Source organism: Streptomyces sp. AC558_RSS880 (genome assembly GCF_019049255.1).
In the GTDB taxonomy this organism is placed as follows: domain Bacteria; phylum Actinomycetota; class Actinomycetes; order Streptomycetales; family Streptomycetaceae; genus Streptomyces.
Genome location: NZ_JAGMUJ010000027.1, coordinates 55,280 through 102,003 on the forward strand (window position 1 = coordinate 55,280; position 46,724 = coordinate 102,003).

Annotated in this window: 45 protein-coding genes and 1 tRNA gene (1 of these 46 cut by a window edge); 25 read left to right on the plus strand and 21 right to left on the minus strand. The window is 71.4% G+C overall.

Features of this window, described 5'->3' with window-relative positions; translation table 11 throughout:
• Positions 1-53 carry the end of an aldo/keto reductase gene (locus KUM38_RS10055; protein WP_217129000.1) on the plus strand. It extends 967 nt beyond the left edge of the window, so the window shows 53 of its 1,020 coding nt (coding positions 968-1,020); its start codon lies beyond the left edge, outside the window; the stop codon is at positions 51-53.
• A gap of 191 nt (positions 54-244) precedes the next feature.
• On the opposite strand, the gene KUM38_RS10060 is transcribed toward KUM38_RS10055, so the two are convergent.
• The 3 genes from KUM38_RS10060 to KUM38_RS10070 form a co-directional block, all read right to left on the minus strand.
• The gene (locus tag KUM38_RS10060; protein ID WP_217128959.1) at positions 245-1,093 is read right to left on the minus strand and encodes a DUF4429 domain-containing protein; all 849 of its coding nucleotides are present in this window, start codon (positions 1,091-1,093) and stop codon (positions 245-247) included.
• Positions 1,094-1,159: 66 nt separating this feature from the next.
• Positions 1,160-2,377, minus strand: coding sequence for an alpha/beta hydrolase (locus tag KUM38_RS10065; protein ID WP_217128960.1), 1,218 nt, complete (start codon positions 2,375-2,377; stop codon positions 1,160-1,162).
• An 81-nt stretch (positions 2,378-2,458) separates the two neighbouring features.
• Positions 2,459-3,121 carry a TetR family transcriptional regulator gene (locus KUM38_RS10070; RefSeq protein WP_217128961.1) on the minus strand — a complete coding sequence of 221 codons (663 nt, stop codon included), beginning with the start codon at positions 3,119-3,121 and terminating at the stop codon, positions 2,459-2,461.
• A gap of 111 nt (positions 3,122-3,232) precedes the next feature.
• Between KUM38_RS10070 and KUM38_RS10075 the strand changes: the two genes are divergently transcribed.
• Together KUM38_RS10075 and KUM38_RS10080 are read left to right on the plus strand one after the other, a co-directional pair.
• Complete coding sequence (locus tag KUM38_RS10075) at positions 3,233-4,852, plus strand: MFS transporter (RefSeq protein WP_217128962.1); 1,620 nt, start codon at positions 3,233-3,235, stop codon at positions 4,850-4,852.
• 174 nt (positions 4,853-5,026) lie between these two features.
• A complete protein-coding gene (locus KUM38_RS10080) occupies positions 5,027-5,335 on the plus strand; it encodes a small hydrophobic protein (RefSeq protein WP_217129001.1) in 309 nt (102 codons plus the stop codon).
• Positions 5,336-5,386: 51 nt separating this feature from the next.
• On the opposite strand, the gene KUM38_RS10085 is transcribed toward KUM38_RS10080, so the two are convergent.
• Together KUM38_RS10085 and aceE are read right to left on the minus strand one after the other, a co-directional pair.
• Entirely contained in the window at positions 5,387-6,130 is a 744-nt protein-coding gene (locus KUM38_RS10085) for a potassium channel family protein (protein WP_217128963.1), read from the minus strand.
• A 73-nt stretch (positions 6,131-6,203) separates the two neighbouring features.
• On the minus strand, positions 6,204-8,951 hold the full coding sequence (aceE, locus tag KUM38_RS10090; protein ID WP_217128964.1) for a pyruvate dehydrogenase (acetyl-transferring), homodimeric type: 2,748 nt from the start codon (positions 8,949-8,951) through the stop codon (positions 6,204-6,206).
• A 404-nt stretch (positions 8,952-9,355) separates the two neighbouring features.
• On the opposite strand from aceE, the gene KUM38_RS10095 reads away from it, so the two are divergent.
• The 6 genes from KUM38_RS10095 to KUM38_RS10120 all read left to right on the plus strand — a co-directional run bounded on the left by KUM38_RS10095 (position 9,356) and on the right by KUM38_RS10120 (position 13,809).
• Positions 9,356-9,793: a DUF3052 domain-containing protein gene (locus KUM38_RS10095; protein WP_030218400.1), complete on the plus strand. Its 438-nt coding sequence runs from the start codon at positions 9,356-9,358 to the stop codon at positions 9,791-9,793.
• A 109-nt stretch (positions 9,794-9,902) separates the two neighbouring features.
• The gene (locus KUM38_RS10100) at positions 9,903-10,361 is read left to right on the plus strand and encodes a peroxiredoxin (protein WP_217129002.1); all 459 of its coding nucleotides are present in this window, start codon (positions 9,903-9,905) and stop codon (positions 10,359-10,361) included.
• 113 nt (positions 10,362-10,474) lie between these two features.
• Positions 10,475-11,050 carry a calcium homeostasis/redox stress adaptation protein gene (locus tag KUM38_RS10105; RefSeq protein WP_217128965.1) on the plus strand — a complete coding sequence of 192 codons (576 nt, stop codon included), beginning with the start codon at positions 10,475-10,477 and terminating at the stop codon, positions 11,048-11,050.
• Between the two features lie 130 nt (positions 11,051-11,180).
• Complete coding sequence (locus tag KUM38_RS10110) at positions 11,181-11,756, plus strand: TerD family protein (RefSeq protein ID WP_073935772.1); 576 nt, start codon at positions 11,181-11,183, stop codon at positions 11,754-11,756.
• A 49-nt stretch (positions 11,757-11,805) separates the two neighbouring features.
• On the plus strand, positions 11,806-12,945 hold the full coding sequence (locus KUM38_RS10115) for a DUF475 domain-containing protein (protein ID WP_217128966.1): 1,140 nt from the start codon (positions 11,806-11,808) through the stop codon (positions 12,943-12,945).
• Positions 12,946-13,071: 126 nt separating this feature from the next.
• Entirely contained in the window at positions 13,072-13,809 is a 738-nt protein-coding gene (locus KUM38_RS10120; protein WP_217128967.1) for a Tellurium resistance, read from the plus strand.
• A gap of 30 nt (positions 13,810-13,839) precedes the next feature.
• On the opposite strand, the gene KUM38_RS10125 is transcribed toward KUM38_RS10120, so the two are convergent.
• Complete coding sequence (locus KUM38_RS10125; protein WP_217128968.1) at positions 13,840-14,781, minus strand: TerD family protein; 942 nt, start codon at positions 14,779-14,781, stop codon at positions 13,840-13,842.
• Positions 14,782-14,962: 181 nt separating this feature from the next.
• On the opposite strand from KUM38_RS10125, the gene KUM38_RS10130 reads away from it, so the two are divergent.
• From KUM38_RS10130 to KUM38_RS10140, 3 genes are read left to right on the plus strand one after another with little or no spacing between them, the layout of a single operon-like run.
• Positions 14,963-16,129, plus strand: coding sequence for an HpcH/HpaI aldolase/citrate lyase family protein (locus KUM38_RS10130; protein WP_217128969.1), 1,167 nt, complete (start codon positions 14,963-14,965; stop codon positions 16,127-16,129).
• A gap of 29 nt (positions 16,130-16,158) precedes the next feature.
• On the plus strand, positions 16,159-18,831 hold the full coding sequence (locus tag KUM38_RS10135) for a phosphoribosyltransferase (protein ID WP_217129003.1): 2,673 nt from the start codon (positions 16,159-16,161) through the stop codon (positions 18,829-18,831).
• Entirely contained in the window at positions 18,831-19,643 is an 813-nt protein-coding gene (locus KUM38_RS10140) for an HAD family hydrolase (protein WP_217128970.1), read from the plus strand. Before KUM38_RS10135 ends, KUM38_RS10140 begins: the two co-directional genes overlap by 1 nt.
• A 122-nt stretch (positions 19,644-19,765) precedes the next feature.
• Here the strand turns inward: KUM38_RS10140 and KUM38_RS10145 are convergent, their stop codons facing one another.
• On the minus strand, positions 19,766-20,551 hold the full coding sequence (locus KUM38_RS10145; RefSeq protein ID WP_217128971.1) for a DedA family protein: 786 nt from the start codon (positions 20,549-20,551) through the stop codon (positions 19,766-19,768).
• A 131-nt stretch (positions 20,552-20,682) separates the two neighbouring features.
• Here KUM38_RS10145 and KUM38_RS10150 point away from each other — a divergent pair, with 131 nt between their 5' ends.
• Both KUM38_RS10150 and KUM38_RS10155 read left to right on the plus strand, forming a co-directional pair.
• Entirely contained in the window at positions 20,683-21,825 is a 1,143-nt protein-coding gene (locus KUM38_RS10150) for a sensor histidine kinase (RefSeq protein WP_217128972.1), read from the plus strand.
• A complete protein-coding gene (locus KUM38_RS10155; RefSeq protein ID WP_217128973.1) occupies positions 21,816-22,460 on the plus strand; it encodes a response regulator transcription factor in 645 nt (214 codons plus the stop codon). The genes KUM38_RS10150 and KUM38_RS10155 overlap by 10 nt, the downstream gene beginning before the upstream one ends.
• A 28-nt stretch (positions 22,461-22,488) precedes the next feature.
• Here KUM38_RS10155 and KUM38_RS10160 read toward each other — a convergent pair whose 3' ends face one another.
• From KUM38_RS10160 to KUM38_RS10170, 3 genes are all read right to left on the minus strand, one after another.
• The gene (locus KUM38_RS10160) at positions 22,489-22,701 is read right to left on the minus strand and encodes a zinc ribbon domain-containing protein (RefSeq protein WP_217128974.1); all 213 of its coding nucleotides are present in this window, start codon (positions 22,699-22,701) and stop codon (positions 22,489-22,491) included.
• Between the two features lie 37 nt (positions 22,702-22,738).
• Complete coding sequence (locus KUM38_RS10165) at positions 22,739-24,169, minus strand: hypothetical protein (protein WP_217128975.1); 1,431 nt, start codon at positions 24,167-24,169, stop codon at positions 22,739-22,741.
• A 74-nt stretch (positions 24,170-24,243) separates the two neighbouring features.
• A complete protein-coding gene (locus KUM38_RS10170; RefSeq protein ID WP_217128976.1) occupies positions 24,244-25,068 on the minus strand; it encodes a DUF4097 family beta strand repeat-containing protein in 825 nt (274 codons plus the stop codon).
• A gap of 296 nt (positions 25,069-25,364) precedes the next feature.
• On the opposite strand from KUM38_RS10170, the gene KUM38_RS10175 reads away from it, so the two are divergent.
• A tRNA-Val gene (locus KUM38_RS10175) sits at positions 25,365-25,436 on the plus strand.
• A 91-nt stretch (positions 25,437-25,527) separates the two neighbouring features.
• Here KUM38_RS10175 and KUM38_RS10180 read toward each other — a convergent pair.
• Entirely contained in the window at positions 25,528-25,869 is a 342-nt protein-coding gene (locus KUM38_RS10180) for a hypothetical protein (protein ID WP_217128977.1), read from the minus strand.
• A 66-nt stretch (positions 25,870-25,935) separates the two neighbouring features.
• On the opposite strand from KUM38_RS10180, the gene KUM38_RS10185 reads away from it, so the two are divergent.
• On the plus strand, positions 25,936-26,169 hold the full coding sequence (locus KUM38_RS10185; protein ID WP_217128978.1) for a DUF2277 domain-containing protein: 234 nt from the start codon (positions 25,936-25,938) through the stop codon (positions 26,167-26,169).
• Positions 26,170-26,489: 320 nt separating this feature from the next.
• Here the strand turns inward: KUM38_RS10185 and KUM38_RS10190 are convergent, their stop codons facing one another.
• The gene (locus tag KUM38_RS10190; protein WP_217128979.1) at positions 26,490-26,981 is read right to left on the minus strand and encodes a MarR family winged helix-turn-helix transcriptional regulator; all 492 of its coding nucleotides are present in this window, start codon (positions 26,979-26,981) and stop codon (positions 26,490-26,492) included.
• Positions 26,982-27,093: 112 nt separating this feature from the next.
• Between KUM38_RS10190 and KUM38_RS10195 the strand changes: the two genes are divergently transcribed.
• Positions 27,094-28,320, plus strand: a complete 1,227-nt coding sequence (locus KUM38_RS10195) for an amidohydrolase family protein (RefSeq protein WP_217128980.1) — start codon at positions 27,094-27,096, stop codon at positions 28,318-28,320.
• Between the two features lie 121 nt (positions 28,321-28,441).
• Positions 28,442-29,425: an IS481 family transposase gene (locus tag KUM38_RS10200; RefSeq protein ID WP_217128981.1), complete on the plus strand. Its 984-nt coding sequence runs from the start codon at positions 28,442-28,444 to the stop codon at positions 29,423-29,425.
• Here the strand turns inward: KUM38_RS10200 and KUM38_RS10205 are convergent.
• From KUM38_RS10205 to KUM38_RS10220, 4 genes are all read right to left on the minus strand, one after another.
• Positions 29,422-30,024, minus strand: a complete 603-nt coding sequence (locus KUM38_RS10205) for a DedA family protein (RefSeq protein ID WP_217128982.1) — start codon at positions 30,022-30,024, stop codon at positions 29,422-29,424. The genes KUM38_RS10200 and KUM38_RS10205 overlap by 4 nt on opposite strands.
• Positions 30,025-30,312: 288 nt before the next feature.
• Positions 30,313-30,765, minus strand: a complete 453-nt coding sequence (locus KUM38_RS10210) for a DoxX family protein (protein WP_217128983.1) — start codon at positions 30,763-30,765, stop codon at positions 30,313-30,315.
• Between the two features lie 331 nt (positions 30,766-31,096).
• Positions 31,097-32,743, minus strand: a complete 1,647-nt coding sequence (locus tag KUM38_RS10215) for an alkaline phosphatase D family protein (protein WP_217128984.1) — start codon at positions 32,741-32,743, stop codon at positions 31,097-31,099.
• 88 nt (positions 32,744-32,831) lie between these two features.
• Positions 32,832-33,476, minus strand: coding sequence for an HNH endonuclease family protein (locus KUM38_RS10220; protein WP_217128985.1), 645 nt, complete (start codon positions 33,474-33,476; stop codon positions 32,832-32,834).
• A gap of 405 nt (positions 33,477-33,881) precedes the next feature.
• On the opposite strand from KUM38_RS10220, the gene KUM38_RS10225 reads away from it, so the two are divergent.
• Together KUM38_RS10225 and KUM38_RS10230 are read left to right on the plus strand one after the other, a co-directional pair.
• The gene (locus KUM38_RS10225) at positions 33,882-34,463 is read left to right on the plus strand and encodes a TMEM165/GDT1 family protein (protein WP_217128986.1); all 582 of its coding nucleotides are present in this window, start codon (positions 33,882-33,884) and stop codon (positions 34,461-34,463) included.
• Between the two features lie 209 nt (positions 34,464-34,672).
• The gene (locus KUM38_RS10230; protein WP_217128987.1) at positions 34,673-35,335 is read left to right on the plus strand and encodes an HAD-IA family hydrolase; all 663 of its coding nucleotides are present in this window, start codon (positions 34,673-34,675) and stop codon (positions 35,333-35,335) included.
• A gap of 17 nt (positions 35,336-35,352) precedes the next feature.
• Here KUM38_RS10230 and KUM38_RS10235 read toward each other — a convergent pair whose 3' ends face one another.
• Positions 35,353-36,438, minus strand: coding sequence for a peptidoglycan-binding protein (locus KUM38_RS10235; RefSeq protein ID WP_217128988.1), 1,086 nt, complete (start codon positions 36,436-36,438; stop codon positions 35,353-35,355).
• Between the two features lie 161 nt (positions 36,439-36,599).
• On the opposite strand from KUM38_RS10235, the gene KUM38_RS10240 reads away from it, so the two are divergent.
• A complete protein-coding gene (locus tag KUM38_RS10240; protein WP_217128989.1) occupies positions 36,600-38,690 on the plus strand; it encodes a DHA2 family efflux MFS transporter permease subunit in 2,091 nt (696 codons plus the stop codon).
• 10 nt (positions 38,691-38,700) lie between these two features.
• Here KUM38_RS10240 and KUM38_RS10245 read toward each other — a convergent pair whose 3' ends face one another.
• Positions 38,701-39,192, minus strand: coding sequence for a GNAT family N-acetyltransferase (locus tag KUM38_RS10245; RefSeq protein WP_217128990.1), 492 nt, complete (start codon positions 39,190-39,192; stop codon positions 38,701-38,703).
• Between the two features lie 161 nt (positions 39,193-39,353).
• Here KUM38_RS10245 and KUM38_RS10250 point away from each other — a divergent pair, with 161 nt between their 5' ends.
• Together KUM38_RS10250 and KUM38_RS10255 are read left to right on the plus strand one after the other, a co-directional pair.
• Positions 39,354-40,025 (plus strand): hypothetical protein, encoded by a 672-nt coding sequence (locus KUM38_RS10250; protein ID WP_217128991.1) that lies wholly within the window; start codon positions 39,354-39,356, stop codon positions 40,023-40,025.
• Between the two features lie 3 nt (positions 40,026-40,028).
• Entirely contained in the window at positions 40,029-40,604 is a 576-nt protein-coding gene (locus tag KUM38_RS10255; protein ID WP_217128992.1) for a hypothetical protein, read from the plus strand.
• Here KUM38_RS10255 and KUM38_RS10260 read toward each other — a convergent pair.
• Positions 40,593-41,024, minus strand: a complete 432-nt coding sequence (locus KUM38_RS10260) for a DUF1992 domain-containing protein (protein ID WP_217128993.1) — start codon at positions 41,022-41,024, stop codon at positions 40,593-40,595. The genes KUM38_RS10255 and KUM38_RS10260 overlap by 12 nt on opposite strands.
• Positions 41,025-41,125: 101 nt before the next feature.
• Here KUM38_RS10260 and KUM38_RS10265 point away from each other — a divergent pair, with 101 nt between their 5' ends.
• Entirely contained in the window at positions 41,126-41,518 is a 393-nt protein-coding gene (locus tag KUM38_RS10265; protein ID WP_217128994.1) for an FHA domain-containing protein, read from the plus strand.
• A 70-nt stretch (positions 41,519-41,588) separates the two neighbouring features.
• Here the strand turns inward: KUM38_RS10265 and KUM38_RS10270 are convergent, their stop codons facing one another.
• Positions 41,589-42,266, minus strand: a complete 678-nt coding sequence (locus KUM38_RS10270; protein ID WP_217128995.1) for an O-methyltransferase — start codon at positions 42,264-42,266, stop codon at positions 41,589-41,591.
• Between the two features lie 79 nt (positions 42,267-42,345).
• Positions 42,346-43,761, minus strand: coding sequence for a glycine betaine/L-proline transporter ProP (gene proP / locus KUM38_RS10275; RefSeq protein ID WP_217128996.1), 1,416 nt, complete (start codon positions 43,759-43,761; stop codon positions 42,346-42,348).
• 393 nt (positions 43,762-44,154) lie between these two features.
• Here proP and KUM38_RS10280 point away from each other — a divergent pair, with 393 nt between their 5' ends.
• Entirely contained in the window at positions 44,155-46,209 is a 2,055-nt protein-coding gene (locus KUM38_RS10280; protein WP_217128997.1) for a bifunctional glycosyltransferase 87/phosphatase PAP2 family protein, read from the plus strand.
• Positions 46,210-46,724: the final 515 nt, after the last annotated feature.

Sequence of the window (46,724 nt, forward strand, 5' to 3'; positions counted from 1 at the left end):
TGGCGGGCACCCGCTACGCGGACATGACGTTCACGTCCGCGGGACGAGAATAGCCGCGGGCAGGCGTGCCTCCCCCCGTGCCTTAAGGGCCTGGGAGGTACCCCCAGGGCGCTGGGGGCACCTCCCGCTCGAGCGAAGCCGAGAGTGGGGGAGGGTGGGCGCTGGGGGCACCCCCTCTGGGGGAGGCACCCCGCAAGCGCCGGGCCGCGCGACCCACCCCCGGCGAACCCGCACCCCGGGCGCCTCACAACTCCGCGAGCAGTTCCGCCTTCTTCGAGGAGAACTCCTCGTCCGTCACCAGCCCCGCCTGGTGCAGCTCCCCGAGATGCCGGATCCGCTCGGCGATGTCCGCGGGGTCCCGGCGCGCACGCGCCGTGGATATCGCCGGCACCGGCGCACAGTTGCGCACCGCCGCCAGCACGGCCGCCGCGAACGGCAACGACTCGTGCACGGGCCCGTACCCCAGCCCGAACACCACGGCCGCCGGATCCTGATCGGGCTGACCGGACGACGCCCCCGCGTCCCGCCGCAGCAACCGCAGATGCCCCTCGAACACCTCCGGCGACCGCCACTCCACCCCGCTCAGCTCACCCACCGCGAACCGCTGGTCGCCGGCCTTCCACTTCGCCGACGACGCCCCCGTCCAGAACCACCGGAACGACACCGCCGTGCCGTCGAAGGCCGCCTTGCCGTCGTACGCCTTGAACTGCAACGGAACCTCGGGGGCGGCCACCAGATGGCGTTCGGCGGGTCCGGACTCGGTGAGTTGTGCGCGCAGTTCGTCGGCGTAGTACTCGGCGAGCGTCTCGCGTTCGGCGGGCAGCGCCAGCCGGTAGGGGTCGCTGCTCTCCTTCAACTGCCCGGAGGCGGCCTCCAGCAGCGGATCGGCTCCGGGCCGGAGCTCGATCCGCAGGACCACGGTCCCGCGCTTCCCGGGGACGAGGGTCACCCCCTCGATCGCCTCCAGCGGAACACGCCTCTCCCCGAGCGCCTGGAACAGCTTGGGTGTTCGGATCCCCCGTTCGTAACGGATGAGCACGGAGTCGGACTCGAACTCCCAGGTGGCATGAAATCCGGCCAGTACATCACCCATGCGGCTCATCGTATGCGGCACGAGCTTCTCCGTCCCCTCCCCACGCATACCGCAGTATCTCCGCCTCTACGCGCGTCCGGTAGTGGTCGTACCGGACAAACCCGCCCGGCAGACGTCGTCCTCGCCCGCACAGGACACCGCGAGGTATGCGCCAACACCGATCTCGGCGAAGTTCCGCAGGCTGTCCGTGCCCGGTTCGAAGTACCCGGCGTGTCCCTTCGCCTCCCGCGCCGACAGCACCCGCGCACCGAATCCCGCCGCCACCGGGTCGGCCCCGTGCCCCAGACCGCCGAGTTCCAGGTACGGCACGTCCTGGATCCAGTCGTCGGCGTCCCGCATGGCCCACACCCGGGCGGTGGTGCGCAGCTGGGACGCCTTCTCGACCCGCATGCCGGGGCTGCCGGCCACCGCGATGTCGGCCACCCGCTCCGGCAGCCGGTGCGCGGCGATGCCGCACACCACGGAGCCGTAGCTGTGGCAGAACAGCGAGACCGGAGCGATCCCGGGCAGTCCGCGCACCAGCGCGTCCAGCCGCAGCGCGCCGTCCTCGGCGCGCATCGCCGTGGCCGCGTCCATACCGAGTCCGCTGGGGGCGGTGTAGTCGGCCCAGGCGATCACGGCGGTCCGGGTCGAGGGAGCGGCGTCGCGCTCCGCCGCGTACAGGGACCTCGCCATGCCGACGGGGGCCGAGTGGGTGCGCCGGGTGCGCTGGAAGGTGAGCAGGTCGGTGTCGACGCCGGGGACGACGACCGAGACCCGCTCGGCCCTGCGCAGGTCGCCGAAGACCTCGGCGACCCGGCCGGGGCCCGCCGGGTCGAAGGCGAGGATGTGCCGGCCGGGGCGCATCAGCGCCTCGAAGCGGTCCAGCCGGCGCGCCGCCTGCCGCTGGCCCGAGGCCGTGAGGCGTGTGTCGTGCACGCGTCCGAGTTCGACCTTGCGGGCCTGCCCCAGCGCGATGCGGTTGGCGCGGTAACGCAGCTGGACCGGTGCGCCGTTCATGTTGCCGACCGCGAGCGGATAGCGACGGGCGAGACTCGCACGCTGCCCCTCGGTGAGCGAGGCGAAGAACCGGGCCAGCCGCGCGGGCGCCGACTGCGGGTCCGGCAGCCGGTGGCCGGCCATCCGGCCGTGCTCCCAGGCGTTGAGCGATGCCTGGAGCGGAGCGGGGTGGCGCTGATGGCGCAGTGCCGTCCAGCCCGTGGTCGCCAGCATCACGAAAACGACGGCGAGCGCGAGCAGCGCGCGCCAGACGTTCAGTTGCGGGGAGGTGTCGAAGGAAGTCACTGGGAGGACACACTAGGAGAACGGGCGTGTCTCGCGTGAACCAAGTGACCGGGATCACGTTTCGTTGTGCCGATTCAGGGATTAATCCGTACGCCAGTTCCCCGCGAGCGCCGGTCCCACATGGTCCAGGCAGGTCGTCATCAGGTCCCGCATGGCCGCCGCGCCGAGATCGTCCCCGGCGGACCAGAGCCGCTCCGCCACGCGGATCACCCCGCCGAACGCGGCCACCAGGATCCTCGGCCGGGGGTCGGCGTCCACGTCGAGCCCCTCGCGCTCGGCGACGATGCGGGCCAGCTCCTCCTCCAGCTCCGTCGCGCGGCGCAGATGGGCGGCGAGCAGGGCGGGCGTCGACTCGATGACCCGGTAGACACGCATGTGCAGTTCCAGCGGGACGAGGTGCTCCACGGCTTCGTTGATGCCGTCCCAGCTGTCCAGCACGGCCCGGCGCAGCACCTCCAGCGGCGCCTCGCCCGGCGGGCGTTCGCGTACGGCCTCGACGACGTGCGCCTCCGCGAGCCGGGGGACGAAGAACGCCACCTCCTCCTTGCTGGCGAAGTAGCGGAAGAAGGTGCGCTGCGAGACGTCGACGGCCGCGGCGATGTCGTCGACGGTCGTCCCCTCGTACCCGCGCGTGGCGATCAGCTCCAGTGCGGCCCGGACCAGCGCGTTCCGTGTGCGCTGCTTCTTGCGCTCTCTCAGACCCGGCCGCGGCAGCGCACCCACGGCGGTCACGACCGTCTCCATCGCTCCTCCTCGAACCGTTTCTCCTGTTCAGGCTATACGCGAGTGTCCTGTCAGTGACTGACTGGTGAATTGGTTTGTCAACTGTCAGCGGCTGACATTAGCCTCGAACGTATGACTAGTCAGACCACCATCGACAAGACGGGGCCGGGGGACGGCACGCCGGCCGCCCCGTCGGACGGGGCCCCGGGCAAGGGGCTGCGCGGGCACCCCTGGTACACCCTCATCACCGTCGCCGTGGGCGTCATGATGGTGGCCCTCGACGGCACCATCGTGGCCATCGCGAACCCGGCCATCGGCGACGACCTGGGCGCCTCGCTGTCGGAGCTCCAGTGGATCACCAACGCCTACTTCCTCGCGCTCGCGGTCTGCCTGATCACCGCGGGCAAGCTCGGTGACCGCTTCGGGCACCGCCAGACCTTCCTCATCGGTGTCGTCGGCTTCGCCGCCGCGTCGGGGGCCATCGGTCTGTCCGACAGCATCGCGCTGGTCATCACCTTCCGTGTGTTCCAGGGTCTGTTCGGCGCGCTGCTGATGCCGGCCGCGCTCGGTCTGCTGCGGGCCACGTTCCCGGCCGAGAAGCTCAACATGGCCATCGGCATCTGGGGCATGGTCATCGGTGCCTCCACCGCGGGCGGCCCGATCCTCGGCGGTGTCCTCGTCGAGCACGTCAACTGGCAGTCGGTGTTCTTCATCAACGTGCCGGTCGGCGTCCTCGCCGTCGTGCTCGGCGCGTGGATCCTGCTCGACCACCGCGCGGAGAACGCCCCGCGCTCCTTCGACCTGCTCGGCATAGCCCTGCTGTCGGCCGCGATGTTCTGCCTCGTCTGGGCACTGATCAAGGCCCCCGAGTGGGGCTGGGGCGACGTCCAGACCTGGTCGTTCATCATCGGCTCGTTCGCCGGCTTCGGGGCCTTCGCCTTCTGGGAGACCAAGGTCAGGGAACCGCTGATCCCGCTGGCCCTGTTCCGTTCCGTCCCGCTGTCCGCGGGTGTCGTGCTGATGGTCCTGATGGCCATCGCCTTCATGGGCGGCCTGTTCTTCGTCACCTTCTACCTGCAGAACGTGCACGGCATGAGCCCGATCGACGCCGGCCTGCACCTGCTCCCGCTCACCGGCATGATGATCGTCGGCTCGCCGCTGGCCGGAGTGATGATCACCAAGGTCGGCCCGCGCATCCCGCTCGCCTGCGGCATGGCGTTCACCGCGCTCGCCATGTACGGCATGTCGACGCTGGAGACGGACACCGGCAGCGCTGTGATGTCGCTCTGGTTCGCCCTGCTGGGTCTCGGCCTCGCGCCCGTCATGGTCGGCGCCACCGAGGTCATCGTGGGCAACGCGCCGCTCGAGCTCTCCGGTGTCGCCGGTGGCCTCCAGCAGGCCGCCATGCAGATCGGCGGCAGCCTCGGTACGGCCGTGCTCGGCGCCGTGATGGCCTCCAAGGTCGACAGCGACCTCGAGGGCAACTGGGCGAAGGCCGGGCTCCCGCCGCTCACCCCGGAACAGGCCGGACAGGCTTCCGAGGCCGTGCAGGTCGGTGTGGCTCCGGTGGCCGAGGGCACCCCGCCGGAGATCGCCACGAAGATCACCGACGTCGCCCACGACACCTTCATCTCCGGCATGAGCATGGCGTCCCTGGTCGCCGCCGGAGTCGCCGCCGTGGCGGTGCTGGTCGCCTTCCTCACCAAGCGCGGTGAGAACGCGGAGGCGGGCGCGGGCGTCGGCCACATCTGACGGACCGTACGGCCGGGTTCGCCCCTCGGGGCGAACCCGGCCCGGAAGACGCCCGCTGCGGCGCGCCGCTGGAGGAGGCGGCGCGCCGCAGCGGGCTTTCCGGCGCCGTCACGGCGTGAATTCGCCGCCGCAGCGGGGGTACCCGCCATGTCAACCAACCCTTACAGGGAGTCGATGATGGCGAGCTTCGGACACGGAACGCGCAGGCACCCCCGCTCACGTGGCCGGACGTGGTCACGGACCGGGCCGGATCGCGCGACCCTCGGGATCATCGGAGCCATCTGCGCGGTCGCCGGTTTCTTCGTGCTGGGGATCGTCCTCGGTCCGGTGGCGATCGTCTGCGGCTGGCTCGCGATGGGCCGCAGCTGGGCGGGTTCCCGCTCGGTGCCGGCCCTGATCGCCCTGATCCTGGGCGCCATCGACACGCTCCTGGCCGTCATCTGGCTGGCCGGAGCGACCACTTCGGGTTACGGCGTGTTCTGACCCGGAGCACGAGGGACGGGCCTCCGGCGCGGAGCCGGGGGCCCACCCGTGTCACCGTCGTTCCCCGACCGGCGTCGCCCTCAGGGCCGCCACCTCGGCGCGCAGCGCCTGTACCTCCCGGGTGAGCGTCTCGATGGCCTCCGTCTGCCGCCGCTCCTCCACGTCGTCCTTCTCGAAGCGGGCGATGAACCACGCGGCGATGTTCGCGGTCACCACACCGAGCAGCGCGATCCCGGACAGCATCAGGCCCACGGCCAGCACGCGTCCCAGTCCGGTGGTCGGCGCGTGGTCCCCGTACCCCACGGTCGTCATCGTCGTGAAGGACCACCACACCGCGTCGCCCAGCGTCCGGATGTTGCCGTCCGGCGAGTCCCGCTCCACCGAGAGCACCGCGAGCGAGCCGAACATCAGCAGCCCGACCACCGCCCCGGCGACATACGTCGTCAGCTTGATCTGCGAGGCCAGCCGGGCACGCTGCCCGACCAGCAGCAGCGTCGACACCAGCCGCAGCAGCCGCAGCGGCTGGAGCAGGGGAAGCAGCACGGCGCACAGGTCCAGCCAGTGCGTCCGCAGGAACACCGGGCGCTGTTCGGCGAGCGCCAGCCGGACGGCGTAGTCGACCGCGAACGCCCCCCACACCGCCCACTCCACGGCCGTGCACAGGGCGACCACGTCCTGGCTCGCGCCGGGCCGGACGATCGGCACGGCATAGGCGACGGCGAAGGCCACGGCCAGGCCGAGGAGCGGCCGCTGGGTGCGGTGTTCCCAGCGGACCTGGGCCGACTGCTGCTTCATGGCCCGTATCGTAAGGAAACGGGACGGGGTGGTGGACTCGCAGGTCCACCACCCCGTCGTCACGCCACGGGCGTCACGCGTCGCCGCCCGCCACGCCCGGGTCGGCCGCGGCGACGTCCAGCAGCTGGTACCGGTCGATGGCCTGCTTCAGCACCGACCGGTCGACGTGGCCCTCGCGGGCCAGTTCCGTCAGCACCGCGACCACGATCGACTGCGCGTCGATGTGGAAGAACCGCCGCGCCGCCCCCCGCGTGTCCGCGAACCCGAACCCGTCCGCGCCCAGCGACTGGTACGTCCCCGGCACCCAGCGCGCGATCTGGTCCGGCACCGACCGCATCCAGTCGGACACCGCCACCACCGGCCCCTGCGCCGCCGCCAGCTTCCGCGTCACGTACGGGGTGCGCTGCTCCTCCTCCGGGTGCAGCAGGTTGTGCCGCTCGCAGTCCACCGCCTCGCGCCGCAGCTCGTTCCAGGAGGTCGCCGACCAGACGTCCGCCTTGACGTTCCACTCCTCGGCGAGGATCCGCTGCGCCTCGATCGCCCAGGGCAGCGCGACCCCGGACGCCAGGATCTGCGCCGGGAGCGAGCCCGCCGTGCCCTCGCTGAAGCGGTAGAGGCCCTTGACGATGCCCTCGGCGTCGACGTTCTCGGGCTCGGCGGGGTGCTGGATCGGCTCGTTGTAGACGGTCAGGTAGTAGAAGACGTCCTCGCCGTGCGGGTGCTCCTCGTCGGAGCCGTACATCCGGCGCAGCCCGTCCTGCACGATGTGCGCGATCTCGAACCCGAACGCCGGGTCGTACGCGACGCACGCCGGGTTCGTGGACGCCAGCAGCTGCGAGTGGCCGTCCGCGTGCTGAAGACCCTCACCGGTCAGCGTCGTACGCCCCGCGGTCGCACCCAGGACGAAACCGCGCGCCATCTGGTCGGACATCTGCCAGAACTGGTCGCCGGTGCGCTGGAAGCCGAACATCGAGTAGAAGACGTACACCGGGATCAGCGGCTCGCCGTGCGTGGCGTACGCCGATCCCGCCGCGATCAGCGAGGCCGTGCAGCCGGCCTCGGAGATGCCGTCGTGCAGCATCTGTCCGTTCGGCGCCTCCTTGTAGGCGAGCAGCAGCTCCCGGTCCACCGACTCGTACTGCTGGCCGAGCGGGTTGTAGATCTTCGCGCTCGGGAAGAACGAGTCCATGCCGAACGTACGGTACTCGTCCGGCGCGATCAGCACGAACCGCCTGCCGATCTCCTTGTCCCGCATGAGGTCCTTGAGGAGACGGACGAAGGCCATGGTCGTCGCGATGGACTGCTGGCCCGAGCCCTTCTTCACGGTCGCGTACGTCTTGTCCTCGGGCAGTCGCAGCGGCTTCGACCGCACCACCCGCGTCGGCACGTACCCGCCGAGCGACTTGCGGCGGTCGTGCATGTACTGCATCTCCTCCGTGTCCGGCCCCGGGTGGTAGTAGGGCGGCAGACCGGACTCGAGGTCCTTGTCGGAGATCGGCAGGTGCAGCCGGTCCCGGAAGTGCTTGAGGTCGTCGACCGTCAGCTTCTTCATCTGGTGCGTGGCGTTGCGGCCCTCGAAGTTCGGGCCCAGCGTCCAGCCCTTGACCGTCTTCGCCAGGATCACCGTCGGCTGGCCCTTGTGCTCGACCGCCGCCTTGTACGCCGCGTAGATCTTGCGGTGGTCGTGACCGCCGCGCCCCAGGTGCAGGATCTGGTCGTCGGTCATGCCCTCGACCATCGCGCGCAGCCGGTGGTCGTCGCCGAAGAAGTGGTCGCGGATGTACGCGCCCGACTCGGTGGCGTACGTCTGGAACTGCCCGTCCGGCGTGGTGTTCATCTTGTTGACCAGGGTTCCGTCCCGGTCCTGCGCGAGCAGCGGGTCCCAGGTGCGGTCCCAGATCAGCTTGATCACGTTCCAGCCGGCGCCCCGGAAGACCGACTCCAGCTCCTGGATGATCTTCCCGTTGCCGCGCACCGGGCCGTCGAGCCGCTGCAGGTTGCAGTTGACGACGAAGGTCAGGTTGTCCAGGCCCTCCCGCGCGGCGAGGGTCAGCTGGCCCAGCGACTCGGGCTCGTCCATCTCGCCGTCGCCGAGGAACGCCCACACGTGCGAGCGCGAGGTGTCCGCGATGCCGCGCGCGTGCATGTAGCGGTTCATCCGCGCCTGGTAGATCGCGCCGATCGGGCCGAGCCCCATCGACACGGTCGGGAACTCCCAGAAGTCCGGCATCAGCCGCGGGTGCGGATACGACGACAGCGCGTACGGGGCCTTCGACTTCTCCTGGCGGAAGCCGTCCAGGTGCCGCTCGCTCAGCCGGTCCAGCAGGTACGCGCGGGCGTAGATGCCGGGGGAGGCGTGCCCCTGGAAGAAGACCTGGTCGCCGCCGTCGCCCTCGTCCTTGCCGCGGAAGAAGTGGTTGAAGCCCACGTCGTACAGCGAGGCGGAGGACGCGAAGGTGGCGATGTGGCCGCCGACCCCGATGCCCGGCCGCTGCGCGCGGGAGACCATCACCGCGGCGTTCCAGCGGGTGGCGTTGAGGATCTTGCGCTCGATCTCCTCGTTGCCCGGGAAGAACGGCTCGGCCCGGGTCGGGATCGTGTTGACGTAGTCCGTGCTGCGCATCTCGGGCACGGCCACGCGCTTGGCGCGGGCACGCTCGATGAGCCGCAGCATCAGATAGCGGGCCCGCTCCCGGCCGCGCTCGTCGATCGCGGCGTCGAGGGAGTCGAGCCACTCCTGGGTTTCCTCGGGATCGAAGTCAGGAACCTGACTCGGAAGGCCGCCAATGATGATCGGGTTGCGATCGGATGCGGAAGCCACGCTGTTCCTTACCTGTCAGAGGGCCGTGAGGCGGGCCGCGGTTTCACCGGTACGGCCCGGATTGCGCCGTTCCCCATGGTCCACCTCGGGGCCGTCGGCGTCATCTCTACCGGGAGGTAATCCGGACTCGCGACCAGTACGGTGTGCACAGGGCTCGTCCATTCGAGTCTTCGTACACGTAGGCGGTTCCCAAAGGGCCAAACGGGGCACAAAGGTGTGGTGTGCGTCACTTCGGGCCATGATGGTGTGCCTGGAGTTGCGGTGACCCGGCCAGGATCGTCACCGTTTCGGCGGTCTGCACGGCCGGGTACTTGCGCGATCCGTCCCGCCCGTGTGGACTACGGCCAATGCTTCGCGCACGCGCGTGGCTGAGTTATTCCCAAGACATGATCAGGAGGCAACCCGTGAGCGCGACCGCGGACCACGCGGAGGAGCGGACGAACCCTGCCGCCAGGCTGGGGTTCCAGCCCGGGCAGGTGGTCCAGGAGATCGGCTACGACGACGACGTCGACCAGGAGCTCCGCGAGGCCATTGAGGGCGTCATCGAGAGCGACCTCGTCGACGAGGACTACGACGACGTGGCTGACGCCGTTGTGCTGTGGTTCCGCGACGACGACGGCGACCTGACGGATGCGCTGGTGGATGCCACCACGTACATCGAAGAGGGCGGCGCGATCCTGCTCCTCACGCCGAAGACGGGCCGTTCGGGCTATGTGGAGCCGAGCGACATCTCGGAGGCCGCCACCACGGCGGGCCTCACGGCGGCCAAGAGCGTCAGCGTGGGCAAGGACTGGAGCGGCAGCCGGCTGGCGACGCCGAAGGCGGCCAAGTCCAAGCGGTGAACCACCCCCGGACGGGCCGGTCGCGTCACGCGTCGGCCCGTCCGTCGGCCTGTCGTACTCCCTGCGTAGGGTGGTCGGAGCGAACCACCCCGAAGGGATGAACACGACGATGGCGATCCAGGTCGGCGACAAGGCCCCCGACTTCGAGCTCAAGGACAACCACGGGGCGACCGTGAGGCTGTCCGACTTCCACGGGCGGAAGAACGTGGTGGTGCTCTTCTACCCGTTCGCCTTCACCGGCGTGTGCACCGGTGAGCTGTGCGAGGTCCGCGACCGGCTGCCGCAGTTCTCCGACCGAGACACCCAGGTGCTCGCCGTCTCCAACGACTCCATCCACACCCTGCGCGTCTTCGCCGAGCAGGAGAATCTGGAGTACCCCCTGCTCAGCGACTTCTGGCCGCACGGCAACGTCTCGCGCGCGTACGGCGTCTTCGACGAGGACAAGGGGTGCGCCGTGCGCGGGACGTTCATCATCGACAAGGAGGGCGTCGTGCGCTGGACCGTCGTCAACGGTCTGCCGGACGCCCGTGACCTGAACGAGTACGTCAAAGCGCTCGACACCCTGTGATTCTTCGGCCGCGGGGCCTGCGGCGGCCGGGAACCCGTCACTAGGATCGACTCGTTGATCCGATATCCGACGCACTACGGGGCGCCTCGCCCCAGGACACCAATGGAGGACTCGTGGGAGTCAGCCTCAGCAAGGGCGGCAACGTATCGCTGACCAAGGAGGCGCCGGGCCTGACCGCGGTCATCGTCGGTCTGGGGTGGGACATCCGCACCACGACCGGTACCGACTTCGACCTCGACGCCAGCGCGCTGCTCCTGAACAACAGCGGCAAGGTCGCCAGTGACGCGCACTTCATCTTCTTCAACAACCTGAAGAGCCCGGACGGCTCGGTCGAGCACACCGGCGACAACCTCACCGGTGAGGGCGAGGGCGACGACGAGCAGATCAAGATCAACCTCGCCGGGGTCCCCGCCGACATCGAGAAGATCGTCTTCCCGGTCTCCATCTACGACGCCGAGAACCGCCAGCAGTCCTTCGGCCAGGTGCGCAACGCGTTCATCCGCGTCGTCAACCAGGCCGGCGGGGCCGAGATCGCCCGCTACGACCTGAGCGAGGACGCCTCCACCGAGACCGCCATGGTCTTCGGTGAGCTCTACCGGCACGGCGCGGAGTGGAAGTTCCGCGCCATCGGCCAGGGCTACGCCTCGGGCCTGCGCGGCATCGCGCAGGACTTCGGTGTGAACGTCTGAGAGGCCCTACAGGGCGGTCACGCCCGAGCCCGGCCGCCTTCCGCGGCCACACCGCCCGGCGCCGCACGGTTTACGTGCGGCGCCGGACGCGCAGGACCACCTGAGAGACATCACCAGGGGAGGGACCATCATGGGCGTCACGCTTGCCAAAGGGGGCAACGTCTCCCTGTCCAAGGCCGCACCCAACCTCACGCAGGTCATGATCGGGCTCGGCTGGGACGCGCGCTCCACCACCGGAGCCGACTTCGACCTCGACGCCAGCGCGCTGATGTGCAGCGGCGGCCGGGTCATGGGGGACGAGTGGTTCGTCTTCTACAACCAGCTCAAGAGCCCGGACGGCTCGGTGGAGCACACCGGTGACAACCTCACCGGCGAGGGCGACGGGGACGACGAGTCCCTGCTGGTCGACCTCCCCAAGGTGCCGGCCCAGTGCGACAAGATCGTCTTTCCGGTCTCCATCCACATGGCCGACGAGCGCGGCCAGACCTTCGGCCAGGTCAGCAATGCCTTCATCCGCGTGGTGAACCAGGCGGACGGCCAGGAACTCGCCCGCTACGACCTGAGCGAGGACGCCTCCACCGAAACCGCGATGATCTTCGGCGAGCTTTACCGTTACCAGGGTGAGTGGAAGTTCCGTGCGGTGGGACAGGGGTACGCGTCGGGGCTGCGGGGCATCGCTCTAGACTTCGGAGTCAACGTTTCGTAAAGCCGACTACGGCAGCGGGGGAGACCCGTTAACACACCTGGGGTAGCCAGTGGTTCTGAAAACCTTCGGCTGGTCGTTCGCGGTCACCGCGCTCGGTCTGGTCGCAGCGATCCTCTTCGGGGGGTGGACCGCCTTCGGCATCGTGGCGATCCTCTCGATCCTCGAGATCTCGCTGTCCTTCGACAACGCGGTGGTCAACGCCGGCATCCTGAAGAAGATGAATGCCTTCTGGCAGAAGATCTTCCTCACCATCGGCATTCTGATCGCCGTCTTCGGCATGCGACTGGTCTTCCCCGTCGTGATCGTCGCCGTCAGCGCGCAGCTCGGCCCGATCGAGGCCGTCGACCTCGCGCTCAGCGACAAGGACCGTTACCAGGAGCTCGTCACCGACGCCCACCCGGCGATCGCCGCGTTCGGTGGCATGTTCCTGCTGATGATCTTCCTGGACTTCATCTTCGAGGACCGGGACATCAAGTGGCTCGGCTGGCTGGAGCGCCCGCTGGCCAAGCTCGGCAAGATCGACATGCTGTCGGTCTGCATCGCGCTGGTCATCCTGCTGATCTCCGCCATGACCTTCGCCACCCAGGCCCACCAGCACGGCGGCGCGCACGTGGACAAGGCCGAGACGGTGCTGCTGTCCGGCATCGCGGGCCTGATCACCTACATGATCGTGGGCGGGCTCTCCGGCTTCTTCGAGGACAAGCTCGAAGAGGAGGAGGAACGCGAGCACGAGGAGGAGGAGCGGGCCGAGCGCTCCGGCAAGCCCCGCACGGCGGTGGCCATGGCCGGCAAGGCCGCGTTCTTCATGTTCCTCTACCTGGAGGTCCTGGACGCGTCCTTCTCCTTCGACGGCGTGATCGGCGCCTTCGCCATCACCAACGACATCGTCCTGATGGCCCTGGGCCTGGGCATCGGCGCCATGTACGTCCGGTCCCTGACGGTCTACCTGGTCCGCCAGGGCACCCTGGACGAGTACGTCTACCTGGAGCACGGCGCCCACTACGCCATCGGCGCCCTGGCGCTGATCCTGCTCGTCACCATCCAGTACGAGATCCACGAGCTCATCACCGGCTCCATCGGCGTCATCCTGATCGGCTGGTCCTTCTGGTCCTCCGTACGCCGCAACAAGCGGCTGGCGGCGGCCGAGGGAAACGCCGGCGACAAGACTGAGGTCACCTCCGGGGTGTGACGGCCCTTCGGGTGAGGAACGCTCTCGACGGGGCGGCTCCGAGGACCACTCCTCGGGGCCGCCCCGTCGGCCGTCCGGGAGCCTGGGCGGCCCGAGCGGGGTTCGGCGACTGGACTTGGGGCGGGAATGGGTTTCCTGGACGGACTGTGGCGCGGACGTGAGAGCGCCTTCGACTCGGGCAGCGCGGCCAGCAACGCCATCGAGCTGACCAAACGGCACGGTCAGGTGTCCCTGACCAAGCAGGGCGCGGCCACCGGTCATCTGCGGATCAACCTGAGCTGGCGGATGCGGACCTCCGACTTCGGCGGCTTCCAGCGGGAGAGCCTGCTGCGCCACCCCTTCAAGGCGCTCAAGCCGCCGGAGGTGGTCGGCCACAGCCAGCCCATGGTCAACGTCGACCTCGACCTCGGCTGTCTGTACGAGCTCCAGGACGGCACCAAGGGCGTGGTCCAGCCCCTCGGCGGTTTCCTCGGCGACGTCAACGCCCCGCCGTACGTCAAGCTCAGCGGTGACGACCGGTTCGGGTCGGGCTCGGGCGAGACCATGTACATCAACCTGGACCACCGCGAGAACATCAAACGCCTGCTGGTCTTCGCCTACATCTACGACCAGACGCCTGCGTTCGACCGCACGCACGCCATGGTCACGCTCTACCCCAGCAGCGGCCCGCGGATCGAGATCGGTCTCGACGAACGCCATCCCCAGGCCCGCTCCTGCGCGGTGGTGATGATCGAGAACGTCAAGAACGAGATCCTCGTCCGCCGCGAGGTGAAGTTCGTGTACGGATTCCAGGCGGAGCTGGACCGGCTGTACGGGTGGGGACTCCAGTGGGGGAGGGGCTTCAAGACGAAGGCCGATCGCTGAGAAGCCCCTGGCCGCGCGGAATCCGGTCCGTCAGCGCCCGATGAACTGCGGCCCCTGCGGCGGAAGCCGGAAGTCCGGGTCGGGGGAGGCGGCGGCCGGCGGCGGGAAACCGTACCCGGACGGCGCTCCCGCGGCGGCCGTGGCGGGCGCCGGCGGATAGCCGTAGGCGGGCTGACTGGTCGGGTGCGGGTAGCCGTAGGCCGGCTGCGTGGCCGCGGGCTGCTGCGGCGGATAGCCGTACGCGGGCTGCGCGGGCACCCCCGCCGGCTGCTCGGGCGGCAGCGGCCGGGACACCTCGGGCGCCGGCGGGACGAGCGGGGCCTGCGGCTGCGTCAGGGCCTCCGAAGAGGGCCGGTCGGGGGCCTGGATCTGCGCCGTCGGGGGCGGCAGCTGGGTGACGTCGGAGGCGTCGGGCTCCTGCGCGGCCTCCGACTCGTCCACCGAGATGCCGAAGTCGGTCGCCAGGCCCTTCAGGCCGTTCGAATAGCCCTCGCCGAGCGCCCGGAACTTCCAGCCCTCCCCGCGCCGGTACAACTCACCGCAGATCAGCGCGGTCTCCTGGCCGGTCTCCGGCTTGATGTCGAAATACGCCAGCGCCTCCCCGTCGGCGGCCTGCGCGTCGTACAGCAGGATGCGCAGGTCCCGTACGCGGTCGAAAGCGACGCCGTCCGCCGATGCGACGAGCAGAATCCGGCCGACACCGGACTCGACACCGGCGAGATCCGTCTGGATCGTATCGGTCAGGCCCTCGGTGACGCGCTTCTTGCCGAGCCGCCACACCTGCCCGGCAGGGTGCCGTGGCTGGTTGTAGAACACGAAGTCCTCGTCGGAGCGCACACGACCGTCGGGGCCGAGGAGCAGTGCGGAGGCGTCGACGTCCGGCACCCCCTGCCCGGGCGACCAGCGCAGCACGGCACGTACCGTGGTGGCCTCGAGAGGGACGTTCGACCCCTTGAGCATCGCGTGCGTCATACGGTCATCCTGCCTTCTCCGTCCTGGTCACGACAACGCGGGGGGTTGGGGTCGACACGGCCGGGTCACCTGAAGTTCATGCCCCGCGGGAACCGTCGACATGGATCCCTACGTACTATTACCGGCCACCTACCGACATTCCAGAGATTCCAGAGATTCAGAGAGGCCACGGGGGAGTTCTATGCGTCATTTCGGGCACCTCGCCCCTGCGGTGCGGAAACGTCTCTTCTATCAGGAGCCCGGCGAGTTCACGCCGGATTCCCCGGCCCGGTTGCTCTCCGCGGCCCTCGGGGCCACGCTCTACAGCCCCGCGACCCGGCCCCGGCTCGCCGACGACGTCGTCAAGCAGGGCGAACGCGGTGTGGTCTCCATGGTGCTGTGCCTGGAGGACTCCATCGACGACGCCGACGTGACCGCCGGTGAGGAGAACCTCGTACGGCAGTTCGCGGACCTGGCCGGGCGGCCCGGGGCGGATCTGCCGCTGCTGTTCATCCGGGTCCGCACCCCCGAACAGATCCCCGACCTCGTCCGCCGCCTCGGCCCCGCCGTCTCGCTGCTGTCCGGATTCGTACTGCCGAAGTTCACCGCGGAACGCGGCCTGCCGTTCCTGGAGGCGCTGGCCATCGCCGAGGCCGAGAGCGGCCGCAGGCTATTCGCCATGCCGGTGCTGGAGTCGCCCGAGCTGCTCTACCGCGAGTCCCGCGTCGAGACCCTCGAGGGCATCTTCCGCGCCGTCGACAAGTACCGCGACCGCGTGCTCGCGCTGCGCCTCGGCGTGACCGACTTCTGCTCCTCCTACGGGCTGCGCCGAGGCCCCGACATGACGGCGTACGACATCCAGGTCGTCGCCTCCGTGATCTCCGACGTGGTGAACATGCTGGCCCGGGCCGACGGCACGGGGTTCACCGTGACGGGGCCGGTCTGGGAGTACTTCCGGGTCCAGGAACGCATGTTCAAGCCACTTCTGCGGCAGAGCCCCTTCCACGGGGTGCAGGCCGTGGCACTGCGCGAGAAGCTGATCGAACACGCCATGGACGGCCTGCTGCGCGAGATCTCCCTCGACCGGGCCAACGGCCTGCTGGGCAAGACCTGCATCCACCCCTCGCACGTCCTCCCCGTGCACGCGCTGTCCGTCGTCAGCCACGAGGAGTTCAGCGACGCCCAGGACATCCTCCGGCCGGAACGCGGCGGCGGGGGTGTACTCAGGTCGGCCTACACGAACAAGATGAACGAGGTGAAACCCCACCGCGCCTGGGCCGAGCGGACCCTGCTGCGCGCCGAGGTCTTCGGCGTCGCCAACGAGGACATCGGCTTCGTGGAACTGCTCGCGGCGGGTCTGGCCGAGTGACCGGGACGGAGAAGGCTGTGAACGAGGGGATGCGCCACCCGGTGCGTCACGGAACGCGGGCCGGCGAGGACATGTGGTCCGGCAGCTGGGTCACGGAGCGGCTCGGCGTCGAGCTGGCCGGGGACGAGAGCCTGCCCGGGCTGCTGGGGCTGGCGCTGCGCCGCAACCCCAAGCGGGCCCACCTGCTGGTGTCCAACGTCCTCGGCAAGCACGTCCCCCAGTCGCCGTCCGTCGTGTACGGCCACGGCGTCACGCTCGGCCGCAGGGTGCGCGAGCTGCTGGGCGACGAGGCGGACGGCGCGGTCGTCCTCGGCTACGCGGAGACCGCGACCGGCCTCGGTCACTCGGTCGCCGACGGCCTGGGCGTCGCCCCCTACCTGCACTCCACCCGCCGCCCGGTCGTGGGGACCGCCACGGCCGGCGGCTTCGAGGAATCCCACTCCCACGCCACGTCCCACCTGCTGCTCCCGGAGGACCCGTCGCTGCTGGCCGGGGACGGCCCGCTGGTCCTGGTCGACGACGAGTTCTCCACGGGGAACACGGTGCTGAACACCGTCCGGGACCTTCACGCGCGGTATCCGCGGCGGCGGTACGTGGTGGTCGCGCTCGTCGACATGCGCTCGCCCGCCGACGCCGGGCGGCTGGACGAGTTCGCCCGCGAGATCGGGGCGCGCATCGACCTGGTGACGACCGCGTCGGGGACGGTGCGGTTGCCTGACGGCGTCCTGGAGAAGGGCCAGTCCTTGGTGGCGCAGTACGAGAGCGCCGCGAGGGGCGGCAGCCGGGCGTCTGCGGGCCCGTCGGGGCCGGCCGCGCAGCCCCCCGCGCCCCTCGAGGGAGCCGCCGGCACCGTCAGCCAGGAAGCCGACGCTCGGATGTCCCCCCCAGGGGCGCGGGGCGTGGTCGAATCCGCGGCTGCCGCCGCGTGGGCGCGACCAGCCGCGTCCGGCCCGCATCCGGCCGACGGACCCGGCCGCGCCACGCAAGTGGACCTGCGCTGGCCCTCCGGCCTCCCCGACGGCGGCCGCCACGGCTTCACCCCCGCGCACCGGGCCCGCCTCGAACACGCACTCCCCGACATGGCCGCCCGCCTCGCGGAGGCACTCCCCGATGACGCGCACCGCGTCCTCGTCCTCGGCTTCGAGGAGCTGATGTACGCCCCGCTGCGCCTCGCCGGCGAGCTGGAGCGGACCACCGGCGCCGACATACGCTTCTCCACCACCACCCGCTCGCCCGTCCTCGCCGTCGACGACCCCGGCTACGCGATACGCACCCGCCTGGTCTTCCCCGCCCACGACGACCCCGCCGACGGCCCCGGCGAGCGCTACGCCTACAACGTCGCCGGCGGCGGCTTCGACGCCGTCGTCGCCGTCGTCGACTCGGCGGCCGACACCCCCGCACTGCACGCGCCCGACGGCCTGCTCGCCCGGCTCGCCGCGCACACTCCGCAGGTCCTCCTCGCGGTCGTACCGTCGTACGTGCCCGCACCGCAGGACACCGCTCCCAAGGACGCCCGACCGGACGCCCCCGAAAGGCCCGCCACCATGCTGCCCGAGCCCCTCAGAGGCCCCGCCTTCTCCTCGTACGCGCCCGAGGAGGTCGGCTGGCTGCTCCAGGACCTCTCGGACGTGACGCTGGAGGCGCCGACCGAGGAGCGCGAGGAGGCCATCCAGAGCGGCGGCGCCCACTACGCGGAGTCGCTGCCCGTGGAGTACCAGCCGAGCGAGCAGTACCAGGAACTGTTCCACGCGGCCCTGAACGAGTCGGCGGCCCGCCTGGCCCACGCGGTGGGCGTGGTCACCGAGACCGTGCTCGCCGAACGGTCCCCCCGCCCGGTGCTCGTCTCCCTGGCCCGCGCGGGCACCCCCGTGGGCATCCTGATGCGCCGCTGGGCGCAGCACCGCCACCGTCTCGACCTCCCTCACTACGCTGTCTCGATCGTCCGCGGCCGGGGCATCGACGCCAACGCGCTGCGCTGGCTGGCCGCCCACCACGACCCCCGGGACGTGGTCTTCGTCGACGGCTGGACCGGCAAGGGCGCCATCACCCGCGAACTCGCCCAGGCGATCGAGGAGTTCGAGAAGGCCGAGGGGGTCACCGGCTTCGACCCGGAGATCGCGGTCCTGGCCGACCCCGGCTCCTGCGTCCGCACCTACGGCACCCGCGAGGACTATCTGATCCCCTCCGCCTGCCTCAACTCCACGGTGTCCGGCCTGATCTCACGCACCGTGCTCCGCGCCGACCTGGTCGGCCCGCACGACTTCCACGGCGCCAAGTTCTACCGCGAACTCGCCGGCGCCGACCTCTCGGTGGCCTTCCTGGACGCCGTGGCCGCCCGCTTCCCGGAGGTCACCGACGCCGCCTGCGCCCAGGCCAAGGAACTGCTCTCCACCGACCGCACCCCCACCTGGGAGGGCTGGGCGGCGGTCGAACGCATCAGCGAGGAGTACGGCATCCATGACGTGAACCTCGTCAAGCCCGGAGTCGGCGAGACCACCCGGGTGCTGTTGCGCCGGGTGCCCTGGAAGGTGCTCGCCCGGGCCGGAGCCGGCAGCGACCTCGACCACGTACGCCTCCTCGCTCAGCAGCGGGGCGTCCCCGTCGAAGAGGTCGACGGACTCCCCTACACCTGCGTCGGACTGATCCACCCCCGCTACACCCGTGGCGCCACCGGCGCCGACGGCAAGGCGGTGACCGGCTGATGCCCGTCATCGTCGCCAGCGACCTCGACCGCACCCTCATCTACTCCGCCGCCGCCCTCGCCCTGACCATGCCGGACGCGCGGGCACCCCGGCTGCTGTGCGTGGAGGTCCACGAGAGCAAGCCCCTGTCCTATATGACGGAGATGGCGGCCCGGCTCCTCACCGACCTCGGCGACGAGGCCGTGTTCGTCCCCACGACGACCCGCACGCGCAAGCAGTACCAGCGCATCAACCTCCCCGGCCCGCCGCCGACCTACGCGATCTGCGCCAACGGCGGGCACCTCCTCGTCGACGGCGTGTCCGACCGGGACTGGCACGCCCGGGTGCTCGCCCGCCTGGCCGACGAGTGCGCCCCGCTGTCCGAGGTGCAGGAACATCTGCTGCGGACCGCCGACCCGGTCTGGGTGCGCAAGCACCGGGTCGCCGAGGACCTCTTCGCCTACCTCGTCGTCGAGCGGGAACTGCTGCGCGAGGAGTGGGTGAAGGAACTCGGGGAGTGGGCGGAGAACCGCGGCTGGACCGTGTCCCTCCAGGGCCGCAAGATCTACGCCGTGCCCAAGCCCCTCACCAAGAGCGCGGCCATGCACGAGGTCGCCCGCCGCACCGGCGCCGATCTCACCCTCGCCGCCGGCGACTCCCTCCTCGACGCCGACCTGCTCCTCGCCGTGGACCAGGGCTGGCGCCCCGGTCACGGCGAACTCGCCGACGCCGACTGGACGGCCCCCGCGATCAGGGCTCTCCCCGAGCGGGGCGTCCTGGCCGGCGAGCGCATCCTGCGCGAGTTCCTGCAGGCGGTGCGCTCACCTCGGTGAGACCGCGCGACCGCCTCGGCGGGACCGCGCGACCGCCTCGGCGGGACCGCGCGGCCGCCTTGGTGGGACCGCGCGGCCGCCTTGGTGGGACCGTGCGACCGAGAGGCCATGCGGCCGGGGCGTCAGCGGTGGCGTCGCAGGCTCATCGTGTCGGCGGAGTCGTACCCGTGGACGGGCGCGCTCCCGTCGGCGTGCTCGGCGCCGGCGGCGGACGACGGGCGTATGTGATCCGTGCCCGCTCGCCCGTCCCGCCGACGGCGGCCGTCGCCCGAGCGCAGCAGCCGCAGGACCACGAACGCCACCAAGGCCAGCGCGGCCACGCCGAGGACCACCTTCGAGTACGCCGACACGATGGTCGACACCTGCTCCCAGTTGTCCCCCAGCACGTACCCCGCGAGCACGAACGCGATGTTCCAGATCGCGCTGCCCAGTGTGGTCAGACCGAGGAACAGCGGCAGCCGCATGCGCTCCACGCCGGCCGGCACCGATATGAAACTGCGGAAGAGCGGAATCATCCGGCCGAAGAACACCGCTTTCGGCCCGTGCCGCAGGAACCAGGCCTCCGTCCTCTCGATGTCCGCGACCTTCACCAACGGCAGCCGCCCCGCTATCGCCACCGTCCGGTCCCGGCCGAGCAGCGCGCCCACTCCGTACAGCGCGAGCGCGCCGACCACCGAGCCTGCGGTCGTCCACAGCAGCACGGCGAGCAGACCCATCCGCCCACTGCTCGCGGCGAATCCCGCCAGCGGCAGGATCACCTCGCTGGGGATGGGAGGGAAGAGGTTCTCCAGTGCGATGGCGAGGCCGGCCCCGGGGGCGCCCATGGCGTCCATGAGGTCGTTGACCCACTGCGGTCCGGCACTTTCGTCCGCTGCCGCTGCGATCGTGTGCACTGCGATGGCTGTCATGCCTGCCACGCTAGAAAACCGGAGCTGAAGGAGCGCTGAGGAAAGCCGCACGATGCCCTGCGGTACTCCACAGCCGCAATTGCGGTTTTCCGCAGTGCGCTCCCCTGCCGCGCCCGACTAGCCTCGCGATCATGCGAGACACGGTGCGGCGCGTGGTGCGGTGCGCGGTGGGGCTGATGTGGGGCGCCGCCGCGGCCGTCGTCGAGCTGCTCTACACGGTTCTGGCCGGCCTGCTCCTGCTGCCCGTCGTGGCCTGGCCGCGCGGTCGTCGCACCGTGCTCCGCCCGGTCCTCGCGGGCGCGCGGAAACTGACGGAACCGGAGCGCGCACGGCTGCGGATCTGGCTGGGGGTGCACACCTCGCCCGCGTACGAGGACACACAGGCCCTGGGGTACCTGGCGTGCCGTTGGGCGCTGGGCGTACTGGGCGCGGTGGTGATGCTCTCGGTGGCGATCGGCCTCGGGTACGGCACGTCCTGGACGTACCTCTGGCTGCTGGTCGACGACGTACGGAACACCGCGTCGATCGTCTACACGTCCCTCGGCGGCCTCTTCCTGCTCTTCCTCGCCGTGCAGGGGATACTCGCCGTGGCCGAGCTGGAGGGGAAGCTGGCCCACCGCCTGCTCGGGCCCCGCCACCAGGAGGAGCTGGAGCGGCGCATCGCCGAACTGTCCGCGAGCCGCGCGGCCGTGGTCGACGCGGTGAACGACGAGCGGCGGCGCATCGAGCGGGATCTGCACGACGGAGTGCAGCAGCGTCTGGTCGCGCTCGGCATGCTGCTCGGCCGCGCCCTGCGCAGCGAGGACCCGGCCCGCACGGACCGGCTGCTGCGCCAGGCGCACGAGGAGAGCCGGCACGCCCTGGACGACCTGCGCGAGGTGGCGTGGCGGGTCTACCCCACCACACTGGACGAGGCAGGGCTGCGGGCGGCGCTGGAGACGGTCGCCGAGCGGGCCTCCGTCCCGGTACGGGTGGAGTACGGGCTCACCGGGGAGCCCGAGCGGGCGGTGGGGACCGTCGTCTACTTCGTCGTCTGCGAGGCCGTCACCAACGCGGTGAAGCACGCGACGCCGACCCGGATAGCGGTCGAGGTCGGATCGAAGGAAGGAGTGGTGTACGTGAGTGTCGAGGACGACGGCCGGGGCGGTGCGAACGCGACGGGCAGCGGACTGTTCGGGCTCGCCCGGCGTGTCGCCGCACTCGACGGGCATCTGGAGGTGCGCAGTCCGCCGGGCGGACCGACCCTGGTGACCGCGGAGCTGCCGTGCGCCTGATCCTGGCCGAGGACTCCACCCTGCTCAGAGAGGGCCTGGTGCGGCTGCTGGCGGAGGAGGGGCATCAGGTGCTGGCCGCCGTCGGCAACGCGGAACTGCTGCTGAGGGCGGTCGCCGAGGACCCGCCTGACGTGGTGGTCGCCGATGTGCGGATGCCGCCCACCCACACCGACGAAGGACTGCGCGCGGCCCTGGAGATCCGCCGGCGCTGGCCGTCCGTGGGGGTGCTGGTGCTCTCGCAGTACGTGGAGAAGCGGTACGCGACCGAACTGCTGACCGGTGAGTCGGAAGGAGTCGGCTATCTGCTCAAGGACCGTGTCGTCCAGGTCGACGAGTTCCTGGACGCCCTGGAGCGGGTGTCGCAGGGGCGCGCCGCCTTCGATCCGGAGGTCGTACGGCAGCTGCTCGGCCGCACGACGCACACCGACCCGCTCGCCCGTCTCACCGCGCGGGAGCAGGCGGTGCTGGCCGAGATGGCGCAGGGGCACACCAACGCGGCCATCGCGCAGCGGCTGCACATCTCGCAGAGCGCGGTGGAGAAACACACCAACGCGATCTTCGACAAGCTCGGACTGACCGGAGGTGAGGGCTATTCACGCAGGGTGCTCGCGGTGCTGCGCTACCTCGGCAGCTGACGTCCGGTGCCGTGGCCTCCGTCGGGGATCAGCCGCAGCAGCCGCCACCGCAGCAGCCGCCACCACCGCCCGCGCGGGGAGCCGGGGCCGCGGCGGTACCGGCCACCGCGACCGTGGAGAGGAGCTTGACCGTGTCGTCGTGTCCCGCCGGGCAGGCCGCGGGCGCGGAGGACTCCGCCATGGGGCGGCTCAGTTCGAAGGTGTCGCCGCAGGTCCGGCAGCGGTACTCGTAGCGAGGCATGGGCACAGGTTAACCGGCTCGGCCGGCACGGGGACGGTCAGTGGGCGGCGGCGCCGCGTTCCTCCCGGATCCGGGCCACCACACGGCTCACCGCCGCCCGTACCTCCTCCGTCTCCGTCAGGAAGTGCCAGTAGTCGGGATGGCGGCCCTCCAGCCCGGCGACGGCTCGCTCCAGACGGGCCACGGCGTCGTCCAGGGGGCGGGCGTGACGCGGGTCGGGGGTGTTGCGGCCGGCCATGGCCAGACGCTGGGCGTCCCGGATGGCGAAGCGGGTGCGCTCGATCTCCTGCCCGGGATCCTTCTGCACCGCGTTCAGCCGCCGCAGTCGGTCACCGGCGGCCGACACCGCCTCGTCGGTCGTGTTCAGCAGCGCCCGCGCGGTCGACAGCAGAGCGGTGGCGTCCGCCCAGCGCTGCTCCTCGCGGGCCGCCCGGGCCTCGGCGAGTCTCGCTTCCGCCTGTCCCACGTTCTCCGAAGCGACGTCGGGGACGTGCTGCAGGTCCTGCCAGCAGGCGGCGGTGAAGCGCCGGCGCAGTTCGCTGAGGACCGGTTCGACCTGTTCGGAGCGGGTGGTGAGGGCCTGGGCACGGGTGCGCAGGGAGACCAGCCGGTGGTCGATCTCGGCGGCCCGTTCCGGCAGCCGTTCGGCTTCGACGCGGACCGCCTCGGCCTCACGCGTGACCCGTTCGGCCCGCTCCAGGGTTCCCGGCACGCCGTGCTGTCCCGCGCCCTGGTTCAGCTTGGTCAGTTCCGGGGAGAGCGCGGCGAGCCGGGCGGCGAGGTCGTCGGCCCTCAGACCCGATCCACGGGTGGTGTCGAGGGCGTTCGAGGCGGCGAGCAGTGCCTGCCGGGCGCGTTCGACGGCGGGTGCGAGCCGGGCGAGCTGGGTCTCGGCCTTGTCGAGAAGGGAGCCGAGCCCGTCGGCGAACCGGTCCAGTTCCTGCTTGACCCGGTCGAGCTCGTCCTTGGCGGCGGTCAGCCGGTCGCGGGCCCGGGAGGCGGCCGAGGCCTCCAGATCGTCGCGGTCCAGGTCATGGGCGTCGACGGCGCTGATGTACTGGCGGCTGGCCTCGTCGATGCGCCGGCCGAGCGCCTCGAAGTCGGCGACGGCGCGGCGGGCGGCGGGGGAGGCGTCGACAGCGGTGATCGTCTCGATGGAGATCCGCAGGTCGCGCTGGGCGGTGTCGAGTTCGTAGAAGGCGGCCGCCGCCGCGTCCTTGGCGGCCTGCGCCTCGGCCCGCTGGTTCTCGGCCCGCCCGCCGAACCAGCGCCGCGTCCCGCCCCCGGTGACCGCGGCGGGCAGCACCAGCGCCGCGACCAGCGGCAGCCCCACGAGGGCGAGCACGTCCCGCAGCGCGCCGGGCGCCCGGCGGACACCCGGCCGAAGAGGAAGAGGAGGTACGGCACGACGCGCACGAGGCACGCGCGGTTCCGACGGCGAGTGCGGCTGCGCTGGTGTCGCCGTCACATCCCTCTCCCGTACTGTCGTTCGCCCTGCCCGATGTCATTCTCCCACCGGCAGAAGACGAAGACACGGGTCGGTCAGTTCGCCGTGCGGACGGTGAGTTTGCCGTCGCCGGTGCGCGCGGTCACCACGTGGGAGCTGGAGTCGTCGCGGGGCACGGACACGTCCTCGGCGCCGTCACCGGTCTCGGTGTCCACACGGTAGGAGGCACGCGGCAGGTCGATCGTCAGGGAACCGTCGCCGCTGCGGGAGTCCACCAGGTCGGGTACGGCGGCCAGTTCGAGGCGGACCGAGCCGTCACCGCTGTGGGTGCGCACCGTACGGGAGGAGACCTCCGCGCGTACGGACCCGTCACCGGTGCGCAGTTCCAGCGGCCCGGTGGAGTCCGTGACATGGACCGAACCGTCCGTCGTGCGGATGCTCAGCGCGTCGCGGAAGCCCCGCGCCCGCACGCTGCCGTCCTTCTCCTCGACCTCGACGGAGACTCCGCGGGGCACCTCGATGCGGTGCTTGGTGGAGCAGTCGGCGACGATCCCGGAGCACTTCTCCCGCAGCACCAGCCGGTCGCCGTCCATGGACCAGGTGACCTTCGGGTCCGAGCCGACGGCGACGGTGCCCTGGAACCACCGGGTGACCTCGACCTTGCCCGGGGCGTTCTCGTCCGCGGCGACGATCTCGAGGGCGGATTCGTCGGAGTCGATGGTGAGGGTCCTGCCGGGCAGGTCGAAGGACCGGCGGTCGGGCTCGTCGTCGTCGGTGGCCGATGCCCCGCAGGCGCTCACGCCCGCGACGATCACCACGGTGGCCCCGGTGAGGGCGAGGGCGCGTGTCCACGCGGCACGGGCGCCGGAGGCGGAGCCGGTGGTGCGGGCGGTGCGGGTGATCCGGGTGGTGCGGGTCATGACGGTCTCCCCCTGGGACGGACGGTGGCGCTCTCCGGCGGTGTCCGAGCGCTCTTCGACCGTACGGACCGGGGGTCAGCCGGGGGATCCGGGCGGCTGGCGGATCCGGGGTGGGGATATCCCCCGGTGATCGCCGGTGGGGGAATCGCTTCCCTGGTCTGTGGTACTTTCCCTTCGTCCCGCAAGGGACCGGTTCGGGCTGGACCGCAACCCTCGGGTTGGAAGCCCCCCTCTTCAGGTGGGGGAGCGGAGTCACGTAGGCTGTCCACTCGACCTGGGCACACGGCCTGGGCCTCGGGTGCGTAGCTCAGGGGTAGAGCGCCTGCCTTACAAGCAGGATGTCGGCGGTTCGAAACCGTCCGCGCCCACCGGGACACAGGGCCTCCGGAGTTGCTCCGGGGGCCCTTGCCGTTGTGCCTCCGTGTCTCCCCCCGTCCCGCCGCCCTTGTCCTCGCGGCCCTACGCGGACTCCCCCGTGTCCTCGCGGGCGTGCTTCAGCCGGGAGCGGGCGTGCACGCGGTCGGCGCCGGTGAGTTCGGCCCAGTGGCGGTGGGTGCTGACGAACACCGCGAGTTCGTGCTCCCGTTGTCGGAGCTTCTCCACCTCGGCCTGTTCGTCGGCGGTCCAGCCGGGCGAGGCGGGGCGCTCGATCTTGCGCCAGCCGTTGTCGTCGCTGAACCCGTCGAGAGGTTCGACCGACCAGGGGAGCCGCTTCAGCAGGGCCGACAACTCGGCCCTGACCTGGTGCAGTTCCTCCTGACCGGCGAGGAGGTCATTCGGAAAGTCATAGGTCGCAGCCACGCCTCAATAATACGCCTGTTCGATTTTGGGTGGCGAGTCACTGAGAGGGCGCGTCAGACTGAAGGTATGTGCCGGAGTATCAAGACCCTGCGTCCGCCCGTGCAGCCCGAGGAGGCCACGGAAGAGGAGATCCGGGCCGCCGCCCTGCAGTACGTGAGGAAGGTGTCCGGCTTCCGGGCGCCGGCCGCCCACAACCGCGAGGTGTTCGACCGGGCGGTGGAGGCGATCGCCTCGGCGACGGCCGAGTTGCTGGACGGGCTGGAGGTGCGCGGAGGCGCGGCGCGGCGGGCGGCGGGGTAGGGCCACGGGTGCGGGTGCGGGTGCGGGTGCCGGTGCCGGTGCGGGTGCCGGGCGGGGGGTGTGGCGCAGCCCGGCGTTTGCGGGGTGCCGCTGCGCCCACCCGTGCCGCCCCAGCGGCACGATTGCCCGCAGTCGGACCGGCCCAGCGGCACGACTGCCCGCAGTCGGGTCCCGCGGGATCTAGGTGTATTGCCCACGAGCGTTGTTGACAATGCTCAGGGGTTCGCTTCGTCCGGTTTTCGGGAGCTTGCCCGAGGGTGATGTTGCGGCGTGACGCGGGTCCTGCCCTTTGGTCCTGCGTTACATCGCTGCGGGGTGGTTCAGTCGTGTGCGCGGGCACTCGTGTCATCGTCGCTGCGGTGGGTCTGCCGGGCGGACCAGGCGCTGGCGTCCTGGCTGTAGCGGATGAGGAACTGGGCGAACTGCATGCGCTCGGTCGGCTCCCATGCAGCGGTGATGTGCTCAAAGGTCTCGCGCTGCTCGGAGGCGAAGCGGCGGCGCTCGGTTTGGCCGGCCTGAGTGAGTTCAAGGACGGTGCGGCGGCCGTCTGCCTGGGATGCGGATCGCCGCAGCAGTCCGTCGGCGATGCAGGCGGCAATGGTGCGGCTGGCGACGGGCTGGGTGACGCCCATCTCGGCGGCGATGCCGCCGACCGTCATCTCGCCGGGCGCGTCCGCGACCACGTTCAGGACGAGGTTGCGGGTCAGATCCCTGCGTCCGCCCGAGGTGCGCCGCCGCAGCCGCGACAGGGCAGGTCCGACCTGATCGAAGAGGCCCTTGCCGGTCTCCCGGGGCGTTGACGAGCTGCTCATGCCGCCCATTCTAGGGAGTTTTGGTCGACATGCATAACCATTCCATTATGCATGTACATAGCTTTAGGCATATATTGAGATGGAGGGTCGTACTCCAGGATCGAGGTAAGCCATGTCCGTGACCGCTATTGCTGGTGCCCGGGTCTTCGACGGCGAGAAGCCGCTGGGGGTGACCACCGTGCTCGTCGAGGGCGGGCACATCGCCCGCATCGGCGGCGACGCCCCGGCAGGGGCCGAGATCGTCGACGGCAGCGGCGCCACGCTGCTCCCCGGCCTGATCGACGCGCACGTCCACACCAGCCGGGACGCGCTGGCGTTGGCGCTGCGGTTCGGTGTGACGACCGAGTTGGAGATGCAGGGCACCAACACGCGGGACAACCGGGCCCACATCAGCGAGGACGATGCCGTCGCTGACGTGCGTTCCTCCGGTTTCGGTATCACCCCTCCGGGCGGCCACCCCAGTGAGCTGTTCCCCGAGGGTTTCCGTCCCGGCCCTCCTCCCGGCGCCAAGCCTGCAGGAGAGCCGCCGTTGATGCCGTTCTCCACCACCCCCGAGGAAGCCGTTGCATTCATCCCGCAATTGATCGAACGCGGCTCGGACTACATCAAGTTCATGGTCGACGACGGCAGCGTCGAAGGGCATCCGGGCCTGCCCATGCTTGACCAGGCCACCTTGAACGCCGGCGTGGCTGAGGCCAAGAAGCACGGCATGCTCACCATCGCCCACGCCCTGACCGTGGACGCCACCCGTATGGCCATCGAGGCGGGTATCGACGGCCTGGCCCACCTTTTCATGGACCAGCCCCACACCGACGAGATCATCAACCTGGTCAAGACCGCTGGAGTGTTCGTCGTGCCCTGCGTCGTCCTGAACGCCTCCATGATGGGCATCACCGGAAGCGACCTCGCCGACGATCCGCGCGTCGCCACCCGCCTCGATGCGGACTGGGACAAGGCCCTGCGCTCCGCCTTCGGCCACTACCCCCAAGGCAAGATCGAAGACGTTCTGGCCACCGTCAAGGCCCTCGCCGACGCAGGCGTGGACCTGCTGGCCGGCACCGACGTCTCCCTGCCCCTGCCCTTCCTGGGCGGGCTCGCCCACGGCGCCAGCGTCCACCACGAACTGCAGTACCTGGTTCAAGCCGGCCTCACCCCCGCCCAGGCCCTGCGCGCAGCCACCGCCACCACTGCCCGCCGCTTCGGCCTCGAAGACCGCGGCCGCATCGCCGAGGGTATGCGCGCCGACCTCCTCCTCATCGACGGCGACCCCACCAGCACCATCTCCGACACCCTCAACACACGCGCCGTCTGGCGCCGCGGCACCCGACTCGCGGCCTGACCCCGCCGCCCACCACACAGCGCCATAGGCCGCCGACCACCGGGTCGGCGGCCTCACGTGCCTGCGCTCCCCGCCTGAGCCCAGACGGCTGATCAAGATCCGCACCACAGCAGAGGTCTTCGTGTCCCACCCCAACGCCCGACTGACCGTCTACGGCAGACGACTTCTGATCGACCGGGTCCGAGCCTGTCGCCCCGTCGCGCACGTAGCCGACGAAATGGGCATCTCCCGCGCCACGGCCTACAAGTGGGTACGTCGCTGGCGCACCGAGGGCGACACCGGCCTGTTCGACCGCACGAGTCGGCCCCGGACTACCCCGCACCGCACTGCCTCAGACGTCGAGAGACAGGTCTGCGCGCTGCGGCGCGAGCGAAAGCTCGGCCCCGCACGGATCGGTCCGATCCTGGGCACACCCGCCTCCACAGTCCATCGCGTGCTCACCCGCCACGGACTGAACCGACTGCGCTGGATGGACCGGCCCACCGGCCAGGTAATGCGCCGGTACGAACGCGCACGCCCCGGCGAGCTGATCCACGTTGATATCAAGAAGCTCGGCAACATCCCCGACGGCGGCGGGCACCGCATCATGCCCCGGCAGCAGGCCGGTGCCAACAGGCAGGCGACGACCGACGCGCGCAAGGGCGGCAGCCCCGTCATCGGATACAGCTTCGTCCACACAGCCATCGACGACCACTCCCGGCTCGCCTACAGCGAGGTCCTGGCCAACGAGCGCAAGGAGACCGCAGCCGCGTTCTGGCGACGCGCGAACGCCTTCTTCTCCGAACACGGCATCACCGTCGAACGCGTCCTAACCGACAACGGCTCCTGTTACCGATCCAAGCTGTTCGGCCAGACCTTGAGCGTCGCTGGCATCGTCCACAAACGCACCCGACCGTACCGCCCGCAGACGAACGGCAAGGTCGAACGCCTGAACCGCACGCTGCTCGACGAATGGGCGTACGCGCGCCCGTACTCCAGCAACGCCGAGCGCACCGCAGCTCTCGTGGAGTTCCTCCACACCTACAACCATCACCGCTGCCACACTGCACTCGGCGGCCACCCGCCCATCAGTCGAATCAACAATGCTGCGGGTCAATACACCTAGGAAGCCTCCGAAGGCCGCGGTCGCCGCCGCATCAGGTATCCCGCCCCCGCCCCCGCCGCGAACAGCGCGCCCACCGACACCGCCGTGGCCAGCCAGGTCGCGCCCAGCCAGTGGGCGCCGAAGTAGCCGAGGGCCACGCTGTACGCGGCCCAGGACAGCCCGGCCAAGGCGGACCAGGGGAGGAAGTCGCGGGCGCGGTGGCGTGCGGCGCCGGCGCCGAGGGAGACCACCGAGCGTCCGGCCGGGGCGAAGCGGGCGAGGACGACGAGAGCGCCGCCGCCCCGGGCGAGCGCCGCGCCGAGACGTTCCTGCGCGCTCTTGAGCCGCCGCGAACGGGCGATCGCCCTGTCCAGACGGGCGCCGCCGCGCCAGGCGAGGCGGTAGGCCACCAGGTCGCCCAGGACGGAGGCGGTGGCGGCGCACAGCGTCAGCACCAGGATGTCGGGCACGTCGGCCGCCGTGCCCGCGGCCGCCGCCGTGGCCGCGGTGATCACCAGGACTCCGCTGGGCAGGACCGGGAGGAACACGTCGAGCAGGACCGAGAGGGCCACCACCGCATAGATCCACGGGCTGCCGACCAGCGACCCCAGACTTTCCACCCGAACTCCCCCTGGCTCCCCCGCGGGTCACGCCGTGCCGCGCCGTCGCGGGGAGCGGCAGGAGTGGCAGGGGTGGCCCATGACAGTCACACAGCGTACGCCCGGTGAGTGACGGAAAGGTCACGGGGGGTTCGTGTGTTCGGTGCCCGGTGTTCCCCTTCCCTTCCCCCGGGCAAAGGAGAAGGGTGCCCTCCCCTTATAAGGGGAGGGCACCCGTGCGTCATGCGGGAGAGGGTGCCCGTACGTGGTGCGGGAGAGGGCGCCCGTGCGGCCCGGCGGGAAGGACGGTCAGGCCGCCACCGGGGTCCGCTCCGCCTCCCGTTCGCCGTTCGCCGACGAGCGCCTGGTGAGCAGGCGGTCCAGGCCGAAGGCTCCGGAGCCGGTGAACACCAGCAGGAACATGGCCCAGCAGTACATGGCCGCGCTCTCGCCGCTGTTCTCTATCGGCCACAGGGCCTCGGGCTGGTGGACCTTGAAGTACGCGTAGGCCATCGAGCCGGACGAGATGAACGCGGCGGCGCGGGTGCCGAGGCCGAGCAGGACCAGGGTGCCGCCGACGAGTTGGATCAGGGCCGCGTACCAGCCGGGCCAGGCGCCGGTCTCGACGGTGCCGCCGTTGCCGTCCGTGCCGCCGAGCAGGCCGAGCAGGGAAGCGGCGCCGTGGCAGGCGAAGAGCAGTCCGATGACGATGCGGAACATGCCCAGGACGTATGGCTGCGCGCTGTTGAGGCGTTCGGTCATGTGGGGGTCTCCTTCGGTCAGGCCGACCCCCGGGTGGGGCCGGTCCGGGGGACGGAACCGAGTCGACCACCCACGTTAGGTGTCCCTAACGAATACTTGCAAGTTCAACATTTGGCCACGGGTTTGCCTTCGTTTGACCGTCCCGGCGTCTGCTCCCACCCGGTCGAGGCGCCCGCTCCCACCCGGTCGAGACGCCCACTCCCGCCGGTCCGGGCACCCGCCCCGCCGGTCGGGGCGGCCTGCTCCCGCCGGTCGATGCGGCGTCCGCTCCCGCCGTCATGACCCACAACGTGACCGAATTCGCACCATGCTGCACAGCAGACTCACAGGTTCACCGGCTCAACCGGGTCTCCGTCACGCTCCTGAGCCGCGTCCCGGCCTCCTCCTGCTGCGCGTGCTCCAGCCGCAGCACCGCCGAGCGCCCCTCGGTCGTCAGCGTCATGAGCTGGTTGCCGAACCAGGGCCCGCCCGTCTTGCGCCAGCTGACCGGCGGCGGGGCGAGGCGGCCGTGCCGCGCGAACAGGCGGCCGAGGAGCCGGGCGGCGCCACCCCAGCCCACGCGGAAGCCGAGCCTCATCGACAGCGGAATGGAGTTGTGGACGGGAGAGCAGGTCAGCTGCACCACCCGGGAGTCCGGTCCGGTGCCGCCCGGCCAGCTCGGCTCGGCGACATAGGCGTGATGGACGTCCCCGGAGAGCACGCACACCGTCGCCGGCGCCTGTGGCCCCGTACCGGTCTCGGCGATCAGCTCCGCCAGCTCGCCGAACGACTCCGGGAAGGCCGCCCAGTGCTCCAGGTCCGCCGCGCGCCGCAGCTTCTCCGCGAGCCGCGCCCAGCGGGGGCCCTTGTCGCCCCGGCACAGCACGGAACTCCACGCCTCGACGTCGTGCACCAGGTGGGGCAGCAGCCAGGGCAAGGACGTGCCGATGAGCAGATGGTCGTAGGAGCCACGCCCGTCGAGGGCCTGTTCGCGCAGCCAGTCGGCCTCGGTGCGGTCGAGCATGGAGCGCCGGCCCTCCTCCAGGACGCGGGCCGCGCGGCTGTCGACCATCACCAGGCGCACCCGGCCGAAGTCGCGCCGGTAGCTCCAGCGCACGGTGGCCGCGTCCGCCTCGGCCCGGGAGGCGAAGGCGCGCAGCGCGTCGGTGCCGTCGTCGGCCGCCCGGACGGACGCGTACAGCGGGTCGGCCTCGACCTCGGCGGGGGAGAGGTTGCCCAGGTGCTGGTACACCCAGTACGACATCAGGCCGCTGAGCACCCGCTTGTGCCACCACGACGTGGCACGCATGTCGGCGACCCAGGAGGCGGAGGTGTTCCAGTCGTCGATCACGTCGTGGTCGTCGAAGATCATGCAGGTGGGCACGGTGGACAGCAGCCAGCGCACCTGTGGGTCGAGCCAGGACTCGTAGTAGAGGTGGGTGTACTCCTCGTAGTCCGCCACCTGGTCGCCCGGGGGGTCGTTCAGGTCGCGGCGGGCGGCGAGCCACTCGCGCGTGGCGTCGGAGGTCTCGTCGGCGTACACCTGGTCGCCGAGGAGCAGCAGGACGTCGGGGCGTTCGCCGTCCGGGTCGGCGGCGATGCGTTTCGCCAGGGCGTCCAGGGCGTCCGGGCCGACCGGATCGGGCTCCCCGGTGGGCGGCGAGGCCCAGCGGCAGGAGCCGAACGCGACGCGCACCCGGTTGCCGGGGCCCGGGGTGGGGATGACGGACGGCGGGAGCGACGGGAAGGGGTCCTCGGCCGGCGGCCACACCCGCGTGTCGTCCAGGAAGACCTCGTACGGGGTGGCCGTTCCCGGTGTGAGACCGGTGACGTGGACGAGTGCGTAGTGGTGACCCGCGATCCGGAAGGTGCCGGCCGTCCCGCCGGCGCCGTCCGCGCAGCGCACCCCGACGGTGCCCGGTCGGCCGGTCTCGACCCAGATGGTCGCGGACGAGCCGTCGATGTACCTCAGCAGTGGTCCGAGCCGCAGTCCGGCCATGGTGACCCCTTCCTCCGTCGCCCCGTACGGTACGCAGCGACGGAGGTCACCGGGGAGATTTGTGCACCCGGCAGTTCCGGCGGTTCGCTCAGCAGCTCGCGAGGTGGTTCTGCAGGGCGGACTTCTCGGCGGAGTCGACCGACAGGTCGTAGTAGTACTTCACCTGGACCCAGGCGCGGACGTAGGTGCAGCGGTAGGCCGTGCGCGACGGCATCCAGGTGGCCGGGTCCTGGTCGCCCTTGGACTGGTTGACGTTGTCCGTGACGGCGAGGAGCTGCGGGCGGGTCAGGTCGTTGGCGAAGGACTGGCGCCGCGAGGTGGTCCAGGAGTCGGCGCCGGAGTCCCAGGCCTCGGCGAGCGGCACGAGGTGGTCGATGTCGACGTCGGAGGCGGCGGACCAGGTGGCGCCGTCGTACGGGGAGTACCAGCTGCCGCGGGTGGCGGCGCAGGAGGAGTCGGTGACGACGCCCGAGCCGTCGCGCTTGAGGACGGTCTCGCGGGTGTTGCAGGTGCCGGACTGCGTGATCCAGTGCGGGAAGAGGTCGCGGTTGTAGCCGGTGCGGTCCTCGGTGGCCACGGTGAGCGAGGCGAGGTAGCTGCGGGCGGTGGTGGCGCTGACCGGGGTGGGGAGGGCGGCGGAGGCGGTCGGTCCGTTGAACAGGCCGACGGAGGCTATGAGTCCGGTGAGCGCCGCGACTATGCTGAGCTGTCGACGCGCGTAGAACTTCGACATGCGAACTCCCTCGTGGAGTGGGGTCGTTGGCGTGCGGGCAGGGGAATGCTCGCGACGCCGCGTGGCCGGCAGGGGTGGATCCGGTAAGAAGCTAATGACGTGTTCATGACACGTCTATGGTTCAGGTGTGAAGTTTCCGCGTACGACGGCCGGTGCGGGCCTCGCGTACCATGGACGGCGCAGAAGGGGAGTAGCTCTTCGCCGGACCGTCGACACACTGCTCAGCACGCCTGAGCCGGCGCCCGGAGGCGGACCTCGCGACGCGGGGCCCGCCAGCGAGACCTTCGGCAAGCAGTGCACGCCCGTGCCGTACGGCACGGGTGCCGCGTGTGCTGCCGTGCCGAGGTGTCCCGTGGAAATCGCGCAGCACTCTCGGTGGGGCAGTCCCGACCGATTGAGGAACCGTTGATCAGTCTGACCGTGACGGCCGTCGTCTTCGGCGTCGTCTTCCTCGCCGAACTGCCGGACAAGACCGCGCTCGCCGGCCTCGTCCTCGGCACCCGCTACCGCGCCTCCTACGTCTTCGCCGGCGTCGCCGCCGCCTTCGCGCTCCACGTCGCGCTCGCGGTGGCGGCCGGCAGCGTGCTCACGCTGCTGCCGCAGCAGATCGTGCACGCGCTCACGGGCGTGCTCTTCCTGGGCGGCGCGGCGGTGCTGCTGATGAAGAAGGACGAGGACGAGGAGGAGATCCGCAAGCCGGAGAACCAGTCCTTCTGGAAGGTCTCCGGGGCCGGATTCATGCTGATCCTGGTCGCCGAGTTCGGTGATCTGACGCAGATCATGACGGCCAACCTCGCCGCCCGCTACGACGACCCGCTCTCCGTCGGCCTGGGCGCGGTGCTCGCGCTGTGGTCGGTGGCCGGACTCGGCATCGTCGGCGGAAAGGCGCTGATGAAGCGGGTCCCGCTCAAGCTGATCACGCAGATCGCGGCGCTGCTGATGCTGGGTCTGGGCGTGTGGAGCCTGTGGGAGGCGGTCACCGGGTGACGCCCGCCGCGCGGGCCCTGCGCGGTGACGGCGGGCCGAAGCGTCGGTGAACGGTCGGCGAAGGCGGTGGCGGGATGCCGGGTTTGTTTTGTACCGTGGATGAACAAAGTGGCTCCCGCCCGTTTTCCCTGACCGGCGGGCGGGGCCACTCTGTCCCTCCCCCGGGCCACCCCGCCCGAAGCCCTCTCCTCCACGCCTTGGAGCTGCCGATGACGGCCACCGCCGTACTCACCGCCCGTGCCCTCCTGCTGGACATGGACGGCACCCTCGTCAACTCCGACGCCTCCGTCGAACGCGTCTGGCGGCGCTGGGCCGACCGGAACGGGCTCGACGGCGACGAGGTCATGAAGGTCGTGCACGGGCGCCAGGGATACGCGTCGATGGCCCTGCTGCTGCCCGACCGGCCGATGGAGCAGAACCACGCCGACAACGCCCGCATGCTCGCCGAGGAGACCGCGGACACCGAGGGCGTCGTCGAGGTGCCGGGCGCCCGCGCGTTCCTCGCCTCCCTGAAGGGGCTGCCGCACGCGCTCGTGACCTCCGCCGACGTCGCCCTGTCGACGGCGCGGATGGCCGCCGCCGGACTGGAGCAGCCCGACGTGCGGGTGACGGCGGAGTCCGTCGGCGCGAGCAAGCCCGACCCCGAGGGCTTCCTGAAGGGCGCGGCGGAACTGGGCGTGGACCCGGCCGACTGCGTGGTCTTCGAGGACTCCGGCGCGGGCATCGCCGCGGGCCGCGCGGCCGGGATGCGGGTCGTGGGCATCGGCCCCCGGGCCGGCTTCCACCACCCGGACGTGGTCGTGCCCGACCTGACCCGGGTACGGGTGGAGGCCGCGGCCGACGGCACGATCCGGCTCCACGTCACGGAGTAGCCACGGGGCCGGGCCCCTTACGGCTCCTGGGTCTCCGCCTCCAGGCGGGCCCGCGTCTGCGGACCGTACACACCCAGTTCGGCCTGGAGGCCCTCGGACCACTGGTAGCTGCGCAGGGCGTCCTCCACGCGCTGGTTGAACCGGCCGTGGATCTCGTCGTTGTAGAGCCACTTCTCGTGCAGGCGCTGCTGCAGTTCGACGACTTCCGCGCCCTGGTCGCCGCGGCGCAGCACCGGGCCGGTGCTGCCGCCTTCGTCCTCCTCCGCGTCCTCGGCGGAGTCGGCCGGCGCCGTGGTCGTCGGGGGCGGGGACGGTTCGGCGGACCGCGACGGGCTCGCCGAGGTGGTGGACGCCGACGGTGACGGTGAGGCCGACGCGCTCGCGCTCGCCGACGGGGAGCCCGACGGGGAGGCGGACGACGTCGGTGCGGCGGAGGACGCGCCGGCCGTCGGCTCCGCGGAGGGCGGGGCGGACGACGGGTCCGGGACGCTCGCCCTGACGTCCTCCGGCGCCGCGCCGTCCCGGGACGGCGTCTCGTAGGAGAACAGTCCGCTCGCCCACCCCGCCGCCCCCACCACGGCGACCACGGCCCCGGCGACCGCGAACAGCGCCCCGCGCCGGCGCCGGCGCGGCGGTGTCCCGCCGGTGCCGGCCGGACCGTCGGGCGCGGCGGGGACGGCCGCGAGGGGCTGCGTGGTGTCGAACAGGTGCAGATCGGTGGCGTTCGGCCGGGCCGTCCCGGGGGCCAGCGGCGTGGGGAGGACGGACGTCGCGTCCGCCGCGCCGGGCGCCGCCTCCGGCGGGACGGCACGCAGGGCCATGGTCTCGTCGGCCGCCCCCGGGGCGCCGGGCCCCTCCGCGGGCGTCTCCGGCGCGCCTGCGGCCTCCGCCGCCCCGTCCGGCGCGGCCGGCCCGGTCCCGCCGTCCAGCTCGACGTACGGTCGTATGCGCAGCGGATCGAAGTCCTCCGCGGCGGCCGCCTCCGCCGTACGGGCGTCGCGAAGGGCGTCGGACGCACGCAGGGTGCAGGCGCACGACGGCGTGTTGTCGCTGTTTCTGGGCGCACCGCACTCCGGGCACGGGTTTCCGTTCGGCTGTTCCACGTGTTCGTCCCTCCCCTCGTGAACTCCAGAGATTATGCAGATCTTCTTCACAGCTCCGTCCGCGCGCCCCCGGAATCTGGACTTCCGACAGGACTCAACAGGCCATAACAGGTCACACCGATCACGATGGAGGGTGGAACCAGGATTCTGTGGAGGTCTTCATGGCCGGGGACACGCACCGTACGGCGCCGAAGACGAGCAACGCGGGACCGGCACCCGGCGGCGGACCACCGGCCCGTGACGCCGGCGGCCCGGAGCACGTGTCCGGGAACGTCCTGGTCTCGATCGGCGCCCTGCTGCTCGGTCTGCTGCTCGCCGCCCTCGACCAGACCATCGTCGCCACCGCGCTGCCCACCATCGTCAGCGAACTGGGCGGCCTGGAGCACCTGTCCTGGGTGGTGACCGCGTATCTGCTGGCCTCGACCGCCGCGACCCCGCTGTGGGGCAAGCTCGGCGACCAGTACGGGCGCAAGAGGCTCTTCCAGACCGCCATCGTGATCTTCCTGGCGGGCTCCGCGCTGTGCGGCGCGGCGCAGGACATGTCCCAGCTGATCGCGTTCCGCGCGCTCCAGGGACTGGGCGGCGGCGGGCTGATCGTGCTGTCGATGGCGATCGTCGGCGACCTCGTCCCGCCCCGTGAACGCGGCCGCTACCAGGGCCTGTTCGGGGCGGTGTTCGGCGCGACGAGCGTCCTCGGACCCCTGCTCGGCGGACTGTTCACCGAGCACCTGAGCTGGCGCTGGGTGTTCTACATCAACCTGCCCGTCGGGATCGTCGCGCTCGCCGTGATCGCGACGGTGCTGCACATCCCGCGCCGGCGGACCAAGCACGTCATCGACTACCTCGGCACCTTCCTCATCGCCTCCGTCGCCACCTGCCTGGTGCTGGTCGCCTCCCTCGGCGGCACCACCTGGGAGTGGGCGTCGCCGCAGATCATCGGGCTCGCGGTGCTCGGCGCGCTGCTCGCCGTGGCCTTCGTGGCGGTGGAGCGGCGGGCCGCCGAGCCCGTACTGCCGCTGAAGCTGTTCCGGGTGCGCACGTTCACGCTCTCCGCCGTGATCAGCTTCATCATCGGCTTCGCCATGTTCGGCGCGATGACCTACCTGCCGACCTTCCTCCAGGTGGTCCAGGGCGTCACCCCGACCATGTCCGGCGTGCACATGCTGCCGATGGTGGCCGGCATGCTGCTGTCCTCCACCGGCTCCGGCCAGATCGTCAGCCGCACCGGCCGCTGGAAGGTGTTCCCGATCGCCGGGACCGCCGTCACCACCCTCGGACTGCTGCTGCTCCACCAGCTCGACGCGGACAGCTCCACCGCGGTGATGAGCACCTTCTTCTTCGTCTTCGGCCTCGGACTCGGCCTGGTGATGCAGGTCCTGGTGCTGATCGTGCAGAACGCCGTCCCCTACGAGGACCTCGGCGTCGCCACCTCCGGCGCGACCTTCTTCCGCTCCATCGGCGCCTCCTTCGGCGTCGCCATCTTCGGCACGATCTTCGCGAGCCGCCTCGGCCACGAACTCACCGACGCCTTCCGGGGAGAGCGGCTCCCGCCCGGCGTCTCCGCCGACTCCCTGGAGGCCGACCCGCGCGGCATCGCCGCCCTGCCGCCCGCCCTGCGCCCGCCGGCGCTCGACGCGTACGCCACCGCCATCACCGACGTCTTCCTGTACGCCGTACCCGTCGCCCTCCTCGGCTTCGTGCTGGCCTGGTTCCTCAAGGAGGACCGGCTGCGCGCCTCGGTCACCGCGCCCGACGTCACCGAGACGCTCGCCAGCAACCCCGTGGAACGGTCCTCGTACGACGAGGTGTGCCGCGCGCTGTCGGTGCTCGGCACCCGCGAGGGACGCCGCGAGATCTACCGGAAGATCACCGACCGGGCGGGCTACGACCTGCTGCCCGCGACGAGCTGGCTGCTGCTGCGGATCAGGAGGTACGGCTCGGTGGAACCGGCCCGGCTCGCCGAACGCAGCCCCATCCCGCTGAACGTCGTCCTCGAGGCCGCCCGCCAGGCCGAGATACGGCACCTCGCCGTGCGCCGGGGCCTCGACCTGGAACTCACCGCCGAGGGGCGCGAGGTGACGGAGCGGCTGGCGCGGGCCCGCGAGGAGTCGCTCGCCGAGCTGCTCGGCGACTGGTGGGGGCCGGACCGCCCGACCGACCTGGTGCGACTGGTGCACGAACTCAACGACGAGCTGTGCGGCTCCCGGGGCGAACGCCCGCACGACGCGCGGCCGGTGGCGCGGGCCGGCTGACGCGCGTCCCTCAGCCCAGCTCCTTGGCGAACCAGTGCTCCGCGTACGGGTCGGCGTTGTGCGGCGCGGTCTCCGCGTAGCCGAGCCGCGCGTACAGCGCCCGGGCCTCGACGAGGTCCCCGCGCGTGTCCAGGACCATCCGGGTGGCGCCGGAGGCACGGGCCGCGTCCTCGGCGGCCCGCACCAGCAGCGCGGCCCCACCCTTGCCCCGCATGCCCTCGTACAGGAAGACCCGGGTCAGTTCGGCGGCCGCGCCGGCCGGCAGCCGGACGCCCGCACTGCCGGCCGGCTCACCCGCGTACCGCGCGACCAGCAACAGGCCCTCCGGCGGCGCGAGGTCGGCCCCCGACACGGCGGCGATCTCCCGCTCCAGCTCCTCGGGATCGGTCCGCCGCCCCTGGTGGAGGAGGTACCAGCGGTCGCTGACCTCCGTGTAGTACGCCCGCCACAGCGCGACGGCGACGGGGGAGTCGTACGGTTCCGGGGCCACGGTCCAGGTCATGCCCGCCATTCTCGGCGGGCCCCTCGGCGGGCGCGCAAGCGAATAAGCCGTGGCGGACCGTGACGGCCGCGAACTGTTTGTACGTGAACCTTCGGGCAACCCGGAAGACGAACCGGCTCGCGAGGAGTGCGCCGGCCTGGCCGAGAACCCGGAAGGCATTCATGTCCACTGGCCTGATCATTGCGTTGATCGTGATTGTCGCGGTCGCCGTCGTCGCGGCCGTACTGATGTCGCGCGCCCGCGGCCCGCGGCACGGCACCGGCCTGAAGCGGCGCTTCGGACCCGAGTACGACCGTGCCGTCGCCCGGCACGACGGGGACACCAAGGCCGCCGAGCGGGAGCTCGCCGAGCGCGTGGAGCGCCACGGCGACCTGCGCGTACGGTCGTTGGAGCCCGCCGAGCGGGAGAGGTACGAGGCGCGCTGGACGGCGGTCCAGGAGCGGTTCGTCGACGCGCCGCGGGACGCGGTCGCCGAGGCGGACCGGCTGATCGCCGAACTCGCCGCCGCGCGGGGCTTCCCCGCCGACGGGCACTACGAGGACCAGCTCGCCGCGCTGTCCGTGCACCACGCCCACCACGTCCAGGGCTACCGGCGCGTGCACCGGGTGGCGCAGGCCGGCGCGAACGGCGCGCACGACGGTGGTGCGGGTACCGAGGAGATGCGCGAGGCCCTCGTCGAGGCCCGCGCGCTGTTCGAGGAACTGGTGCGGCCGTCCCGCCACGAAGCCGGACGCCACCGCGCCGGTGCGGACGGCCACCGTACGTCCCCGGCCGACGGCCGCGGCCACCGCACACCGTCGTTGTTCCACCGGCACCAGGCGAAGGAGAGCTGAGCGATGACCGACGCGACCCGACGCCCCGGCGACATCCCGCCCGCCGAGGGGCACCGCACCACCCCCGGCGTCCGGAGCGACGCCACCGACCCGGGCACCCGGATCTCCGGCACCCGTGAGGAGGCCGGCCGCACCACCCCGGCCCCCGACGGCGAGAGCCCGCTGGTCGCCGCGCACCCGCAGCGGGGCGCCACCGCCCCTACGGACACCGGTGCCGGCACGCACCACGACGGTGACCGCACCCCGGTCGGTACCGGCACGCACCACGACGGTGACCGCACCCCCGCAGCCCGGCTCCTCCGGCTCGACGACACCGACAAGCTCACGGCGCGGTTGCAGCACGCCGTGGCCGGCTTCGTCGACGCGCCGCGGGACGCCGTGCAGGAGGCCGACCGCGCACTGCAGGAGCTCACCGAGCGCTTCACGGAGGCGGTGACCGAGCGGCGCCGCACCCTGCGGCGGTCCTGGCAGGACGACGGCGCCGACGAGGGCGGGGCCGGGGCGGCGACCGACACCGAGCAACTGCGGCTCGCCCTGCGGGACTACCGCGAGCTGGCGGAACGGCTGCTACACGCCTGAGCCGTCCGGTCCGCCCGCCGCCGCCCGGCGCTCCCGCCACCGCCGTACGACGTCCTCGACGTCGTACGGCTTCTTGCCCAGCGGGGGGCCGGGCGGCGGCTTGAACATCATGTCGCTGATCTTCGCGTTGATCTCCGTGAGGATCTTCCGGACGATCCGCTCCGAGGGCGCCGCGAGGGCCGCCTCCAGCGCGTCCTCGGCCTCCTTGCGCAGGGCCAGCGTCGGCGGCAGCACCGAGAAGCCCTCGCGGGCCATCTTCCGCTTGACCCACCACAGTTCGTCGTAGGTGGTCTCGACCTCGCGGGGGAGCGGCTTGCCCGCCCCCGCCAGCTGCTCGAACTCGCCGCGCGCCTCGGCGTCTCTGATCTGCTTGTCGACCCAGGACTCGAAGTCCACGCCGGGTGGCTTTCGCTCGGTCATGAGGCCATTGTGCCGGACGCCGCGCAGCCGGGCGTTTTATCATTCGGCGGCAGCTGGGCCGGGCCTCTCCGGTCCGCAAGGACGTCTCAGGAGGAGCCCACGTGCTCGAACTCACCATGGCCGCGGTGTCCGCGGCGGAAGCGGGCGCCACGGCCGGCATGCTCATGGCCGACGCGCCCAGCGAGCCGGGCACCGTGCTGCGGGTGGGCCGGGACAAGTCCCTGTGCCGGCTCTCGACGCCGGACGACTGGCTGTTCGTCTCGCGCGTCCACCTGGAGTTCCAGTGCGCGCCGGACGGGACCTGGCAGCTGACCTGGCTGCGCGGCTCCCTGCCCGATCCGTCCTCCGAGGTGCGGCTGACCGTCGGCGAGTACACCCAGCCGGTCGCCTACGGCGGCAGTGTGGCGCTGCCCCGGGGCGGCAGCGGCGAGGTCGTCATCCAGGACCGCACCGCCCCGCGCAGCGTCAACGTGGGCTTCTACCACGAGGTGTAGGACCACGGGGTGTAGGACCACGAGGTGGAGGACCACGGGGTGGAGGACCACGAGGTGCCGAGCACAGGGCTCAGGCCAGCACCCGGGCCAGCGCGAAGCCGTCGTAGTCCTTGGCGCCGACCGTCTGGAGCGCCGTACCGCTCAGCCGGGGGTGGCTGCCGATCAGGTCGAGGGCGGCGCGGGTGCCCAGCACGTCCGGGTCGGTGTTGTCCGGGTCGACCACCCGGCCGCCGCGCACCACGTTGTCGAGGATGATCAGGCTGCCCGTGCTGGTCAGCCTGAGCGCCCACTCCATGTAGTGCGGGTTGTTCACCTTGTCGGCGTCGATGAAGACCACGTCGAACGGCGGCGGGTTCTCGTCGGCCAGCTGGGGCAGCGACTCCAGGGCCGCGCCCACGCGCACCTCGACCTGCTTGTCGAGTCCCGCGCGGGCGATGTTGCGGACGGCGACCTCGGCGTGCCCGGGGTCGTACTCCAGGGAGATCAGCCGTCCGTCGGCGGGGAGGGCGCGGCCCAGCCAGATGGTGCTGTAACCGCCGAGCGTGCCGATCTCCAGGATGTGCCGGGCCCCCTGCAGCTGGGCGAGGAGCTGGAGCAGCTTGCCCTGCAGCGGCGAGACGGCGATCGGAGGGAGGCCGGCGGCGTCGCTGTCGCGCAGGGCGGCCGCCAGGGCGTCGTCGGGGGCGTCGGGCAGGAGGCGGCCGGTGAAGTAGTCGTCCACCTCGTGCCAGAGCTGCGACTCGCTCATGCACCTGTACCTTCCGTACGGCTGGTTAGTCTGTCTAACTAGTTCCGCTAGCGAAGATACGCCGTGCCCCCGCTCCCCGTCAGGCGTTCTGCCGGTGTGTCCCGGCCGTCCCGGCCTCCAGCGACGGCGCCGACCCCGGCAGCGGGCGGCCCGCCGACTCGGCCATGCGCCACACCGCGAACCCGCCGATCACGGCCGCCGCCATCATGTAGTAGGCGGGCATCATCATGTCGCCGGTCGCGCCGATCAGGGCCGTGACCACCAGCGGGGTGGTGCCGCCGAACAGCGACACCGAGACGTTGAAGCCGATCGACAGCGAGCCGTAACGCACCCGGGTCGGGAACAGCGCGGGCAGCGCGGAGGGCATCGCCGCGGTGAAGCACACCAGCAGCAGGCCGAGCGCGCCCATGCCGACCGCGACCGCGAGCAGACCGCCGTCGCGGATCAGCAGCAGGGCCGGCACGGACAGCACCAGGAACCCGGCGCAGCCGGCCGCGATCACCGGACGACGGCCGACCCGGTCGGTCAGCAGCCCGGCGAACGGCTGGACGACCATCATCAGCACCATCACGCCGAGCACGACGACCAGGCCGTGCGTGGCGTCGTAGCCCAGCTCGCTGGTGAGGTAGCTCGGCATGTACGACAGCAGCATGTAGTCGGTGACGTTGAAGACCAGCACCAGGCCCACGCACAGCAGCAGCGCCCGCCACTGGCCGGTGACCATCTCGCGCAGCGGCACCTTCGGGCGCTCGCTCTCGGCCTTCTCGACCTCGGCCGCGAAGGCCGGGGTCTCCTCCAGGCGCATCCGCAGATAGAGGCCGATGATGCCCATCGGGCCCGCGATCAGGAACGGGATCCGCCAGCCCCAGGACAGCAGGTCCTCGGAGGAGAGCAGCGCCGTCATCAGGGTGACCAGGCCCGCGCCGCCGATGTACCCGGCGAGGGTGCCGAACTCCAGCCAGCTGCCGAGGAAGCCGCGCCGCTTGTCGGGGGCGTACTCGGCGATGAAGGTGGACGCGCCGGAGTACTCGCCGCCGGTGGAGAAGCCCTGCACCAGGCGAGCCGCCAGCAGCAGGATGGGGGCGCCCACGCCGATCGCGGCGTAGGAGGGGATGAGGCCGATGGCGAAGGTGCCCGCCGCCATCATGATCATCGTGAGGGCGAGGACCTTCTGCCGCCCCACGCGGTCGCCGAGCGGGCCGAAGACCATGCCGCCAAGCGGGCGGACCAGGAAGGCCGCGGCGAAGGCGCCGAACGTGGACAGCAGCTGGGCGGTGGGGTTGCCCGAGGGGAAGAAGACCTTGCCCAGCGTGACCGCGATGTAGCTGTAGACACCGAAGTCGAACCATTCCATCGCGTTGCCGAGCGCCGCCGCCTTCACGGCGCGCCGGACGAGCGCGGGATCGGTGACGGTGGGGGCGGAGGTGTGCGCGGCGCCGGACTCCGGCGAGGCCTTCCGCGTGGACGGGGGAGCGGCGACCGTGGAAGTCGTCAAAACTTCGCTCGCCTACCTTTCGACGGGAACAGGGGCGGGTCCGCGCGGCGGCGCTGTCGGGCGGGCCGAAAAAACGACGATAGGCGCACTTGTCCCCTCTACGGGCGGTATGCGAATAGCTGCATACTGCACATGAATGCGCTGTACGCAGGGGCGCAGCCCCGCGCCGGGGCACCCCGTCCGGTGGCTCGTTGTGACCCTTCTCGCGTCGTCCGCGGGCAACGCGATCCCTCGCGGACTATCGTCATCCGGACAAAAGCGAGAGGGCCGTCAGGTGAAGCCGCGGTTTCCCGCGTCCCTTTCCAGGGGTGGCGCGAGCCTCACAGGGGCTCGCGAAGTGAATCCCCACGCACGGGACGCACGAGGCGAAACGGGGCGGGAGGCCGACGAGGCGTGGCGAACGCGGAGCACAGTGGGCGACCGGCGGAGGCTCTCGGGACGACAGCGGCAGGCGGCACCCAGGCACGGCTGCGCGCCGCGCGCCTGGCCCTGTGGCTGCTGGCCGCCGTCCTCGCCGTACGCCAGGTCGCCGTCGTCCTCACCACACCGAGCGGGGAACGGCTGACCGCCCTGGAGACCTGGGTGGGCCCCGAGGGCGTCCTGCACGTCAGCGGCTCCCTCTACGACTCCACCCGGTTCACCGGCACCCCCTTCAGCGGGCTCGTCCTCAAACCCCTCACCCGCCCCGCCGAACAGGCCCTCGGCTGGGGCTGGACCTTCGGCACCCTGCTGCTGGTCGTCGCCCTCGGACTGATCGCCGCCCGCGCCCTGCCCCAGCCGGTCGGCCGCCGCACCGCGATCCTCGCCGGGCCCGTCGCCATCAGCCTGCTCATGCTGTCCCTGCCGGTGCGCAACACCCTCTGGCTCGGCCAGACCAGCATCATCCCGGTCCTGCTCGTCCTGCTGGGCTGCTTCGTCACCCGCGGCCGGCGCGTCAGCGGCGTACTGATCGGCGTCGCCGCCGCCCTCCAGCCCACCCTCCTCCTCTTCGCCCCGCTGCTGTGGTTCACCGACCGCCGCCGGACCGCCGCCACCACCGGCGTCACCTTCGCCGCGGCCACCGCGCTCGCCTGGGCCGTGATGCCGCACGACTCCCACACCTACTGGGTCCACCACCTGGCGGGCACCGGCCTCGGCGGCCCCGCCGACGACCTCGCCAACCAGTCCCTGCACGGCGCCCTGCTCCGCCTCGGTCTCCAGGGCCCGCTGGAAATCGGCCTCTTCCTGCTGCTCGGCGCTGCCGTCGTGACCCTCGCCCTGCGCCGCGCGGTGCGCTACGCCCACGACGGCCAGTTACTGCTCGCGGTCGCCGTCACCGGCTGCGCCGCCATCGTGGTCGCCCCGACCGCGTGGCAGCACCAGCTGCTGTGGGTGCTGCTCACCGCCGTCGGCCGGGCCGGCGGACGCGCCCGCGACCGCATGGTGTGGCCCGTCGCCGTCATCCTGGTGATGACGCTGCCGGCGAAGATGATGCTGCCGAACATGGCGTTCCTGTACCCGCTGCGCGACAACGTCGTCCTCCTGGCCGCCCTGGCCGCCGCCACCGCACTCCCCTTCCTCTCCCGCAGCTCGCCGTACTTCCACACGCCGGTCCCGACCCCGTACGCCCCACCCGTCCCGGCCCGTTTCGCGTTCGTCCCGCTGCTGCCGTTCCTGCGCCGGGTGCTCATCCGCCCGAACCTCCTGCTCGAGCTCCTGCTGATCCGCGTCACCTACGCCGCGTACGCGAAGGTCCGCCTCGCCGCGACCGGCGGCAGCAACTCGGCGGGCCGCGACCGGGCCGAGGAACACGGACAGCAGATCCTCGACCTCGAACGCCTGCTCCACCTGGACATCGAGCACGCCGTCAACCACGCCGTGGTGAAGATCGGCTGGCTGCGGGAGTTCTTCGACTTCTACTACACGTCGTTCCACTTCGTCGTCCCGCTGACCGTCCTCGGCCTGCTCTACTGGCGCCGCCCCGTCGACTACCGCTGGGCCCGCGCGAGCCTGGGCTTCGCCACCCTCCTCGCCCTGGTCGGCTTCTGGCTCTACCCGCTCGCCCCGCCCCGCCTCATGCCGGACCTCGGCATCATCGACACGGTCCACGGCGTGCAGGACTTCTCCCAGCCCGACTACGGCACGCTCACCCACCTCACCAACCAGTACGCCGCGATGCCGTCCCTGCACTTCGGCTGGTCCCTGTGGTGCGGACTGGTGATCGCGATCATCGCGCCGCGCATGTGGATGAAGGCGCTGGGCCTGCTGCACCCCCTGTTCACGGCCGCCGCGATCGTCGCCACCGGCAACCACTGGGTGCTGGACGCGGTCGGCGGCGCGGTCGTCGTCGGCGCCGGCTTCGGACTGACGTACCTGCTCCAGGGGCCGCGCGCCCGTACGGTCGTGGCCGCCGCCGAGCTCAGCAGCGAGCCGTCGGCGCCGGTGAAGGACCGTGCGGGGTTGCAGTGACCGGTGCTGACCAGTGGGCGTCGGGCCACTCGCTTCTTTGTCAGTGTCGTGCTTCCGTGAGCCGAGTAAAGGGCGCTGCGTTGCGCTGCGCTCCACTTCGCGTCGCCTTCGGCGATGGCCCTCCGGGCCACCCTTGACTCGGCTCGCTCCAGCACGGGAGAGAAGCGAGCGAGCGGCCCGGAGGAAAGCGGAGGCCCGGGCACGCCTGCGGTCTACCGTCTGTTTCCAGGCCGGCGGCGTTCACGGGCGCGCTCGCGTCTCGCCCGCACGCCGGGCCGGCTCAGCGGCCGACGGTGGGTGGGTGGCGGGAGCATGGGCGCACTCGAGTGGTGGCGGGATGCCACGCCAGGCCCAGCGGCCGGTGCCCAGCAGTCGCGAGAGAGTCCGGCCGGGTGGGGAGACCTTCCCTGTCCCGGTTCTGCGGGGCCAGGGGCGGGGATGCCTTGCTGAAAGGTGTGAACAATCAGCGGGCACCTGCCCTTAGAACGCTCACATGAGCAGAGAAAAGGCAGTGG

Coding starts and splice junctions, on each gene's coding strand:
- KUM38_RS10060 (WP_217128959.1), bottom strand. CDS start 1,093: ATGGGTGATGTACTGGCCGGATTTCATGCCACCTGGGAGTTCGAGTCC.
- KUM38_RS10070 (WP_217128961.1), bottom strand. CDS start 3,121: ATGGAGACGGTCGTGACCGCCGTGGGTGCGCTGCCGCGGCCGGGTCTG.
- KUM38_RS10075 (WP_217128962.1), top strand. CDS start 3,233: ATGACTAGTCAGACCACCATCGACAAGACGGGGCCGGGGGACGGCACG.
- KUM38_RS10080 (WP_217129001.1), top strand. CDS start 5,027: ATGATGGCGAGCTTCGGACACGGAACGCGCAGGCACCCCCGCTCACGT.
- KUM38_RS10085 (WP_217128963.1), bottom strand. CDS start 6,130: ATGAAGCAGCAGTCGGCCCAGGTCCGCTGGGAACACCGCACCCAGCGG.
- KUM38_RS10100 (WP_217129002.1), top strand. CDS start 9,903: ATGGCGATCCAGGTCGGCGACAAGGCCCCCGACTTCGAGCTCAAGGAC.
- KUM38_RS10110 (WP_073935772.1), top strand. CDS start 11,181: ATGGGCGTCACGCTTGCCAAAGGGGGCAACGTCTCCCTGTCCAAGGCC.
- KUM38_RS10120 (WP_217128967.1), top strand. CDS start 13,072: ATGGGTTTCCTGGACGGACTGTGGCGCGGACGTGAGAGCGCCTTCGAC.
- KUM38_RS10125 (WP_217128968.1), bottom strand. CDS start 14,781: ATGACGCACGCGATGCTCAAGGGGTCGAACGTCCCTCTCGAGGCCACC.
- KUM38_RS10130 (WP_217128969.1), top strand. CDS start 14,963: ATGCGTCATTTCGGGCACCTCGCCCCTGCGGTGCGGAAACGTCTCTTC.
- KUM38_RS10135 (WP_217129003.1), top strand. CDS start 16,159: ATGCGCCACCCGGTGCGTCACGGAACGCGGGCCGGCGAGGACATGTGG.
- KUM38_RS10140 (WP_217128970.1), top strand. CDS start 18,831: ATGCCCGTCATCGTCGCCAGCGACCTCGACCGCACCCTCATCTACTCC.
- KUM38_RS10145 (WP_217128971.1), bottom strand. CDS start 20,551: ATGACAGCCATCGCAGTGCACACGATCGCAGCGGCAGCGGACGAAAGT.
- KUM38_RS10150 (WP_217128972.1), top strand. CDS start 20,683: ATGCGAGACACGGTGCGGCGCGTGGTGCGGTGCGCGGTGGGGCTGATG.
- KUM38_RS10160 (WP_217128974.1), bottom strand. CDS start 22,701: ATGCCTCGCTACGAGTACCGCTGCCGGACCTGCGGCGACACCTTCGAA.
- KUM38_RS10170 (WP_217128976.1), bottom strand. CDS start 25,068: ATGACCCGCACCACCCGGATCACCCGCACCGCCCGCACCACCGGCTCC.
- KUM38_RS10185 (WP_217128978.1), top strand. CDS start 25,936: ATGTGCCGGAGTATCAAGACCCTGCGTCCGCCCGTGCAGCCCGAGGAG.
- KUM38_RS10190 (WP_217128979.1), bottom strand. CDS start 26,981: ATGAGCAGCTCGTCAACGCCCCGGGAGACCGGCAAGGGCCTCTTCGAT.
- KUM38_RS10195 (WP_217128980.1), top strand. CDS start 27,094: ATGTCCGTGACCGCTATTGCTGGTGCCCGGGTCTTCGACGGCGAGAAG.
- KUM38_RS10210 (WP_217128983.1), bottom strand. CDS start 30,765: ATGACCGAACGCCTCAACAGCGCGCAGCCATACGTCCTGGGCATGTTC.
- KUM38_RS10215 (WP_217128984.1), bottom strand. CDS start 32,743: ATGGCCGGACTGCGGCTCGGACCACTGCTGAGGTACATCGACGGCTCG.
- KUM38_RS10220 (WP_217128985.1), bottom strand. CDS start 33,476: ATGTCGAAGTTCTACGCGCGTCGACAGCTCAGCATAGTCGCGGCGCTC.
- KUM38_RS10230 (WP_217128987.1), top strand. CDS start 34,673: ATGACGGCCACCGCCGTACTCACCGCCCGTGCCCTCCTGCTGGACATG.
- KUM38_RS10240 (WP_217128989.1), top strand. CDS start 36,600: ATGGCCGGGGACACGCACCGTACGGCGCCGAAGACGAGCAACGCGGGA.
- KUM38_RS10245 (WP_217128990.1), bottom strand. CDS start 39,192: ATGACCTGGACCGTGGCCCCGGAACCGTACGACTCCCCCGTCGCCGTC.
- KUM38_RS10250 (WP_217128991.1), top strand. CDS start 39,354: ATGTCCACTGGCCTGATCATTGCGTTGATCGTGATTGTCGCGGTCGCC.
- KUM38_RS10255 (WP_217128992.1), top strand. CDS start 40,029: ATGACCGACGCGACCCGACGCCCCGGCGACATCCCGCCCGCCGAGGGG.
- KUM38_RS10260 (WP_217128993.1), bottom strand. CDS start 41,024: ATGACCGAGCGAAAGCCACCCGGCGTGGACTTCGAGTCCTGGGTCGAC.
- KUM38_RS10270 (WP_217128995.1), bottom strand. CDS start 42,266: ATGAGCGAGTCGCAGCTCTGGCACGAGGTGGACGACTACTTCACCGGC.